The 57,671-nt window shown below is 47.9% G+C and carries 56 protein-coding genes and 1 other annotated feature (1 of these 57 running past the window's edge); of the genes, 10 read left to right on the forward strand and 46 right to left on the reverse strand.

Translation table 11 applies throughout. The features are described from left to right. Positions 1-682: BclA C-terminal domain-containing protein (locus A8709_RS00235; RefSeq protein ID WP_065850225.1), on the forward strand; the 682-nt coding region annotated here is incomplete at its 5' end. 10 nt (positions 683-692) lie between these two features. Here A8709_RS00235 and A8709_RS00240 read toward each other — a convergent pair. Beyond that, the gene (locus A8709_RS00240; protein ID WP_065850226.1) at positions 693-1,109 is read right to left on the reverse strand and encodes an S-Ena type endospore appendage; all 417 of its coding nucleotides are present in this window, start codon (positions 1,107-1,109) and stop codon (positions 693-695) included. A 239-nt stretch (positions 1,110-1,348) separates the two neighbouring features. Here A8709_RS00240 and A8709_RS00245 point away from each other — a divergent pair, with 239 nt between their 5' ends. Next, the gene (locus A8709_RS00245) at positions 1,349-1,765 is read left to right on the forward strand and encodes a DUF3992 domain-containing protein (protein WP_084224575.1); all 417 of its coding nucleotides are present in this window, start codon (positions 1,349-1,351) and stop codon (positions 1,763-1,765) included. A gap of 92 nt (positions 1,766-1,857) precedes the next feature. Here A8709_RS00245 and A8709_RS00250 read toward each other — a convergent pair whose 3' ends face one another. The 6 genes from A8709_RS00250 to A8709_RS00275 all read right to left on the reverse strand — a co-directional run bounded on the left by A8709_RS00250 (position 1,858) and on the right by A8709_RS00275 (position 7,837). After that, positions 1,858-2,145, reverse strand: coding sequence for a stage VI sporulation protein F (locus A8709_RS00250; RefSeq protein WP_065850227.1), 288 nt, complete (start codon positions 2,143-2,145; stop codon positions 1,858-1,860). 180 nt (positions 2,146-2,325) lie between these two features. Next, complete coding sequence (locus tag A8709_RS00255) at positions 2,326-2,592, reverse strand: DUF1294 domain-containing protein (RefSeq protein ID WP_141692371.1); 267 nt, start codon at positions 2,590-2,592, stop codon at positions 2,326-2,328. 140 nt (positions 2,593-2,732) lie between these two features. Beyond that, positions 2,733-4,778, reverse strand: a complete 2,046-nt coding sequence (recG, locus tag A8709_RS00260; protein WP_065850458.1) for an ATP-dependent DNA helicase RecG — start codon at positions 4,776-4,778, stop codon at positions 2,733-2,735. A gap of 3 nt (positions 4,779-4,781) precedes the next feature. Further along, entirely contained in the window at positions 4,782-5,642 is an 861-nt protein-coding gene (locus tag A8709_RS00265) for a DegV family protein (RefSeq protein WP_065850228.1), read from the reverse strand. 64 nt (positions 5,643-5,706) lie between these two features. After that, positions 5,707-7,449 carry a DAK2 domain-containing protein gene (locus tag A8709_RS00270; protein ID WP_065850229.1) on the reverse strand — a complete coding sequence of 581 codons (1,743 nt, stop codon included), beginning with the start codon at positions 7,447-7,449 and terminating at the stop codon, positions 5,707-5,709. A 28-nt stretch (positions 7,450-7,477) separates the two neighbouring features. Continuing rightward, complete coding sequence (locus tag A8709_RS00275; RefSeq protein WP_028558212.1) at positions 7,478-7,837, reverse strand: Asp23/Gls24 family envelope stress response protein; 360 nt, start codon at positions 7,835-7,837, stop codon at positions 7,478-7,480. Between the two features lie 250 nt (positions 7,838-8,087). On the opposite strand from A8709_RS00275, the gene rpmB reads away from it, so the two are divergent. Next, positions 8,088-8,276 carry a 50S ribosomal protein L28 gene (rpmB, locus tag A8709_RS00280; RefSeq protein WP_029197753.1) on the forward strand — a complete coding sequence of 63 codons (189 nt, stop codon included), beginning with the start codon at positions 8,088-8,090 and terminating at the stop codon, positions 8,274-8,276. Positions 8,277-8,377: 101 nt separating this feature from the next. Here rpmB and spoVM read toward each other — a convergent pair whose 3' ends face one another. From spoVM to A8709_RS00375, 19 genes are all read right to left on the reverse strand, one after another. Continuing rightward, positions 8,378-8,458 carry a stage V sporulation protein SpoVM gene (gene spoVM / locus A8709_RS00285; RefSeq protein WP_036634233.1) on the reverse strand — a complete coding sequence of 27 codons (81 nt, stop codon included), beginning with the start codon at positions 8,456-8,458 and terminating at the stop codon, positions 8,378-8,380. A gap of 292 nt (positions 8,459-8,750) precedes the next feature. After that, a complete protein-coding gene (locus A8709_RS00290; RefSeq protein ID WP_065850230.1) occupies positions 8,751-8,996 on the reverse strand; it encodes a hypothetical protein in 246 nt (81 codons plus the stop codon). Positions 8,997-9,012: 16 nt separating this feature from the next. Then, on the reverse strand, positions 9,013-9,663 hold the full coding sequence (rpe, locus tag A8709_RS00295; protein ID WP_065850231.1) for a ribulose-phosphate 3-epimerase: 651 nt from the start codon (positions 9,661-9,663) through the stop codon (positions 9,013-9,015). Between the two features lie 6 nt (positions 9,664-9,669). Next, entirely contained in the window at positions 9,670-10,602 is a 933-nt protein-coding gene (gene rsgA, locus A8709_RS00300) for a ribosome small subunit-dependent GTPase A (RefSeq protein WP_065850232.1), read from the reverse strand. Continuing rightward, positions 10,602-12,719: a Stk1 family PASTA domain-containing Ser/Thr kinase gene (gene pknB, locus A8709_RS00305; protein WP_065850233.1), complete on the reverse strand. Its 2,118-nt coding sequence runs from the start codon at positions 12,717-12,719 to the stop codon at positions 10,602-10,604. Before pknB ends, rsgA begins: the two co-directional genes overlap by 1 nt. After that, the gene (locus tag A8709_RS00310) at positions 12,716-13,480 is read right to left on the reverse strand and encodes a Stp1/IreP family PP2C-type Ser/Thr phosphatase (RefSeq protein WP_065850234.1); all 765 of its coding nucleotides are present in this window, start codon (positions 13,478-13,480) and stop codon (positions 12,716-12,718) included. The genes pknB and A8709_RS00310 overlap by 4 nt, the downstream gene beginning before the upstream one ends. Positions 13,481-13,492: 12 nt before the next feature. Continuing rightward, complete coding sequence (gene rlmN / locus A8709_RS00315) at positions 13,493-14,563, reverse strand: dual-specificity RNA methyltransferase RlmN (protein WP_065850235.1); 1,071 nt, start codon at positions 14,561-14,563, stop codon at positions 13,493-13,495. 79 nt (positions 14,564-14,642) lie between these two features. Beyond that, a complete protein-coding gene (gene rsmB / locus A8709_RS00320) occupies positions 14,643-16,118 on the reverse strand; it encodes a 16S rRNA (cytosine(967)-C(5))-methyltransferase RsmB (protein WP_084224576.1) in 1,476 nt (491 codons plus the stop codon). A gap of 67 nt (positions 16,119-16,185) precedes the next feature. Beyond that, entirely contained in the window at positions 16,186-17,139 is a 954-nt protein-coding gene (gene fmt, locus A8709_RS00325) for a methionyl-tRNA formyltransferase (protein WP_244163056.1), read from the reverse strand. Then, positions 17,136-17,618, reverse strand: a complete 483-nt coding sequence (gene def / locus A8709_RS00330) for a peptide deformylase (RefSeq protein WP_065850237.1) — start codon at positions 17,616-17,618, stop codon at positions 17,136-17,138. Before def ends, fmt begins: the two co-directional genes overlap by 4 nt. A gap of 40 nt (positions 17,619-17,658) precedes the next feature. Continuing rightward, positions 17,659-20,172, reverse strand: coding sequence for a primosomal protein N' (priA, locus tag A8709_RS00335; RefSeq protein ID WP_065850238.1), 2,514 nt, complete (start codon positions 20,170-20,172; stop codon positions 17,659-17,661). Then, positions 20,172-21,395, reverse strand: a complete 1,224-nt coding sequence (gene coaBC / locus A8709_RS00340) for a bifunctional phosphopantothenoylcysteine decarboxylase/phosphopantothenate--cysteine ligase CoaBC (protein ID WP_065850239.1) — start codon at positions 21,393-21,395, stop codon at positions 20,172-20,174. Before coaBC ends, priA begins: the two co-directional genes overlap by 1 nt. 114 nt (positions 21,396-21,509) lie before the next feature. Continuing rightward, positions 21,510-21,737: a DNA-directed RNA polymerase subunit omega gene (gene rpoZ / locus A8709_RS00345; RefSeq protein ID WP_065850240.1), complete on the reverse strand. Its 228-nt coding sequence runs from the start codon at positions 21,735-21,737 to the stop codon at positions 21,510-21,512. Continuing rightward, positions 21,738-22,376 carry a guanylate kinase gene (gene gmk / locus A8709_RS00350; RefSeq protein ID WP_056612367.1) on the reverse strand — a complete coding sequence of 213 codons (639 nt, stop codon included), beginning with the start codon at positions 22,374-22,376 and terminating at the stop codon, positions 21,738-21,740. Next, on the reverse strand, positions 22,366-22,626 hold the full coding sequence (gene remA, locus A8709_RS00355) for an extracellular matrix/biofilm regulator RemA (protein ID WP_009672664.1): 261 nt from the start codon (positions 22,624-22,626) through the stop codon (positions 22,366-22,368). The genes gmk and remA overlap by 11 nt, the downstream gene beginning before the upstream one ends. Before the next feature lie 35 nt (positions 22,627-22,661). After that, the gene (locus A8709_RS00360; RefSeq protein WP_065850241.1) at positions 22,662-23,546 is read right to left on the reverse strand and encodes a YicC/YloC family endoribonuclease; all 885 of its coding nucleotides are present in this window, start codon (positions 23,544-23,546) and stop codon (positions 22,662-22,664) included. 29 nt (positions 23,547-23,575) lie between these two features. Beyond that, entirely contained in the window at positions 23,576-25,447 is a 1,872-nt protein-coding gene (locus tag A8709_RS00365; RefSeq protein ID WP_065850242.1) for a bifunctional homocysteine S-methyltransferase/methylenetetrahydrofolate reductase, read from the reverse strand. A gap of 28 nt (positions 25,448-25,475) precedes the next feature. After that, positions 25,476-26,306: a diaminopimelate epimerase gene (gene dapF / locus A8709_RS00370; protein WP_065850243.1), complete on the reverse strand. Its 831-nt coding sequence runs from the start codon at positions 26,304-26,306 to the stop codon at positions 25,476-25,478. 167 nt (positions 26,307-26,473) lie between these two features. After that, positions 26,474-29,278: a calcium-translocating P-type ATPase, SERCA-type gene (locus A8709_RS00375; RefSeq protein WP_065850244.1), complete on the reverse strand. Its 2,805-nt coding sequence runs from the start codon at positions 29,276-29,278 to the stop codon at positions 26,474-26,476. A 231-nt stretch (positions 29,279-29,509) separates the two neighbouring features. Here A8709_RS00375 and A8709_RS00380 point away from each other — a divergent pair, with 231 nt between their 5' ends. Beyond that, positions 29,510-31,288 (forward strand): Rqc2 family fibronectin-binding protein, encoded by a 1,779-nt coding sequence (locus A8709_RS00380; RefSeq protein WP_065850245.1) that lies wholly within the window; start codon positions 29,510-29,512, stop codon positions 31,286-31,288. A gap of 154 nt (positions 31,289-31,442) precedes the next feature. Here the strand turns inward: A8709_RS00380 and galU are convergent, their stop codons facing one another. The 5 genes from galU to A8709_RS00405 all read right to left on the reverse strand — a co-directional run bounded on the left by galU (position 31,443) and on the right by A8709_RS00405 (position 35,223). Beyond that, positions 31,443-32,324, reverse strand: a complete 882-nt coding sequence (gene galU, locus A8709_RS00385) for a UTP--glucose-1-phosphate uridylyltransferase GalU (RefSeq protein ID WP_065850246.1) — start codon at positions 32,322-32,324, stop codon at positions 31,443-31,445. After that, on the reverse strand, positions 32,321-33,178 hold the full coding sequence (locus tag A8709_RS00390) for a PHP domain-containing protein (protein ID WP_244163057.1): 858 nt from the start codon (positions 33,176-33,178) through the stop codon (positions 32,321-32,323). The genes galU and A8709_RS00390 overlap by 4 nt, the downstream gene beginning before the upstream one ends. Before the next feature lie 68 nt (positions 33,179-33,246). Next, positions 33,247-34,158, reverse strand: a complete 912-nt coding sequence (locus A8709_RS00395; protein ID WP_065850247.1) for a selenium metabolism-associated LysR family transcriptional regulator — start codon at positions 34,156-34,158, stop codon at positions 33,247-33,249. Between the two features lie 117 nt (positions 34,159-34,275). Then, on the reverse strand, positions 34,276-34,713 hold the full coding sequence (locus tag A8709_RS00400) for a hypothetical protein (RefSeq protein ID WP_065850248.1): 438 nt from the start codon (positions 34,711-34,713) through the stop codon (positions 34,276-34,278). Positions 34,714-34,959: 246 nt separating this feature from the next. Further along, on the reverse strand, positions 34,960-35,223 hold the full coding sequence (locus A8709_RS00405; RefSeq protein ID WP_028558190.1) for a YlbG family protein: 264 nt from the start codon (positions 35,221-35,223) through the stop codon (positions 34,960-34,962). Positions 35,224-35,270: 47 nt separating this feature from the next. On the opposite strand from A8709_RS00405, the gene A8709_RS00410 reads away from it, so the two are divergent. Then, positions 35,271-36,275, forward strand: a complete 1,005-nt coding sequence (locus A8709_RS00410) for an asparaginase (RefSeq protein ID WP_065850249.1) — start codon at positions 35,271-35,273, stop codon at positions 36,273-36,275. Between the two features lie 11 nt (positions 36,276-36,286). Here A8709_RS00410 and A8709_RS00415 read toward each other — a convergent pair whose 3' ends face one another. The 4 genes from A8709_RS00415 to A8709_RS00430 all read right to left on the reverse strand — a co-directional run bounded on the left by A8709_RS00415 (position 36,287) and on the right by A8709_RS00430 (position 40,820). After that, the gene (locus A8709_RS00415) at positions 36,287-36,724 is read right to left on the reverse strand and encodes a YlbF/YmcA family competence regulator (RefSeq protein WP_065850461.1); all 438 of its coding nucleotides are present in this window, start codon (positions 36,722-36,724) and stop codon (positions 36,287-36,289) included. A 62-nt stretch (positions 36,725-36,786) separates the two neighbouring features. Continuing rightward, the gene (locus tag A8709_RS00420; RefSeq protein WP_065850250.1) at positions 36,787-38,862 is read right to left on the reverse strand and encodes a helicase-associated domain-containing protein; all 2,076 of its coding nucleotides are present in this window, start codon (positions 38,860-38,862) and stop codon (positions 36,787-36,789) included. Between the two features lie 18 nt (positions 38,863-38,880). Then, the gene (locus A8709_RS00425; RefSeq protein WP_065850251.1) at positions 38,881-40,551 is read right to left on the reverse strand and encodes a DNA repair helicase XPB; all 1,671 of its coding nucleotides are present in this window, start codon (positions 40,549-40,551) and stop codon (positions 38,881-38,883) included. Positions 40,552-40,640: 89 nt separating this feature from the next. Continuing rightward, entirely contained in the window at positions 40,641-40,820 is a 180-nt protein-coding gene (locus tag A8709_RS00430) for a hypothetical protein (protein ID WP_065850252.1), read from the reverse strand. Positions 40,821-40,937: 117 nt separating this feature from the next. On the opposite strand from A8709_RS00430, the gene A8709_RS00435 reads away from it, so the two are divergent. Next, positions 40,938-41,864 (forward strand): LysR family transcriptional regulator, encoded by a 927-nt coding sequence (locus tag A8709_RS00435; protein ID WP_084224578.1) that lies wholly within the window; start codon positions 40,938-40,940, stop codon positions 41,862-41,864. On the opposite strand, the gene A8709_RS00440 is transcribed toward A8709_RS00435, so the two are convergent. The 5 genes from A8709_RS00440 to A8709_RS00460 all read right to left on the reverse strand — a co-directional run bounded on the left by A8709_RS00440 (position 41,809) and on the right by A8709_RS00460 (position 48,135). Next, complete coding sequence (locus tag A8709_RS00440) at positions 41,809-42,882, reverse strand: Gfo/Idh/MocA family protein (RefSeq protein ID WP_065850253.1); 1,074 nt, start codon at positions 42,880-42,882, stop codon at positions 41,809-41,811. The two genes, A8709_RS00435 and A8709_RS00440, sit on opposite strands and share 56 nt — an antisense overlap. A 20-nt stretch (positions 42,883-42,902) precedes the next feature. Beyond that, positions 42,903-44,054 carry a Gfo/Idh/MocA family protein gene (locus A8709_RS00445; protein ID WP_065850254.1) on the reverse strand — a complete coding sequence of 384 codons (1,152 nt, stop codon included), beginning with the start codon at positions 44,052-44,054 and terminating at the stop codon, positions 42,903-42,905. Positions 44,055-44,193: 139 nt separating this feature from the next. Then, positions 44,194-46,305, reverse strand: a complete 2,112-nt coding sequence (locus tag A8709_RS00450) for a PAS domain S-box protein (RefSeq protein WP_065850255.1) — start codon at positions 46,303-46,305, stop codon at positions 44,194-44,196. Positions 46,306-46,443: 138 nt separating this feature from the next. Continuing rightward, the gene (locus tag A8709_RS00455) at positions 46,444-46,893 is read right to left on the reverse strand and encodes a CBS domain-containing protein (RefSeq protein ID WP_084224580.1); all 450 of its coding nucleotides are present in this window, start codon (positions 46,891-46,893) and stop codon (positions 46,444-46,446) included. 69 nt (positions 46,894-46,962) lie between these two features. Beyond that, complete coding sequence (locus A8709_RS00460) at positions 46,963-48,135, reverse strand: M20 family metallopeptidase (protein ID WP_065850257.1); 1,173 nt, start codon at positions 48,133-48,135, stop codon at positions 46,963-46,965. Positions 48,136-48,339: 204 nt separating this feature from the next. Here A8709_RS00460 and A8709_RS00465 point away from each other — a divergent pair, with 204 nt between their 5' ends. Further along, positions 48,340-48,687 (forward strand): YugN family protein, encoded by a 348-nt coding sequence (locus A8709_RS00465; protein ID WP_028558180.1) that lies wholly within the window; start codon positions 48,340-48,342, stop codon positions 48,685-48,687. Positions 48,688-48,700: 13 nt separating this feature from the next. Then, positions 48,701-49,867, forward strand: coding sequence for a putative lipid II flippase FtsW (gene ftsW, locus A8709_RS00470; RefSeq protein ID WP_065850258.1), 1,167 nt, complete (start codon positions 48,701-48,703; stop codon positions 49,865-49,867). A gap of 23 nt (positions 49,868-49,890) precedes the next feature. On the opposite strand, the gene A8709_RS00475 is transcribed toward ftsW, so the two are convergent. Then, positions 49,891-50,268 carry an Asp23/Gls24 family envelope stress response protein gene (locus tag A8709_RS00475; protein ID WP_065850259.1) on the reverse strand — a complete coding sequence of 126 codons (378 nt, stop codon included), beginning with the start codon at positions 50,266-50,268 and terminating at the stop codon, positions 49,891-49,893. A 160-nt stretch (positions 50,269-50,428) separates the two neighbouring features. Between A8709_RS00475 and cax the strand changes: the two genes are divergently transcribed. Beyond that, on the forward strand, positions 50,429-51,475 hold the full coding sequence (gene cax / locus A8709_RS00480; protein WP_065850260.1) for a calcium/proton exchanger: 1,047 nt from the start codon (positions 50,429-50,431) through the stop codon (positions 51,473-51,475). A 38-nt stretch (positions 51,476-51,513) separates the two neighbouring features. Here the strand turns inward: cax and A8709_RS00485 are convergent, their stop codons facing one another. The 4 genes from A8709_RS00485 to A8709_RS00500 all read right to left on the reverse strand — a co-directional run bounded on the left by A8709_RS00485 (position 51,514) and on the right by A8709_RS00500 (position 55,162). Beyond that, a complete protein-coding gene (locus A8709_RS00485) occupies positions 51,514-51,801 on the reverse strand; it encodes an Fpa/YlaN family protein (protein WP_056612445.1) in 288 nt (95 codons plus the stop codon). A gap of 124 nt (positions 51,802-51,925) precedes the next feature. Then, entirely contained in the window at positions 51,926-52,174 is a 249-nt protein-coding gene (locus A8709_RS00490) for an HPr family phosphocarrier protein (protein ID WP_065850261.1), read from the reverse strand. 115 nt (positions 52,175-52,289) lie between these two features. Further along, positions 52,290-52,973, reverse strand: a complete 684-nt coding sequence (locus A8709_RS00495) for a TVP38/TMEM64 family protein (RefSeq protein ID WP_244163058.1) — start codon at positions 52,971-52,973, stop codon at positions 52,290-52,292. Positions 52,974-53,176: 203 nt separating this feature from the next. Then, positions 53,177-55,162 carry a diguanylate cyclase gene (locus A8709_RS00500; protein WP_065850262.1) on the reverse strand — a complete coding sequence of 662 codons (1,986 nt, stop codon included), beginning with the start codon at positions 55,160-55,162 and terminating at the stop codon, positions 53,177-53,179. A gap of 350 nt (positions 55,163-55,512) precedes the next feature. On the opposite strand from A8709_RS00500, the gene rpsD reads away from it, so the two are divergent. Beyond that, the gene (gene rpsD / locus A8709_RS00505) at positions 55,513-56,112 is read left to right on the forward strand and encodes a 30S ribosomal protein S4 (protein ID WP_065850263.1); all 600 of its coding nucleotides are present in this window, start codon (positions 55,513-55,515) and stop codon (positions 56,110-56,112) included. Positions 56,113-56,167: 55 nt separating this feature from the next. Here rpsD and tyrS read toward each other — a convergent pair whose 3' ends face one another. Continuing rightward, positions 56,168-57,427, reverse strand: a complete 1,260-nt coding sequence (gene tyrS / locus A8709_RS00510) for a tyrosine--tRNA ligase (protein ID WP_065850464.1) — start codon at positions 57,425-57,427, stop codon at positions 56,168-56,170. Between the two features lie 115 nt (positions 57,428-57,542). Then, positions 57,543-57,671, reverse strand: a binding site (T-box leader); it runs 147 nt beyond the window's last position.

Here is a 57,671-nt window from a genome sequence, read left to right on the forward strand (position 1 = left end):
CACCGGACCGACCGGGCCTACGGGCGCCACGGGGGTCACAGGGCCGACCGGGCCCACGGGCGCCACTGGCGTCACAGGGCCCACGGGCGCCACGGGTGTCACGGGGCCGACCGGGCCCACAGGCGCTACCGGCGTCACCGGGCCGACCGGGCCCACGGGCGCTACCGGTGTCACCGGACCAACCGGGCCCACGGGCGCCACAGGCGCTACTGGCGCCACAGGCGCCACAGGCGCCACAGGTGCTACCGGAGATACCGGCGCCACAGGAACAAGCTTAACCGCCAACTCCGCATTTGCGGCCAACACGACAGGAGGCGCCATCCTCGTTATTCTAGGAGGAACCAATGTGACGCTGCCGAGTGCCCAAAATATAGGGCCTGGCATCACCATAAACGGCGCCAATGACACCTTTACCCTCGCAAATGCAGGTAGATACTACATTACGTATCAAATCAATTTGTCGGCAGGACTGTTAGTAAGCTCCCGATTACTCATCAATGGGGCTGCCAACTTGGCGAGCACCATATCACCAGCAGTATCGCTCTCTTTTTTCAATAACGATGTTCTCTTAACAGTTACCGCCAATACGACCGTGACCTTACAGTTATTCGGCCTTGTCGGTACCGCCACCTTATTGGGCAGCGGTGCTGGTGCAGCGGTGACGATTATCCGCCTAAGCTAAAAACCCGAGGCTACTCACCCTCGGGTTTTCTAAGATATTTGATTGTATAGCTGCCCCGGCCAACACGAACCTCATCCCCATTACATGTACATGCAATCGATAATCTTGAGATCGAGGGCAGTACGAGGGAAACCTGTTGTGACTGCCTGATGGTTTGCGTAATTTCCTTCGTTTTCATGCGTATAATAGCGATCATATCGCAGTTCGTATCATTTTGAATCGTGACCGATGCGGACACGCATACGCCAATGGAGCGAAAATACGTTTGAAGCTTCTCATCACATTTTTGAAATATACTTCCGCACGCCTTCTCGAAATCAACATACCTTCTGGAGGGATAGCACTTTCTTCTCTTCGGACGACTACAGCAGGAGGGCTTCATATTAACAATCGTCGTTTGTTTATTCGTTTGAATCGTCTTACTCAAGTTCAGCACCTCCGATCGCATATGTACATTAGGTTATACCCCATAGTACTGTCGGTCGCTTAAAAAGTAACAGGACAAACGTACAAATTTAGAAAATTGATGAATTCGTCCAAGTCAATGACTTCGGGCTTATTTGGCGTGGAAATGTGCGAATGGCACGGTCAATTAGCGTAGACAAGAGTCGACGATTTCCAATATTGATATAGAGTAGAAAAATAATCAATGGAAGAAGGGGTTTTATGAGTTGCCGTGGTGGCTCTAGTCGCAGCCCAATGGTTGCAGATAGTAACTTCTCGTGTTGTAGTCAAGTGACCTATGTCCAGGATCAAGTTTGTATCCCCCTTAATATAGTTGCTGTCGCAACTGCCATTACCCAGGATCTATACCGTTTAAACGTGAATCCCTTGAACCTATACGTATCAGGGACGATCTTAGTTGCCGCTGCACCTGCCGGGAGAGTTCTGACTGTAAACTTCTTCCTTGGCGGACCTACGGGTACCCTGATTGAAACTGACACCCTAACCATAGGTACAGCTCTCGCTTTTACCAAAACCGGATTTGACACCATCCAATTAGAGGTCGCCGCTGGTGTTGGTATTACACCAAACATCACGGGAGAGCTTTGTGTAACCCCCCGCTACGCCATTAGTTCCTAGGTTTGTTCATCCCCGAATCCATACCCAATGAAAACGCCACACACAGAGCATCCCCGCTCTATCTGTGGCGTTCCCACTTCCCCACTATGCCCCTACCGGAATATTGACCAGAGTCGAATCAGATGAAACGTGTTATTGGGATCAATCTTTTGTGCGAGAATAAACGTTAAAATCTGGTTCGTCTGGCTTCCGCTCAGCTTCTCACCAAAAATGCCAGCGGCAAGACCGATTAAACGCGTGACCTTTGTTGTATTTTGTAAGTCAGCCTTCGTGACGCCCTGCAGCAGCATTTTGATGCGTTCCTTCACTTCTGGATTTTTCATCTTGAACTTCACACGCTCCACGAGCGCAGGATCGATGCCATATTGCTGATAACTCATAGCCGCACCTCCGATACCCGTCATGCTCCTATCTTATGAGTGAAAGCCTGCAAACTTGACTGAGACGACGTCATTAAGAAAAAGCCGTACAATACTTTTCATCGGACACAACCTTTTGCGGCCCCATCATCGGATATACAGACAAAAACAGCCACCGTCACCGGCAGCTGTCCATTCGATCTACATATAAATAGCAATAAGGATGACACAGATACAATTAAGCGCAATAAGCAGCGGAAATCCCACCACGAACGAAGTATGCTTCGTCTTATGACGCCACATTCGCATACCGAGCCAGCCACCGATCCCACCCCCGAGAGCAGCGAGTAGAAAAAGGCGCTTTTCGGGCACGCGGCGTCCGCCTTTTTTGGCTTGTCCTTTGTCATGGCCCATCTCAATAAACGTAATCAAATTCATCAATAATAAATAAATGAGTAAATAAGTCAATGGCGGTACACCTTCGTTTCCATCAAAAATAGTACGGCTACACTCCTATCTTAAAAGGGAACACGCCAAGGGTCAACCTGTACCATTCCGTATAGCTGCCTTTCTTGTACCTGACGGAACCCGCAACAAACAGCAAGCTGCTAATCCAACACTTCGCTGTCAAAAATATGAGCTCGCTCCAAATACGCCCGCAGCGGCATGTACGATGCACCCGTCCAGAAGGACGAGTCTCCGACAAGCTCAGCCGCGTCGTCACGCGCCTGTTCCATGATTTCGAAATCCGCCATCATATCGGCGATTCGGAACTCCGGCAACCCGCTCTGCTTCGTGCCGAAAAAATCCCCCGGCCCGCGCAGCTCCAGATCGCGCCGAGCGATCTCGAAGCCGTCGGTCGTCTCCGTCATCGCCTTCATGCGCTCCTTGCCGACCTCCGTCTTCGGGTCGGCGATGAGCACACAGAAGGACTGGTGCTCGCCCCGCCCGACCCGGCCGCGCAGCTGATGCAGCTGCGACAAGCCGAAGCGGTCGGCGTCGTAGATCACCATCAGCGTGGCATTCGGCACGTCCACGCCAACCTCGATCACCGTGGTCGACACGAGCGCCTCCACGGTGCCTTCCTTGAAAGCGCGCATGATTGCTTCCTTCTCCTGCGCGCTCATACGACCGTGCAGCAAGCCGATCCGCATCTGCGGAAAATGCTGCTGCAGCTGAATGTGGACGTCGATCGCATTCTGCACGTCCAGCTTGTCCGACTCTTCGATGAGCGGACAGATCACGTACGCCTGCCGCCCTGCGGCCACCTCGCGCTGGATGAAGCCGAGCACACGCTCGAGCATCGCATGCTGCACCGCGTATGTTTTGATCGGCTTCCGGCCTTTCGGCAGCTCACGCAGCGTCGAAACGTCCATATCGCCGAACGCTGTAATCGCCAGCGTCCGCGGAATCGGCGTCGCCGTCATCGTCAGCACGTCTGGATTCATCCCTTTGCGCCGCAGAATGCTGCGCTGATTGACCCCGAAGCGATGCTGCTCATCGGTCACAACCAACCCTAGCTGGCGGAAATACACATCCTCTTGAATGAGTGCATGCGTCCCAACCAGCACGTGGATCAAGCCCATTTGCAGCGAGGCCAGCAGATCTCGCCGTTGGCGATCCGTTGAACTTCCCGTCAACAAGGCGACCTGCAGCCCGTACGGCTCAAATAACGTGCTGAGCGAGCGATTATGCTGCTCAGCAAGAATCTCCGTCGGCACCATCAGGGCGCCTTGGTAGCCCGCCGTCACCGTCGCGTAGAGGCCTATGGCCGCGACGATCGTCTTCCCTGCACCGACATCGCCCTGCAGCAGTCGGTTCATCGCATACGGCTCCTGCATGTCATGCAGGAGCTCACCGACGACCTTCTTCTGCGACTCCGTCAGCTGGAAGGGGAGCGCGCGCACGAACGCGCGGACAGCAGGCAGATCGACCCCCTGCTTCAAACCATCCGTGCGGCTGCGCGTCACCGCTCGATAAGCCTGGAGCTTGAGCTGGAATAGGAACAGCTCCTCATACACCATGCGCCTGCGGGCCTGCTTGCCCTCCTCCACGCCGCTCGGCGTGTGGATGACAGCCAGCGCCTTGCTGCGCGGCATGAACCCGTACCTGTCGGTAAGGACAGGCGGCAGCACTTCACGAATCATCGCGTTGTACTGTGTCAGCGCCTGTCCTATGATTTTACGCATCCACTTCTGCGTAATAGAGCCTGCAACCGAATATACCGGCTGGATCGTGCCGGAATTCGAATCCCCTTGTCCGGGAAATTCCGAATCGGACACACTCATTTGCCGCCGTTTGGCGTCCCATTTACCAGTCAGCAGAATCTCCTGCTGTGGCCGCAAGCGGTCCTTCAAGAAGTGGCGGTTAAACCACACCGCCGTCAAAAGAAAATCATCAACCATCACCTTGCAGGATAGTCGAGATTTGCCGCTGTAGCGCTGCAGCACCGGCTCGCCAATGATATAGCCCTTTACCGTGACGCGGTCGCCATCCTTGACACTTGCTAGATCGCGTACCGTGTAGTCTTCATAACGGAAAGGGACATACTCCAGTAAATCCATAACCGTAAAAACGCCCATGGCGTTTAGCTCAAGTGCTTTTTGAGCGCCAACTCCATGGACTTCACGAACTTCAATTTGATTTAAATCCATCACTTACACCGTACCTACGAAGGCTGCAATGGTACCAGGTCCGGCGTGTGCGCCAATAACAGGACCTAAGGTAATGTATGCCACATGCTCCACATTAAACCGCTGCACGATAGCCTCACGCAGCCCCTCCGCACCTTCCAGATTATTAGCATGAGCGATGTGAAGCGTCCGAATCGTCTTGTCAGACAAATCTGCCGCCAACAGCTCAAGAATGCGTGCAATCGCTTTTTTGTTACCGCGAACTTTATCAATAACCGTGACTTCACCTGTCCGCTCCAAGGAAAGAATAGGCTTAATGTTCAATAAAGAGCCTAGCAATGCCGATGCCTTGCCAATTCTGCCTCCCTTTTGAAGAAACTCCAGCGTGTCGACAAGAAAATAAATGTAATACTGATCTCTTATTCTCTGTACAAGATCGAGAATTTCCTGAACACTCTTCCCTGCCCGAGCTGCCTCGACAGCAGCGACTACCTGAGCACCGATCCCGTAGGAAGCTGAACAAGAATCAACAACGTGAACCCTGCCGACTTGATCTCCTTCAAGCAAGGAAGCAGCCAGCTCCGCCGTTCCGAACGTTCCACTTAACACAGAAGACAAATGAATCGAAATTACCTCGGTATCTGGCTCTTCCAACAACCTTTGATAGAAGTTCAGAAACTCCCCGGGGGACGGGGTTGACGTCGACGGAAAATGTGAGGATGACCCCAGCTTCCGATAGAAATCCTCCGACTGCAACGTCACCGCATCCAAATACTGTTCTTCACCAAAATTAATTTTGAGCGGCACCATTTCGATGTTCAACGCTTCTCTGACAGCCAAAGGGATATCGGCTGTACTATCCGTTACAATACGAATGTTTGTCACTGGGCTCACTCCATTTCAAGAATTTACTACGCTCGCTCGCTCGTTAGCCTGCCTGTACGCTTCGTTATTCTACTGAGAACAGGTACGCATACAATGGCTGTCCACCAGGATGCAGCTCGATTTCCATGTTCGGGTGCATCGTCTGAATGAAAGATTCCAGCTCCGCAGTTCCTTCTTCTGTCGCATCTTCGCCCGTCAAGATCGTTACAATTTCGCTGCCTTCATCAATCATTTCATCCAGCAGTTTTTTGCATGCGTCCATCAGACTTGGCTGTGAGGAAACAATGCGGCCATCTTGAATCCCGATAAAATGACCTTGTTTAATATCGATACCGTCCATATTCGTGTCGCGTACCGCGTAAGTCACTTGACCCGATTTCACACGACGAAGGGATTCATTCATCGCGTCCGTATTCGCCGCCGCATTCGCCTTCTCTTGGAAAGCTAGAATCGCCGCAAGCCCCTGCGGAATCGATTTGGATGGGATCACAATGAGTGTTTTGTTATCAACCAGATCCACTGCTTGCTGCGCAGCTAGAATAATGTTCGAATTGTTCGGAAGCACATAGATCGTGTCCGCATCAATACGGTTTACGGCATTCACAATATCCTCTGTGCTTGGATTCATCGTTTGCCCGCCTGACAGCACGACATCAACGCCCACGCTCGTTAAAATATCAATGATCCCGTCACCTAGCGCAACTGCAACGAAGCCATACGGCTTATTCGCTGCTGCAGCCGCAGAACTCGTAGGAATGGCAACAGGTGCCTCGTACCCGTGTGTCACATCTTCCAATATATGTGAATGCTGATCGCGCATATTTTCGATTTTGATACGGCTCAAAGCCCCATAATTCATCGCTTGATTCATAACCTCGCCCGGATACTCCGCGTGAATATGAACTTTCACCAGTTCCTCATCAGCCACAACAAGGAGCGAATCTCCTAGCTTACTAAGCTGATCACGGAATGTGCCCTCATCAAACGTAAAGCCCTTGACCTTCCCAGGGACAATCGTCAGCATGAATTCTGTGCAATAGCCGAATTCGATATCTTCCGTGGCTAAATGCGCTTGCGCCGGCAGATGAGCATGTGCTTCCTTCGCCAAGTTCATCCCAGGCAGAAGTGATACTTCCCCTAGCAGATTCGTGTCCATCGTAGCGAAGTCCTCATCAACTTGTACCAAACCGCCGCTTAACGACGACACGAAGCCTTCATAAACACATACAAGGCCTTGGCCCCCTGCATCCACAACGCCGACTTGTTTCAGAATCGCAAGCTGATCCGGGGTTTTTGCAAGTGCTTCCTTCGCTTTGCTCAGAACCTCGTTCATCAGATCCAATACGTCGCTGCTGCGGCGATATTGGACGGCATGCTTCGCCGCTTCTTTGGATACGGTTAAAATGGTGCCTTCAACTGGCTTCACAACAGCCTTGTAGGCTGTTTCTACGCCTTGTTGCAGCGCAGCCGCGAATTGCTGGCTATTCACACTATCTAAATCATGCACATGTTTCGCGAATCCGCGGAACAATTGCGATAAAATGACACCTGAATTGCCTCTTGCGCCCATCAGTAACCCTTTGGACAATGCATCAGCTGCTTTCCCAATATGAGAAGATGGCTTCTTCTTCAGTTCCTCACAGCCTGCTGTGAGTGTTAAATTCATGTTGGTGCCAGTGTCTCCGTCGGGTACAGGGAAAACGTTCAATCCATTAACCTTATCTACATTCCTGCGAAGGTTATCCGCACCCGCCAAGACCATGGCAGTGAAGTCATTTCCATTTATTGAAATAAAGCGCTTACTCAAAGTGATTCCCCTTCCTGGTTACGGGCTTTTATTTGGCTACTCGAACGCCTTGAACAAAAATATTCACGTCGTCCACTTGCAGCCCTACAACTTCATTTAAAATATATTTGACTTTCGTTTGGACATTCCCTGCTACTACGGATATTTTGGTTCCATAGCTGACAATAATATAAAGATCAATTTCGAGTCGTCCATTTTCTCGGCGAACTTCGACACCGCGGCTTAAATTATCTCGACCTAACAGTTCAGCTATACCATCCTTCAATTGCTTTCTCGTTGCCATGCCTACAAGACCATAGCAATCTAGTGCAGCAGATCCTGCCAGAGTTGAAATCACTTCATTGGTAATATACACTTTTCCATACTCGGTTGTGAGTTCAATCGGCATTATGTAACAACTCCTTCAAGTTTCGCTATACCAAGACTAATCTTCATTGTACTATAACATACTTCATAAATAAACGGCAAAAATGAAGCTAATTCGTTGACTAGGCTCCTTTTGCTATGCTATTATGTTTAAGTGTGTTTTTGCTGGTTGCAATCCGCGTATCACAAGATTTAATTTGAGGAATACTGTCATGTCAAGCTTAGGCTTGCCACCCAGGCTTCTTTGTATACTGCCGAAGGAGGTGTCAAACATGTCCCGCAAATGTTTCATTACAGGTAAAAGTCCTAGTTCAGGAAATCACGTGTCCCACGCTAACAATAAAAACAAGCGTACTTGGGGAGTTAACGTTCAAAAGGTTCGCATCCTCGTTGATGGTAAACCGAAACGGGTTTACGTAAGTACTCGTGCGTTGAAATCCGGAAAAGTGGCTCGCGTTTAATCGTAGCTGCGGATACTTAACTTACTTATGTGAATGACAAAAAGCACCTTAATCGGTGCTTTTTTTGCATTCCTGGGAGAATGGCGTAAGTATGGGCAACCTTAGTTTTTACTAAACGTATTAAGTACGGCTTTTACGAATCCTCCCAAAAATCTCGGCAGTTTGATTGTGTAGAATTTCATTCTCTACCCCTCCTTAGAGTTTTCGTCAGCAAACTGACATTGTAAGCCTACACGTAGAGTTTCGACCAGACACCTGGCACTCCAGCTTCCGCTTATCCTGCAGCCAGATCACTGACTTCTTGAGCAAACGCTTCGCGGGCGTGCATGACTGCTCCTTAACATCATTACAACAGTGTATGCCCAGAGTCGAGAAAACGTGCCTTCTATTTTTACTTCCTCCCACAATTCAGTTGCTTCCAGAAAGCAAAAAAAGCTACAAGAGCCCATCACTCTTGTAACTATATGTATGCGGCTAGGGTGCAGTTATGCCCGCCTGTGTGTACAACGCAACAATTAAACTAAAAATAAAATAGAAGAGTACGGCAATCACGATAAACCAGATACGGAAGCCAATTTGTTCAAATCGGCGGAAGAACCTCATCCCCACATATAGAGCGCCCAGTGAGAAAATGTACTTCACGAAATCATGAATCGTTGAAAAGCACGTCAACAATACCGCACAAAGCAGGCTATACATCAGTAGCCAGAGAAATCTCATCGTCTTTCGTCCCCTTTTAGCCGCGGATTCGCCTAATGGCCTCAGCACGATCCTGCTGCCCGAATACGGCATTGCCGGCAACTAACACATCAGCCCCCGCTTCTACGACCTGGCGAGCCGTCAGCTCATTGATACCGCCGTCTACTTCAATGTGAAGTCCTGTAAGCCCCTTTGCATTCGCTTGTTCGCGCAGGGCGCGTATTTTGCTCAGCATACCTGGAATAAAGGCCTGTCCACCAAACCCTGGATTCACCGTCATAATCAGCACGAGGTCCAGATGTTCATCGAGCACGTGCTCAATGAGTGAGATGGGAGTAGCAGGGTTCAACACAACGCCCGCTTTAATCCCGCTTCCTTTAATCAGATCCAGCGTTCGATGCAGATGCGTACACGCTTCTACATGAACAGAGATCAAATCCGCCCCTGCCTTCACAAAATCAGGAATATAACGGTCTGGCTGTTCAATCATCAAATGAACGTCCAGCGGCAGCTTGGTAATCGGACGAATCGCGTCAACCACCAGAGGTCCAATTGTAATATTCGGCACAAAATGGCCATCCATGACATCGACATGAATCCAGTCCGCCCCGCCTTGCTCAGCTTCCTTAATCTCGTCACCAAGCTTAGCAAAGTCAGCAGACAGAATAGAGGGTGCTACATATACCATAATCCTCTAATACCTCCTCTTCCGATCCTTGATTTCAGTTAAAAATAGTAAGTAGTGATCATAACGAGAAGCTGCGATCGTACCACTGGCAACTCCATCCCTTACCTTACAGTCCGGTTCGTGCAGATGCAGGCAGCCTCTAAAGCGGCAGCCCTCAGCCACAGCGGCGAACTCCCTAAAGCAGCTGCTCAAGCCCTCCGCTTCGACTTCCATGAAGTCTAGCTGACTGAAACCAGGCGTATCGGCAACTAGGCCGCCATTCGCAAGCGGCAGCAGCTCCACATGACGTGTGGTGTGTTTGCCTCTTCCTAAGCGTTGGGAGATCGCATTCGTCTCCAAATCAAGCCCACTGATCATTTTGTTCAGTAAAGATGATTTGCCGACGCCAGATTGCCCCGCGAATACGCTCACTTTACCATCCAGATGCCCTAGAATCGCTCCCACGCCCTCTTCAAGTCTAGAACTCGTCGTGACGAACGGATAACCGATTCCCTCATAAAGCTTCGTAATCCGTTCAAATTCCGACGAAGTCATTTCTTTGGCATGAGATGCATCCTCAGCTGTATCGGTCAGCAAATCACTTTTGGTGAAACATAGCAAGACATCAATACCAGTATTTTCGATATGTACCAGAAATTTATCCAACAGCTGTGTATTCAGCACAGGCTCTGTCACCGAAAAAACAAGCACAACGACATTCACATTCGCAATCGGTGGACGAATCAACTCCGAAGTCCGGGGAAGGATTTCTGTGACGGTTCCCTCCCCATTTTCGGTAGCCTCGTACACGACCCGATCTCCAACTAGAGGCGTTATATTGCGGTTCTTAAATACGCCTCTTCCACGACAGGTCACCGTATTCCCTTCCAGAAGAGCAAGCCCTTCAGGCAATACATAATAATAACCGCTCAACGCTTTGACAATGAGTCCTTGCGGCATTAATTGGCCCCTCCAGCAGGTTGTTTGGTTGGCGTTCCACCGGTTTGGCCTTGCCCATTTCCATTACCACCAACAGGGATAGCAGGTCCTGTGTTTTGTTGCTTCGGAGACGGCGATGGAGAAGGGCTTGGCGATGCGGTCTTCCCATTTTTTTGATCCAAATAATCCTGATAGGTACGTGTGATAGAATTAACCAAGTTGTCTCCTTCTTTGATCAAGATGACAGCTTTCTTATCCGGTGAAACAACGACTTTCACATCCAAGTTTTGCGGCTTGGACACTTTCTCCGTCATGTATTCGAAATTATCATTCTGCGCATCGCTGACGATAATTTTGAAGACCGAATCCTTGCCCTCCGTTGTCGGCTTCACAGGGACGCTAACAGTCAACTGCCCCGCATCCTCAGGCAAGCCATCGCTTATGACCAAAGAAATCTCAGCACCAACGGATACATCTGTATTTTTGTCAAAAGGAAACTGACTGATGACTTTCCCTTTGGCTACTTTGTAGCTTTTCTCACGTGTGATGCCATTAGCAGCGAGCTTCAGGTTCAGCTTGGTGATTTGCGCCTTAGCCTCTGCCTCCGTCGAGCCCGTCAAATCTGGCATTTTGAACGTTTCCTTCGCTTTACTCACTGTAAAGGCAATCGCAGCTTTCTCTAATTCAAATTCTTCACCGGCAAGCGGAGATTGTTCCAGAACCGTATCTGGCGTATCGTCGGTCGTCACTTGTGTGATGGTGATTTGCTCATCCTTAATGCCTAGAGCTCGCAACTTTAATTTGACATCTTTCAAGCTTTGCCCCGCGTAGTTGTCCATTTTAATTTTGGGTATTCCCTTGCTCACGTAAAGCGTGACCTTGGTGCCCACATTCAATCGCATCCCACTAGGATTTTGAGAAATGACCGTATCTTTGGGCAGCTTGCTGTCTGCATCATATTCAACCGTTGATCCTAGTTTAGCGGCTGTAAGCTCCGATTGTGCTTGTGTCAGCGTCTTGTTAACCACATTCGGGACCTCAACAGTCTCAATAGCGAACATGCCTTTCACATAACCAACCATATACCACATACCGCCGAGCACGATTAATAAAACAGCAATCCAAATCAGCGGCTTGATCCAGCCCTTCCCTTTGGAAGGAGCGGACTCTACCCGTGAATTCGGCTTGTCTGGTTCATCCTCATCATCGTCCTCATCGAACTTGGTTAGCTGATCGGCACGAATCGCAGGCATAACAAGCGTACGCTCCTCATCCATACCGTAGGCATCCCAGAAAGCAATTTTGGCCTCATTCCGGCGATCTGGATTCAAGCAAGTATCGAGATCGGCCATCATCAACTTAGCAGACTGGTAGCGTTCTTCCGGTTTTTTACGCATCGCCTTGAGAATAATGTTCTCGACGCTCTGGGGAATCAACGGATTCACCTTACGCGGCTCCTCCACATCCTCCTGCAAATGCTTCAGGGCGACCGAAATTGGACTTTCCCCTAGAAAAGGAAGTCGGCCCGTCAACATTTGATACATCACGATACCTAGGGAATACAAGTCCGATTTCTCGCCCGTATTCGTGCCTTTGGCATGCTCAGGGGAGAAATAATGCACAGAACCGACAACCGAGCCGGTTTGCGTAATCGTAGATGACGTTGCGGCTCTCGCGATACCGAAATCCGTCACCTTGACGCGGCCATTTTTGCCAATCAATATATTGTGCGGCTTAATATCCCTGTGGATAATTTCATTATGATGGGCGTGATCCAGTGCATCTGCGATTTGACTCGCATAATGAACCGCATCTTCCACCTGAAGAGGTGCTTTTTCCTTAATCAGATCATTCAGCGTCTTGCCTTCAATATATTCCATCACGATGTAATGGACATCTTCTTCTTGCCCAACGTCATAGATACTGACAACATTAGGATGAGAGAGGGAAGCGGCTGCTTGAGCTTCTCTGCGGAAACGACGAATGAACTCTTCATCGTGCACATACTGCGAACGCAGTACTTTAACAGCCACTTTGCGATTCAAAAGCAAATCATGCCCTTTGTAGACTAAAGCCATGCCGCCCCCGCCAATGCGTTCTAAGATTTCATAGCGGCCTCCAAGCTTTCTACCGATCAATTCCCATCACCCCTTTTTTCGTCCGAATCCTGATCATGTGCAAGTAAAAGGACCGTTACATTATCGTCTCCGCCTTCGCGAAGCGCGCTCTGAATTAACTGCTCCGCCGCATCCTCCAACTGCTCGTGTGACCGAACAATTCGTAAGATGTCGACATCGTCGACTAATCCGCTCAAACCATCCGAACAAATGAGAATAACATCGTCTGGACGCCACGAGTACTCATACAAATCCACTTCCACACTAGGCTCTGTGCCCAGTGCTCGCGTAATCCAATTGCGTCTTGGATGATGATCCGCTTCTTCCATCGTGAGCTGCCCATTCTTGACGAGCTCGTAAACTAAGGAATGATCTTCCGTTAATTGTTGGATGGATTCCCCTGACAGCTTATACGCCCGGCTATCTCCGATATGTCCGATAATTAAAAGCTCCTCTGAAGCAATAATGGCAACGACCGTCGTTCCCATCCCGTGGTACTTCTCTTGATCCGACGCAAAAGCATAAATCTCCTCGTTCGCCTTCTCAATCGCTTCCCGCAGTGCTTGCTTACACGCTTCCACCGACATTCCCCAATGGATGGATTGCAATTGCGCTCCTATCGTGTCAATGGCCATTTGGCTGGCGATATCACCAGCCTGATGCCCTCCCATACCATCTGCCACAATGGCCAAAGATAGACCATTCAGCTGATGGTGGATGGCGGCCCGGTCCTCATTGACTAAACGGACTTTACCTATATCGGTACGACTTACCATCTTCATCCGGCTCTCACCTCATTTACTGCTCTCCATATGCTTCGCTCGCAGTTGTCCGCAGGCAGCAGCAATATCACTACCTTGTTCACGGCGTATGGTGGCATTAATTTTGCCCTTCTCCAGAATACGTTGGAAGGTAAAAATATCATCTCTGGGTGTACGTTTGAAATCACGTTCAGCAACAAAGTTGACAGGAATCAGATTCACATGGCTGAGCGGCATATCTTTCAAGACAAGCGCCAGCTCTTCCGCATGCTCCGGCTGGTCATTCACTTCGCCCATAAGCGCGTATTCAAACGTAATCCGTCTGCCTGTTTTCGCGATGTAGTATTTACAAGCCTCGATCAAGTCCACAAAAGGGAACCTGCGGTTTACTGGCATCAACTTGGATCTAAGTGCATCGTTCGGTGCATGGATCGAAATGGCCAAGTTGACTTGTAAATTCTCATCAGCGAACTTGTAGATGTTCGGTACAATCCCACTCGTGGAAACGGTAATATGGCGCTGACCAATGTTCAGACCTTTCGGGTGAATCATGACACGCAAAAAGTTCATCGTCGCTTCATAATTTTCGAAAGGCTCGCCAATTCCCATGATGACGATCGAAGAGATACGTTCTCCCGTCTCATCGAGCAGTTTCTGCGCCTTAACGACCTGGGCGACAATCTCACCTGGTCTTAGATCCCGTTTGAGACCGCCTAAAGTAGACGCACAGAAGGTACAACCCACGCGACAGCCGACTTGGGTCGTCACGCAAATACTGTTACCGTAGTTATGCTTCATTACAACAGTTTCGATCGCATTTTTATCTTCAAGCTCAAATAAGAACTTGACCGTGCCATCCTGGGATTGATATTTCGTAATCTCAGACAGGGTAACGAATTCAAACTGATCCTTCAGTTTGTCACGTAGTGCTTTGGGCAGATTCGACATTTCATCGAAGCTGAAAACGCGTTTAATATATAACCAGTCAAAAATTTGACCGGCGCGAAACGCGGACTCCCCGTTTTCTTTGACCCAGCTTTGCCACTCATCCCAATTTAAATCATATACAAATGGTTTATCTTTCTCGTACGGCTTAATACCCACATTTATCACAACCTGTTGTTATTTCGTCTATTTGAAAATAGTTTAACACAAAGCAGGAACGAACACACGTCCCTGTCCTTTACGCCTCACGTTTGCGCAGCCTTGCGATGAAAAAACCGTCCGAGTGAAACTGCTGCGGAAGAATTTGGACCATGCCAGCTTCAACAGCTTTCGGGTCAATCTCCGTGAACACATCCGCTGGCAGTGGAGCGAGTTCAAACTCGCTATGCTCCGCAAGGAAGCGCTCCACCATGCCCGCATTCTCCGCATGTTCAATCGTACAAGTGCTGTACACCAACACGCCACCCGGCTTCAGCAGCCGATGGACGCTGCTCAGAATCGCATGCTGCGTTTCACTGATCGCATCGATCTCCGCTTCTTGCTTCGCCCACTTCAAATCAGGCTTGCGGCGTATCACCCCAAGACCCGAACATGGTGCGTCAAGGAGGATGCGGTCAAACGATTCCGCCGCAAAATGCTCATCTAGTGTCGCAGCATCCATCACGAGCGTCTGAATCGACGATAGTCCCAGACGCTCTGCTTGATCTGCGATCAATTTCATCTTGTGCTCATGCAAATCACAAGCCCAGATCTGACCCACATCGTCCATTTTCTCGGCAATGTGAGCCGTCTTGCCGCCAGGGGCGGCGCAGCAGTCCAGCACTTTCATGCCTGGACGAGGATCCAGAGCTTCGGCGACGAGCATCGAGCTCTCGTCTTGAATCGAGAAGTCCCCTTGCTGGAAGCCGGGGACTAACGCCATGTTCCCGGCCCCCTGCACAAGGATGCCGGCCGGGGCCAGCTCTGACGCTTCCGCGCTGAGGCCGCTAGCTTGGAGCTGCGTAAGCAGCTCCAAGCGGCTGCGCCGCCTCGCGTTCGCGCGAATGCTCACGTGCGGCGGCTCGTTGTTCGCCGCACAGATCTGTTCCGTCAGCTCAGGGCCGAGCTGACGGATCCACCGGCGCACGAGCCATTCCGGATGAGAATGGCTCAGCGCGATGCGCTTCACGTCGCCGAGCGCAGCTGGCAGCGTGAGCTCGTCTTTGCTGCGGATGATCGCGCGCAGCACGCCGTTGACCATGCCCGAGATGCCTTGGTGGCCTCGGCGCTTCGCGATATTGACCGCTTCGCTCACGACCGCATGGTCAGGGATGCGATCCAAATAATGCAGCTGATAGAAGCTCAGCCGAAGCAAGCACCGCACCCAGGGCTCCAGCTTCGCCAGCCCTTTGCTGACAAAGCGTTCCAAGAAGAAGTCGATCGTATTTTGGCGTCCGATCGTGCCGTACACGAGCTCGGTAGCCAGCCCGGCGTCGGCTCGTTCTAACGCATGCTTCTGCAGCACTTGATTCAATAGTAAATTGCTATAGGACTGATTCTCTTCGACGCGAATGAGCACGTCCAGCGCCGCATCACGGGCAGAACGCTTAACAGCGCTGCTCTTCGCAGCGCCCGAGGATGATTTTGGCGCAGAGGACTTGCCAGCACTCTGCGAATTCGTATGTCCGTGTTGCGAACGATTGGGTTTATGGTTTGACAAAATCAAATACCTCATTTTTTTCGTGGCATTGTTACTTGTTTTACATAGGGGCTAGTAGATAGCCCCAAAATGAATAAATACGCTACACGTTCCCCAGCACCGTACCCACAGGAATTTGCGCCCCGCGAATGAACTCCGAAACAGGCATCGCCTTTTTGCCGGCAGGTTGAATCTCCGTTAACCACAGCGTACCCGCTCCCGTCATCACTTCGACCCCCTGCTCACTGCAGTTAAGCACAGTTCCTGGCACTGCTGACTTACCGGTACCGCTTGAGTCCTTGGTCTGTGGCTTCAAGCTTGCCCACACCTTGAGGACTTCGCCATTCCACAGCGTATACGCGCCAGGAAATGGATTCAAGCCTCGGATGTGATTCCACAGCTCGGTTGCAGAGCGGGACCAATCCAAGATTTCATCTTCTCTGCGAATGTTAGGAGAATAGATCGCATCTGCCTCGTTTTGGGCGACAGCCTCAATACGTCCTGCTAATAAATCCGGAAGCGTCCGCTTCAACAGATCAGCTCCAGCGATACTCAGCTTATCAAACAACATCCCCGTCGTATCGGTATCTTCAATCGGAAGTTCCACGCGTGAGATCATATCTCCCGTATCCAGTCCAACTGCCATATACATGATGGTAACGCCTGTTTCGGCCTCACCTCGCATAACTGCGTGATGAATCGGCGCTCCCCCCCGATATTTCGGAAGCAGCGAAGCATGAATATTAATGCAGCCATACTTAGGCAAATCTAACACCGATTTCGGCAAAATTTGGCCATAAGCAGCCGTCACGATTAAATCCGGCGCCAGTTGGCGAATCACTTCAACGGAATCTGCTTCACGCAGCTTTACGGGTTGAAGCACGGGAATGCCATGCTTCTCTGCTTCGACCTTCACTGGCGTGGGCGTAAGGACGCGTTTGCGTCCCTTCGGCCGATCCGGCTGCGTGATCACCGTTGTCACGTTATAACCTTCCTCCAGGAGTAGACGCAAGGAGGGTACTGCGAAATCCGGCGTGCCCATGAAAATAATGTTCACTCTTCTTCTTCCTCTTCATCCGCTGTATATGTTTTGACCGCAAGGTCTGTAAACAATACACCATTCAAGTGGTCAATCTCGTGGAAAATACAGCGAGCCAATAACTCCGTGCCGGTAATTTCAATTGGATTGCCGTCACGATCTTGCCCTTTTGCCGTTACGTTCATTGCGCGAAGAACATCACCACGAAGACCAGGAATACTTAAACAGCCTTCTGGACCCATTTGTTCTCCGCTGGAAGTAACGATCTCAGGGTTTACCATTTCGATCAACCCGCCATGCTCCTCGCCGCAGTCCATAACGATTACACGCTTCAGAATACCGATTTGTGGAGCAGCAAGGCCTACGCCTTCCGCCTCATACATCGTATCTGCCATATCATCAAGCAATTTATGCAGATTGGAATTAAATTTCGTAACTGTGATCGCTTTCTCGCGCAGCACAGGATCTGGATCTTTAACAATAATACGAATAGCCATGAATGTGCACCTACCTTTAAGTCTTCTCTATTAGGGTTTTCTACATCAAATATTGCGGGTCAACATCCACGCTAATAAGCAGCTTTTCTTTGGCTGAGCGTTCCTCAAACCAAGCCACTGTCTTCCCAACGATCTCTGAAGCCAATTCTTCCCCCCGATATTTTACCACGCATTGGAATCGATATCTATCTTTGATTCGGGAAATTGGCGATGCCACTGGTCCTAATACGTCAAAATGGAACGATGAATCCATCGGAACTGCTTCCGAGAAGAGATCAACCTGTTGTCTTGTATAAGGGAGTGCAATCTCTTTCAGCCTCGTCACAAAGGCTTCCGCCATACGTACCAGCAGCGGTACCTGCTCATGTGAGAACGTAATCAAGATCAGCCTTTGATACGGCGGATAGCCTAAATTGGCACGAATATCCATCTCATGATTTGCAAAAGAAATATAATCATGATGACTCGCGTACTGCACGCTGTAATGTTCCGATGTATACGTCTGCACGAAGACTTCTCCTTGCTTCTCGTGCCGTCCCGCCCGGCCTGCCACCTGCGTTAACAACTGGAAGGTCCGCTCCGCTGACCGAAAATCAGGAATATTAAGTACCGTGTCCGCCGCGATAACCCCTACGAGGGTAACATCAGGGAAATCAAGCCCTTTGGCCACCATTTGCGTCCCCAACAGCACATCGGCTTGCTTCTCGCGAAACATCGTCAGCCATTTTTCATGCGAACCCTTCTCCGTCGTCGTATCCACATCCATACGAATGACTCTAATACCAGGGAAAATCTTGCTGAGCTCTTCCTCCACACGCTGTGTCCCTGTTCCGAAATGACGAATATGCTCCGACTGACAGCTTGGGCACTCCTTGACCTCGCGTTCAGCATAGCCGCAGTAATGGCAGCGCAGCGCATGCGAGCTTTGGTGATACGTCAATGAAATATCGCAATGCGGACATTGCGACACGAAGCCGCACGTGCGGCACATCACGAACGTCGCATACCCACGCCGATTCAACAGCAAAACCGTCTGTTCCTTCTTGTGTAACCGTTCTTCGATCGCTTTATACAACGATCTACTAAACATCGAGCGATTACCTTGTTTAAGCTCTTCTCGCATATCTACAATCGTCACAGGCGGCATCGGTCTGCTTGCAACGCGTTCCTTCATCGTCAACAACGTAAACGGAGGCTTCGGTCGATCTCTCCTGCGTCTCGTTTTCTCCATGCTCTCAAGCGATGGCGTAGCTGAACCCAGTACAACAACAGCATCTTGCTGCTTCGCCCTTTGAACAGCCACATCACGCGTATGATATTTAGGGCTCTCTTCTTGTTTATACGAAGATTCGTGTTCCTCATCGATAATAATCAGACCAATATTCGTAAAAGGAGCAAAAATCGCCGAACGTGCGCCGATCACGACCTTCACTTGCTTGCGCGTAATTTTGCGCCATTCATCATAACGTTCGCCATTGGATAATCGGCTATGAAGCACAGCAACCAGATCTCCGAATCTGCCCTTGAAACGCTCTACCATTTGCGGTGTCAGCGATATTTCGGGCACAAGAACAATAGCTTCTTTCCCCATATCCAAGCATTGCTGGATGGATTGTAGGTAAACCTCGGTTTTCCCGCTTCCTGTCACCCCATGCAAAAGAAATACCTCATGGCGATCCTCAGCAACCGCTTCACGAATCGGCGCAAATACACCGCTCTGCTCTTCCGTCAAGAGAAGCGGCTTCGTCCGCTCAAAAGCACGACCACTATACGGGTCACGCATCACTTCGACCTCGCGCAGCTCAATCCAGCCGCGATCGGCCAAGCTTTTGACCGTGCTCGCACCGACTTCGACCGTCTCCATCAACTCCGTCAATCGAACAGCGTGCGGATGCTCAATCAAATAGCGCAGTACCTCCTTCTGCTTGTTCGCTCTGGCAGGAAGCTCAATTAATGCTTCTTCCAAGCCTTGACCGCCAGCAGGAGGAAAGACCGTTAATGCCTTTTTGGCATTCATCCGATCTTTCACAAGCTGTACTTCTGCAAGTCTACCTGTTGACAACAGTTCTTTGATCAAAGCGCCTTCCTTCGAAAAATGCTCCAGCAACACGTCCATCGAAACGGATTCTTTGCTTTTCACAAAGCTAATAATCGCTTCGATATCTGGCATATCCAGAAAGGATTGATCCTCGGACTCGTCACCTACGATAATCACACGCTCATATTTCGCCTTGAGTGCCGCAGGAAGCATCGCTTGGAGCGCGGTCACTTCATGGCACATATACATGCGACTGATCCAACGCCCGAGGCTTACAAGCTCACTGGTCAAAGGTGGTACAAGATCGAGCACATTTTGAATCGGTTTGATGCGCTTCGCATCGACTTCCGTTTGCTCTTGCAGCTCGACAACAAAGCCTTGCAGAACGCGTGGTCCGAAAGGTACGCCAACACGACTGCCAACTTCGACCCATTTGCTCAGAGATGCCGGAACTTCATAGTCGAACGCCCGATTGGTTTGTTTCGCAGGGACATCGACAATGACTTTGGCGTACATCAGGATTCCCCCGCCGCGGCAGCCATGCGATCAGCAGCAAGCTCAAGCAGCTTGCGTGCGACGTCCCACTTACTTAATATAGGCAGGGCTTGAACGAGCCCGTTCTGATCATAGAATCGCACGACATTCGTATCCCCGCCGAAGCCTGCGCCTTCTTGTGACACATCGTTGCCTACGATCAGGTCACAGTTTTTGCGCTTCAGCTTGTCCATCGCATGTTCATCTAGCGCTTCCGTTTCCGCTGCAAACCCGATAACGAACTGGTTCTTCGTCTTCAAACTGCCGATTTCCTGCAAAATATCCGGATTCTTAATCAACTCTAGCGTAAGCGAGTCTGATTTCTTTTTGATTTTTTGCTCCGCAACAACGGCCGGACGATAATCAGCTACAGCAGCAGCTTTAATGATGATCTGGCTTTCCGTGAGCCTTGCTAAGACGGCTTCACGCATATCCAGCGCCGACTGCACAGGAACAAGCGTGACGCCTGCTGGCACGGCTAAAGCCGAAGGCCCTGATACCAGTGTCACCGCAGCACCCATGCGGACCGCTTCTTCCGCGATAGCGTAGCCCATTTTGCCGGAAGAATCATTCGTCAAATAGCGAACTGGATCTAACCGTTCTACGGTGCCACCGGCCGTTACTAAGACCCGTTTACCCGCTAAGCGACCCGGTTCTCCCGTAAAATGCCGCTCAACCGCAGCAAAAATCTCCTCCGGCTCCGCAAGCCGCCCTTTGCCCACATACCCGCAGGCCAACTGCCCTTCGCCGGGTTCGATGAATCGCACACCGCGGCTTCGGAGTGTCTCCATGTTGGTCTGCACAGCTGGATTCGCATACATATGCACGTTCATTGCAGGTGCCACCCAAATCGGTGCCATGGTGGCAAGCAGTGTCGTGCTCAGCATATCATCGCCTAGTCCAAGAGCGAGCTTGCCAATCGTATTAGCCGTGGCAGGCGCGATCAGAACTAAATCAGCGCTATCTGCTAGGTTAATATGCGATACGACTGAAGGGTCTTTCTCATCGAAGGTATCGACAAAAACATGATGCCGCGACAAGGTTTGAAACGTTAACGGCGCAACAAATTGCACGGCGGAACGGGTCATAATAACTCTTACAACAGCCCCAGCTTGCGTTAGTTTACTGGTTAGCGCCGCTGCCTTATAAGCTGCAATCCCTCCGCAAACACCGAGTACAATCGTTTTGCCTTGCAATACACCCATGGGAATCCCCTTTCGAAATGCAAAATGAGAAAATCTCTATCGAAGCCATTCAATGATGAGCGACCGCGTTTAGAGAAAAAAATAACAACCACGAGGGTTGTTGGGTAAGACAGTTTATTTCTTCGCGTATTTCTCGCTCTCGTTTGTGTTAATTTTCTCGTAACCAATGTAGTTGCCATAAAGCTCTTCTAACGCAAGACCCACGTTTTTATGAGATTTTTGACCTTTCAAATCGGACTTCGCACCATCACGCAAGGATCTAGCTCTTTTGGAAGCTGCAACAACTAGGGAGTACTTGCTGTCCACGATATCAAGCAGTTTATCAATTGAAGGGTATAACATTCAATTCACCTCATCCATCCATTGTACGATTTTGGGAAACATACGATCTTTTTTGCAATGCTCTGCCGCTAGGATAGCCTGTATTTTCGCGCACGCGGTATCCACATGATCATTCACGATCGCATAATCATAGTGTTCCATTAAACGAATCTCATCAATAGCCACTGACATGCGGCTGCGAATCACTTCATCCGTTTCCGTGCCACGTGTAACAATGCGATTCTCCAGCTCATCCAGAGATGGCGGCAGCAAGAAAATAAATACACCTTCATCAAACTTCTGTTTGACTTGAAGTGCACCTTGCACCTCAATCTCCAAGATTACATCATGCCCAGAACGCAACGTCTCTTCAACGAAACGTCTAGGTGTTCCGTAGAAGTTCCCCACGTATTCTGCCCATTCCAACACTTCATCCGTTTCAATCAATTGTTGGAATTGCTCACGGGTTTTGAAAAAATAGTTCACTCCGTCTACTTCGCCTTGTCTAGGAGAACGTGTAGTTGCTGATACCGAATAGACGATATCTGGAGCAACTTTGCGCAGCGCCGCACAAACCGTGCCTTTACCGACACCAGACGGACCGGATAAAACAATCAGAATACCTCTCTCACGCTCAAGAGTGTTCGTATTACTCGTCATGATCATCGTCCTTATTCGAAAGTCTATGCGCTACCGTCTCTGGTTGTACTGCCGACAAAATCACATGATCGCTGTCCGTGATAATAACGGCACGGGTTCTTCTACCATATGTAGCGTCAATCAGCATGTGACGATCACGTGCTTCTTGAATGATTCTCTTGATCGGAGCCGATTCCGGACTTACGATCGAGATAATGCGGTTCGCCGATACGATGTTGCCGAACCCGATATTAATTAATTTGATAGCCATCTAGGACTTCCTCCTCGCGAAGCATCACGCACACTTCACTCGATATTCTGTATTTGTTCCCGCATTTTCTCAAGCTCTGCTTTCATCGCAATCACTCTAGCCGTAGGCTCCGCATGATTCGACTTGGATCCAATCGTATTCACTTCCCGATTCATCTCTTGAATCAAGAAATCTAACTTACGGCCCACAGGCTCTTTCTCTGAAAGCAAATCTTCACATTGCCCAAAATGACTCTTCAAGCGTGTCAATTCTTCATCCACATTGGAACGATCTGCGAATAGCGCAATTTCAGTCGCTAAGCGCTGCTCATCCATAGGAATCCCATCAAGTACGAGAGATTGGATGCGACTCGTCATCTTCGCCGCATACTCTTGGACAATTTGAGGCGCTAGAGCCTCAAGTTCCAAATGAACTCGCTTCATCTCAGCCAACCGTTCACGAATATCCTGCTCTAGGAATTCCCCTTCGCGGCGTCTCATCGCGGATAACTGAGCAACGGCCTCCTGTAAGCAGGCACAAAGTTCATGTTCAATCTCTTCGTCTGGTTCTTGACGTACATCCTTCATCTGAATCAGCTCAGGGAGTTTCAATAAATCTTGAAGCTCAACCTGCCCCGCGATCCCATACCGTAGCTTCAATTGCTCGGCTGCTTCCAAATAAGCATCTGCCAAAGCAAAATTAACCGTTACGCTCTTCGGGGAAGCCGACTCACGTTCCGCCGTGATGAAGACATCTACACGCCCTCGCTTCACAGCTTGCAAAACCGTTTTCTTCAAAGCGTCCTCGAAAGCCGCCCATTCCTTAGGCAAACGAATCGACACTTCACTATACCTATGATTGACCGATTTCACATCGATAAACACGTTGTATCCCGCAAAAGAACGATTCGCTTGTCCGAACCCGGTCATACTGCAAATCATTCTAATCACATCCATTACCCTATTTTAATTCATTTTGAAAGTGGGTACAAGTGGAAATCATGCCTTTTCGACTTTTCCCACACATACTTCGTCAAATCCACGCACATTTCATACGCTAGAAATGGCGTCATGAGATAGATACCATTAAAGTATTCCATAGCAGTATCCAGCAGTTCTTTTGCAATTTCCACACCCATTGCGCGGCCTTCTGGCCCCTTCAGCCCATCCATGCGCGCCCTGACTTCATCGGATAATCGAATGCCCGGAACCTCATTGTGCAAGTATTCCGCGTTACCGCCGCTAGCCAGTGGTGCGATCCCGATGAATATCGGAATCTGCAAATGCTTGGTCGCTTCGTAAATCTGTTCAATGAGCTTAGCATCGTACACAGGCTGCGTCATGATATAGTCCGCGCCTGCTTCGATTTTGCGCTCCAATCGTTGAACCGCTTTATCTAAATGCTTCACATTCGGATTGAATGCGGCGCCGACTACGAAATTAGCCCTCTGCTTCAAAGGCTTTCCTGAGAAGGCGATGCCTTCGTTGAGCTGTTTAATCATCCGAATAATTTCGAATGAGGTCAGATCGTACACAGAGCTGGACCCGGGGAGATCGCCAAACTTGGCGGGATCGCCGGTCACGGCCAGCACGTGGTCTATACCGAGCGCGTGCAAGCCCATGAGATGGGACTGCGTCCCAATCATGTTGCGGTCACGACACGCGATGTGGATCAGTGGGCGCGCGCCAAGGCGCTCCTGCACGAGGTAACCCAGTGCCAGGTTGCTCATGCGCGTCACGGCCAGTGAATTGTCGGCCATTGTAATGGCGTCGACATGGGCCTCTTGCAGGGCTTTGGACCCCTGCATGAACTTCTCGATGTCGAGATCCTTCGGAGGATCGAGCTCGACAATGACCGTTTTGCGCTGCTTGACGATGTCCAGCAGCGATGGAATGCCTGCCGGCGGCGCAGGCTTCGCCGGTGCCGGCTCAATCACGCGCACGGCTGGCGCGGAGACTGTGCCAGGTGCCGCAGGCACGTAGCCTTGCAGCGCCTTCGCTACAGCGGCGATGTGCTCCGGCGTCGTGCCGCAGCAGCCGCCGATGATGCGCGCGCCAAGATCAGCAAAGCGCAGCGCGCTTTCCGCGAAATACTGAGGCGTCGCCGCATACGTATATTGCCCGTCCACGTAGTCGGGCAACCCGGCGTTCGGGAACGCCGAGAACGGAATGCCTGGAATCGGCGCAATCTTCTCCATCGAGCGAAGGATCCCGTTCGGGCCAACGCGGCAGTTGAAGCCGATCACATCGGCGCCTTCGTCACGCAGGCGCAGGAACGCTTCTTGCAGCGGAACACCATCCTGAGTACTTCCCGTGCCTTCATTTGCAAATTGGCAAATGACAGGGAGCCCGCTCATGCTGCGAATAATACGCAGTGCCAGTTGCAGCTCTTCCAAATCATAGAAGGTTTCTAATAACAGCCCGTCCACAGGTGAGTCTAGCAAGATGCTGATTTGCTCGCGCAAGGATTCTTCGACTTCGGAGGTACGAACATTTTTCCGCTTACCCGCACGAATCGAGCCGATGGCGCCAACGACATAAGCATCGTCACCAACCGCATTCCTAGCCAATTCCACACCCGCGCGGTTAATCGCTTCAACATCACCTTCGAGGCCATACTTCGACAGCTTCTCGCGATTCGCCGAAAACGTATTCGTTTCAATAAGACGAGCACCTGCCTCAAAATAACGGCGGTGCACGTCAGCGACCGTTTCCGGTCTGAGCAAATTCAATTCTTCATACGAAATGCCGACAGGAAATCCCATCTGATATAAGTATGTCCCCATAGCGCCGTCACCGGTCAATATTTCCCGTTGCAATGCGGAACGAAGATCCAATTTCATGAACGATTTCCCCTATCTATCCGACATGTTAAACAGTGCCTGTAAACACTTCTTCTGCAGGTCCTGTCATGTAAACGCGATTGTCCGCTTCGCTCCACTCGATGAACAGATCTCCACCTTTGAGTGAAACCGTCGCTTCGCGATCTGATAATCCATTAAGCACGGAGGAAACAAGCGTAGCGCAAGCTCCTGTTCCGCAAGCAAGTGTAGGCCCAGCGCCTCGCTCCCATACACGCATATCCGTGAATGTACGGCTGCGCACTGTAGCGAATTCAACATTTATTTTACGCGGAAACATCGGGTGTGCTTCTAATTTAGGCCCCCATGTTGCGAGGTCAAAATGAACAGCATCCTCCACATAAATCACACAATGCGGGTTCCCCATAGAAACGGCTGTAAAACGGAATGCCTGACCTTCCACTTCAATCGGATAGTCGATGACTTCATTCGCATCAACTGTCGTTGGCACCTGAAGACCTTGTAGAATCGGCGCTCCCATATCTACGCGAGCCGTTACGACTTTACCGTCTTGCACTTGTACTTGAACTTTTTGTACACCAGCACCAATCGTTTCAATCGTAATTTCCGTCGCATCAATTAATTTATGATCGTACACATATTTGGAAACGCAGCGGATCGCATTGCCACATTGCTCGGCCTCGGATCCATCCGAATTGATAATGCGCATTTGGAAATCAGCCTTCTCAGAAGGCAAAATAAAGACAACGCCATCGGCACCAATGCTGAAAAATCGATTACAAAGCTTAATCGCCAGCTGGTCCGCCCCGGCAGGAAGCTCTTTCTCGCCTGCAACGACGATGAAATCATTGCCAAGCCCATGCATTTTCGTAAAATTCATTGTAAAGCACCCCTATGTGCGGTTTAGCCATTATCATAGCGTAAAATCACCGTTATGCATAGCCCTTTGCCCCTCTAGCTCCTCGTAGCCTCAAAATCGCCACAAGTCTTTTTCTCATAAGCGTGCAAGAAAAAAGCCGCCTCACGGCAGCTTATTCCCTCATCCTATTATCTGAAACTAGGCTTAGATGATTTATTATACACAGAGGAGCTTGACCCTCTTGAACCTTTGGTACGCTTTGGTGAAAGCACGCTGCCAAGACCCATAAAGAAGGTAGGAATACCGGCGGCAATCAACACAAGAATCCAATCTTTCCATCCGAGTGGAACAGTTTTGAAAATAGGTTGCAGGGCATCCACATACATGACACCGAGCATGAGAATGAGCGATGAGAGCACGGCGAGCACGAGGTATTTATTTTGCAAAGGATTCCGATGGAAAATAGAACGTGAACTGCGGCAATCAAATACATGGATGAGCTGGGCCATTACTAGGGTCGCGAACGCGACACTCTGCGCTTTCAATAACGTCTGGGCATCCGACGGATTTACACGAAGCACAAGCCAGAACGCACCTAAGGTACACACCCCAATAAGTAGACCACGGGAAATAATTTTCCAACCTAACCGTCTTGCAAAAATACTTTCCTTAGCGGAACGCGGTTTATGCTGCATTAAGTCTTTCTCTGCTTGGTCTACACCTAGCGCCATTGCTGGCAATCCGTCCGTGACTAAATTCACCCATAAAATTTGAATAGGGACAAGCGGCAGCGGTAATCCCGCCATCATCGCAATGAACATCGTCATAATCTCGCCAACGTTAGATGCCAGCAGATAACGAATGAATTTGCGAATATTTTCATAAATACTGCGCCCCTCTTCAATCGCTGCAACGATCGTAGAGAAGTTATCATCGCTAAGAATTAAAGAAGAAGCCTCTTTGGATACGTCTGTACCTGTAATCCCCATCGCAATCCCGATATCCGCTGCTTTTATCGCAGGCGCATCGTTGACGCCATCCCCTGTCATCGCAACGACATGCCCGTTACGTTGAAGTGACTTCACAATTCGTAATTTATGCTCAGGTGATACCCTAGCATATACATAGGTATCATTGACTTTAGCATCGAGTTCATCATCCGATAACTGGCCAATCTGCTGGCCGCTCATGCTGACCCCATTGGCTGGAATCATCCCAAGCTGCTTCGCAATGGCTTCCGCCGTCGTTTGATGATCACCTGTGATCATCACGGTCTTAATGCCCGCTTTGCGACACTTGGAAATCGCATCTCGCACTTCTTTGCGCGGAGGATCAATCATGCCCGTTAAACCAACGAAGATCAAACCATTTTCAACATCATCATGTTCTTCATAGCGATCACTGCTCTTAAGATCTTTGTAGGCGATTCCGAGCACACGCAGGGCTGATTTCGCCATGCCTTCATTCGCAGAAATGACCTTTTGCTTCAGTGTCGATGTGAAAGGAATGACCTTGCCGTCCCATAAAATATAGCTGCAATGCTGCAGCAGCACGTCTGGCGCTCCCTTGGTGCAAGCCATGCGGCCATGCTCGGAGGAGACCAGCACCGACATCCGTTTACGCTCCGAGTCGAAAGGAAATTCGGCGATGCGTTTATATTTTTCCCTCAGCGAATCTTGGGTAATCCCGCTCTTCGCGCTTAGAACCACTAAGGCCCCTTCGGTTGGGTCGCCTTTAATGTTCCAAATCGAGGCAGGCCCTTCTGCGCCCTCTTTGCCTTTCTTGCGTTTCGTTTCTTGCTTTTCTTCGAATAACGTCGCGTTATTACAAAGCGCTGATACATGAAGCAGCTTTGTGAGAGAAGGATGCTTATGTACGTCCGTTTGTTGTCCGCTAAGGAGGATGTTCCCGACCGGGGCATAGCCATCCCCTGTTACTTCAAGCACATCACCGCCAACCCATAGATGGGTGACCGTCATTTTGTTTTGCGTCAGCGTTCCTGTTTTGTCCGAGCAAATGACGGATGCACAGCCTAAGGTCTCAACAGACGGCAGCTTCCTGACGATCGCTTTCCGCTTAATCATGCGCTGTACGCCAAGCGCTAACGCAATCGTTACAATCGCTGGGAGACCTTCAGGAATGGCAGCTACGGCTAAGCTAACACCAGCCAGGAACATGGCGTATGGTGGTTGTCCATGCATAATACCTGCAACAACAACGAGAATCGTTAAGGCGATAGCGACGATAATGAGAATTTTACCCAGCTGTTCTAAACGATGCTGAAGCGGTGTTTCCATCGATTCTGTATTTTGAATGAGGTCCGCAATTTTACCCATTTCTGTGCTCATCCCGATACGAACGACAACGGCCTTCGCCGTCCCCCGAGACACCATGGTGCCCATGAAGCCCAGATTACGCTGATCTCCGAGCGGCACTTCCTCATGAGGGATCGCTGCGATAGATTTGCTTACAGCAATCGATTCGCCCGTTAGTGCGGACTCCTCAATATAGACGCCGTTCGTTTCAAGGAATCGCACATCGGCGGGAACGCGGTCTCCGCTTTCGAGAAGTACGATGTCACCCGGAACTAAATCACGTGCCGGAATTTGATGAACGGCTCCTTCTCGCCAGACATTCGCATTCGGGGCTGATAGTTCCTTCAGAGCACGCAGTGAGCGTTCCGCTCGAAATTCTTGCGTAAAGCCTAATATCGCATTCATCACAATGATGACGACGATCGTAATCGCATCTAAATATTCACCTAACAAGCCGGATATCAAGGTAGCCCCCAATAAAACCAGCACCATGAAATCTTTAAATTGATTCAAAAGCAGTGTGATAGGCGAGACTCGCTGCCCCTCTGAGAGCTCGTTTCGCCCTACCTCGGCCTGCCGTTTCCATGCTTCTTCCCAGGGCAATCCTTGCTGCATATCCACCTGCTGTACCTGCAAGACATCTTCCGAGTTCAACTGGTACCACTTCTTCTGACTCATCCGCCCTTCACCCTCCTACTTCCACTTGATCTTGTCTCACTCTTATACGTATTTGTATTCAGACAAGCAGGAAAATATCCCTGAAATCATCTTTCCTCCCCAGCACCCCTTAAGTTTTTGTGAAAAGTATGGCATCATAGAGGTTAGTAACGTTTTCAACAACGCAGCTCCTTGCAATGAGGTGAACGCATAACCTCCCAAGGAGCCCCTCAGAATGGAGTTGTATGTATCATGGCTTTAGACGGACTCGTCCTTCATGCAATTGTTCACGAACTACAAATGTATGTCGGAGGCCGCATTAATAAAATTCATCAACCGAGCGAAAACGATGTCGTGCTGCAAATTCGCACGCAAAGGCAGAACGTGAAGCTGCTGCTTTCCGCCAATCCCACCTACCCGCGCGTTCAAACGACGGAACAAGTATCCCTGAATCCGATGGATGCGCCAATGTTCTGCATGCTGCTTCGCAAATATTGTGAAGGCGGCGTCATTGAGGTCGTGGAACAAATCGGCATGGAACGGGTTATTCGCTTCCAGATTCGCCATCGCGACGAATTAGGTGATATTTCCCTCAAGCACATTATCGTTGAGATTATGGGACGGCACAGCAACATCATTCTTCTCGACCCAGCGACAGATACGATTCTGGATGGCATTCATCATGTGACGCCAGCGATCAGTTCCTACCGTGTGGTTATGCCCGGAAGCAAATATGTAACACCGCCCGAACAAGATAAGCTAAATCCGTTAGAAATAGATGCTGCCGCATTTGCGAGCGCGATTGAGCCGGACGAAGATAAGGAATCGGATGAGGAAGGCCAACTGGACACACAGGAAGTCAAGCCCGAGCAAAAGCTCGTAGCTGCTTTCAGCGGACTGAGCCCTTTGATTGCGAAGGAAATTGTGTTCAGGAGCCTTCAGGGGAAAGAAACTGGCGACATTGATGTCGCATCGCTATGGGAGGCCTTCGATGGCGTGATGTCCGCTATGCGCGAAGATCGTTATGAACCCGTGATCGTCGAGCAAGAAAAGACAGGAAAGCTCTTCTTCGCGATGACGCCACTCACGCATATTAACGGTACGTCCAAGTCCTATCCGACGCCAAGTGCATGTTTGGAGCAGTTCTATGGCGACAAAGCAGAGCGCGACACCGTCAAACAGCGGGTATCGGATTTATTGCGTTTTTTACAAAATGAAGTGAATAAAAATGTTAAAAAACTGGAAAAACTCCAGGGAACGATAGAAGATTCCAAAGATGCGGATAAATTCCGGATTCTCGGTGAACTGCTGACCGCTTCTCTACACACGATCAAGAAAGGTGACAAAGACGTCCAAGCCATCAATTATTATGATGAAGATCAGGCTATGATCACCATCGCCTTGGACCCGTTACTAGGACCGGCAGAGAATGCGCAGCGCTATTTTAAAAAATATACGAAACTGAAGAACAGCACGGTCATCGTCGAGGAGCAAATCGTCCAAACGCATCAAGAAATTACGTACCTCACCACTCTGCTGCAGCAATTGAGCGTCGCCTCTTTACCAGACATTGAAGAGATTCGCGACGAGCTTATGGAGCAAGGTTATGTGCGTGACCGCAACAAAAAGCAGCGCAAGAAAAAGAAAAAAGATAAGCCTGCTTTAGCGTGCTACGAGTCTACCGAGGGCGTTCCGATCTATGTCGGGAAAAATAATACACAGAACGAGTATCTCACGAATCGACTTGCGTCCTCGATGGATACTTGGCTGCACACCAAAGATATTCCTGGCTCCCATGTCGTCATTCGCGGCGAATTCAGCGACACCACACTGCGTGAAGCGGCACAGCTAGCAGCTTATTTCAGCCAAGCCAAAAATTCCAGTCAAGTTCCCGTTGACTACACCACGATCAAACATGTGCATAAGCCGAATGGTTCAAAGCCTGGATTCGTAATCTATGTGAATCAGAAGACGCTGTATGTCACGCCGGAAGAGGACGAGATCAAGCAGTTGAAAGTTACGATTAAATAAGCATGGATACGTCCCATCTCCAATTAATCTAGATCTATAGTTGATGCGCAAAAAACCGCTTACCTCCATTTGGAGATGAGCGGTTTTTGTTATTCTTACAGTTAGACCAATAAGCACCTTTCGTTACCTTACTTACCCAACTCGGTTCCCGCGGTTATTCCAAATCCAACCGCCCCATCAATGTACGTAAGTAGGCCTTCACTTGCTCTTGCAAATCCGGACGCTGCAAGGCCAACTCAATCGTAGCTTCGATGTAGCCCATCTTGTCTCCTACATCATAGCGGTTCGCCTGCATCAGGTATGCCGCCATCTGCTGGTCCCTGTTCAGCACACGCAGCGCATCCGTTAATTGGATCTCACCGCCGCGCCCAGGCTCTTGCCGCTCTAGAATACGGAAAATCTCAGGCATAATGATGTAGCGGCCAATAACTGCCAAATTCGATGGCGCTTGATCGCGATCTGGCTTTTCAACCAAATCCTCAATCAAACGATAGTTCGCGTAACTCGTCGCAGGTGAAATGATCCCGTATTTGCTCACATCCGCCCAAGGCACCTCTTGAACAGCAATGACCGACGTTTCGGTTTGCTCATAAATATCCATCATCTGCTTCAGTCCTGGCGGCGACGATTGCAGAATATCATCCCCAAGGAGAACCGCAAAAGGTTCATCACCAATGAATTTGCGCGCACACAGGATAGCATGACCTAAGCCAAGAGGCTGTTTCTGACGAATGTAATGCACATCCGCTAGGTTGGACACGGACTGCACGATCTCTAGCAGCTTCGTGTTGCCTTTTTCTTCAAGCATCATCTCTAGCTCGACAGATTTATCAAAATGATCCTCAATCGCACGTTTGTTACGACCAGTCACGATGATAATGTCTTCAATGCCAGACTCAATCGCTTCTTCTACGATATATTGAATCGCGGGTTTATCAACAATCGGCAGCATCTCTTTGGGCTGAGCTTTGGTTGCAGGTAAAAAGCGAGTGCCTAGTCCCGCTGCCGGGATGATGGCTTTACGAATTTTTTTCACAATTGCTCCTCCTTCAACGGCTGTAAACGATCAAGCACTTCAATACCAATACGCTTTGAACCAATGGCCGCATGGAAAGCTACGCCATCCCGTACACCATGGAAATCAGAGCCCGCAGTCATCAACAGTCCTGTTCGCTCAGCTAGCGCTTGATACCTCAACTCATCATCAGGAGAGTGATCCGCATGATAGACTTCGATGCCATCTAATCCTTGCAGCGTTATGGCTTCAACGAGCGCATCATCATGATAAATGCCAGGATGGGCAAGCACTGCTTTGCCTCCCGCATCATGAATCCACGCAATCGCCGTAGCAGGCTCAATCCGCGGCGGATTCGCATAAGCGGCTGCTCCCGCAGCCAAATAACGATCAAACGCCTCTGTAATCGTGCTTACATAGCCTTTATTCAAGAGCACTGCAGCAATATGAGGTCGGCCAACGGTGTCCCCTTTTCGCTTAATATTCGCTACTTCTTGGATGACCTCGTCCATGGTTATTTCGAGCCCAAGCTCTTGCAACCGTGCAATAATCATCTCGTTACGAATATCACGCGTATCACGGAGAGACGCCAGCCGTTGTAGAAATTGTTCGTTCTCTATGTCGATATAATAGCCAAGAATATGAATGTCCTGCCCGTTCGCAACGGTTGAAATTTCTACGCCTGGCACGACAATCAAGCCTAATTCAGAGCCAGCCGCTAGTGCTTCCGCTACGCCGGAAATCGTATCATGATCCGTGATCGCGATAGCGCCCAGACCAGCCTCTAAAGCCATTTGCACGTTAGCTCTAGGAGCTTGAATCCCATCTGAAGCCGTTGTATGCGAATGCAAATCCGCTTCCATTCGATTCCCCATCTGAATTGCCTCCTCCATTGCAATCGCCAATCACTGAACATTCAGTTCAGGGATGCGTTCACTTCTATTTAAAGAAAACGACTTAAATCTTCTTGTCTCAAAAAAGTCATGAAACTCACAGCCGAGATCGGCAGCAGCGTCGAATTTAAATAAATCGCATAGAAGCTGCGTTCAAACACGATATTCTCGATCTTCTTCACTTTAAAAAGGCCAAGGGTCACCTCATGTTTCACGGACGATTGCGATAAGATAGAGATGCCCAATCCCGCTTCCACAGCGGATTTGATAGCTCCCGTGCTTCCAAGCTCCATCACAATCTTCATCGTGGAACAATCCATATTGCAACGAGCGAACTCTTCCTCCATCACGCGTCTTGTACCTGAACCCTGCTCACGCAGGACGAATGGGTACTTCAAGAGCTCCTCTAACGTAACAAGCTCTACATCCGCTAACGGGTGGTCAGAAGGTACAATCAGACGAAGCTCATCGCTGAGTATCGGTTCGGTGTGCACGTCGGGGTGATGAATCGGCGCTTCAACAAGACCGAAATTCAGTTGATGACCCAGTACTTCGTCTAAGATCTGCGTCGTATTCATGACCTTCATCGAAACGGAAATGTTCGGATAATCCTTACTGAACGGGCCTAGAAGCCGCGGTAATATATATTCCCCCATCGTCAAACTGGCGCCAAGTTGAAGCCGTCCTTCGATCATCATTGTAAATCTTGACATTGCGACATCGGTATCACGGATGAGTTCAATGCTGTTTTTGGCAAAAGGTAACAGTGCTCGTCCCGCCTCGGACAACTCGATCTTCTTCGTACTCCGGTGAAAGAGCTTCACACCGAAATAATCTTCAAGTGACTGGACCTGCATCGTCACAGCGGGTTGTGTCATATGTAGGGCACCTGCTGCATGTGAGAAACTCCCTTTTTCCGCAACGGTATAGAAAATGTGTAATTGATGAAAATTAAGTGCCATGCGTATACCGCCTCTCTTTGTTTCCATTATATGAAATCAATCACGTACAGTCCATCAAGACGCCAAAAAGAGTATGTCTGCCAAACCTGACAGACATACTCCGAATCATTCGAATGATTAGCGGCGTTTGCGACTGTTCTTGATCAAAGTCATACGGCGAGAGTGTCTAAGCCAGGAATAGTACGATTTTAAATCGCGTAACTCCATGGTCTCTGACATTTTACCAAGGAAAGTAACAATGATCATTTTGTGCAGTGGATTGCCTACAAGATCAGTCTCATGTTCCAACTGTGAAAATTCTGCGACGACCACCAAATCATCATCAATTAAATATACATCTTCTTCATTGCGATAATACGGGACCATGCTATCATTTTTAAGCTTTTCCCATAGAAAAGCACAAATTTCCTCAAGTGAATTGTTATTACTGGAGATACGATCGCTCCATCTTAGTTTAGCATGATTCGTGATCACGATATCCGCTACTTTCTTGTCACCTAGCTGAACGAAGAATGGTTCGTAAGTACTCCATCTCCCCATAACCTTATCTTTCATGACCACATCCCCTTTCCTAATCAAATGGGACCAAATACCTACTCCCTGATTGTATGTAAGTTATATTTTACTATATTATAACTTTTTTTCCCATGTAAGAATATATAAAATTATTAATAAGTATTTATGAAGACAGCAATGTATGCCTAATTTTCGGAAAATTAAGATAACTTATGTCCATACGCTTGGACTTTGGTCGGAAATAAAAAAAAGCTTCTCACGAAGCTTTCATTTTGCACTGCAGGCTTAAAGCGTGTAAAATCTAGTTTTGTCAGGTACATCACTACTATATTCGGTTTTGATTTCATTGCGGTACGATTTCTCTACCTTCTTCACATAAGGCAGCTTTAGCAGACTGCGTGTGGTTTCTTCCACTTTGCTGGCATGTATATAAAGAACTGCGTAATTCATTTTCTTGGATATGTAATGAAGGGAACCGAACCGCTCTAGATTTCTGGCAGCTTTGATATCGTTCACCCAAATGATTAATCCGCTTCGCTCAATCATCATGATTGCAACCTCTTTTCAATAATCCTAGTATGGAGTGATCTCACAACATGAAGCCATCAGACTCGATCGTCCGCGTCTATCGCGGAAGCATAACTGAAAGTATACATCGTATTCACCTTGCTGTCGTCGACACCCAAGGCACGCTCCTGCACAGTGCAGGCGATCCTCAATTCTTAACCTTCGCCCGCTCCACGGCGAAGCTGATTCAAGCGCTGCCGGTTATTGAATCCGGCGCGGCTGATCACTTCGGCCTAACCGAGGCCGAAATTGCCTTATGCTGCGCTTCCCACAATGGGGAAGCCGAACATGTAAGCACCGCCCAGGGCATCCTAGGCAAGCTTGGGTACCATGCCAAGCACCTCCAATGCGGTGCGCATGAGCCGTATCACGCGCCAACCGCGCAGGCGATGCGTGAACGGGGTGAATCCCCTTCAACGTTGCATAACAATTGCTCGGGCAAACATTCGGGTATGCTCTCCCTTAGCAGCCATTTAGGCGCTTCGCCCGATACGTACATGAGCCCTGAGCATCCCGTACAGCAGCTTATGCTAGAAGCAGTGTGCGCGATGTCGGATGTGCCTAAAGCACAGATAGCGCTTGGAACCGATGGCTGCGGTGTGCCGGTGTTCGGCATGACCATAGACCGTTTGGCGCTTGCCTTTGCCCGATTGGGCAGTCCTGAAGGGCTATCCACAGAGCGTGCAAACGCTTGCCAGAGAATTGTCAATGCTGTGCGAAAATACCCTCAATTCCTCGCAGGAAGCGATCGCTTCGACACGCGATTAATCGAGGTAACGAAGGGTCGAATCGTTGGTAAGATGGGTGCTGAAGGCATCTTCGCCCTCTCCATCCCAGAGCAAGCGATAGGATTCGTCTTAAAAGTAGAAGACGGCAATCTGCGCGCCTTGTATCCCGCGGTCATTGAGGCGCTGAAGCAGCTCAAGCTGCTATCAGAGGCCGAAGTCAGCGAATTGGCTTCCTTCCATACCCCAGCGGTTCATAACTGGCAAGGAACCGAGGTCGGACGCATCCGACCCGATTTCAGCCTGTAGCCGTTAGGGCACTACCCGCAATTCCCGCTGCAGCTTCCACCGGAGCTGCAGCCTTTGCCGGTTGGCAATGGGTTGTTGCTCGGTACTTTGATGGAATCCGACACCGCGTGAGCAATCGTCGACGAGACCGTGAACAGCAAATCGTCCAACCGATCCTCAGCTTCTTTATATTTACGAACAGCTTCCACAGCTAGAAGCTTCTCCTGCACATCGTTTACCGCCGCTAAAGCATCATGATAGCTCGGATGGTAATGCCCGAATCGTTCACATTCCTCGAACGCATCCTTCTTCCTTGCGAAGACAGCCTGCAAATCTTTGACTTCCTTGCTGTTCGCGACAGCCGTCTTCCAATATAAATAATCTGCAACTTCCGCAGAAGAATTAATCATGTCACCCATGTCATAGGCCTGCATTAGGACAGCCGACATATCCAGTGTTTCTGTTTCCATTGTTTGTAACATTACGACAACCCCATCCTTTCTCTCGAAAAGTCTATAACACTTCTATCATATCACAGTTCGCCAAGAGTTTCTTCCTTTTCTCTCACGCCTGCATCATTGATTCCTGGTAAAATGAGCTTCATCTCGTTCCATTCATCCCCCTGCCAAGAAATATCCCGATGTTCTTCCCAGCCTTCCAGCAGCCAGCCCGTCCGGTCCTCTCGCAGCATCCGCGGGATGATGAAACAATCCCGCCCTTCTTTGCGCAATTGCAGCACACTCCGCCACTCAATGGCTTTACGAATAATATCTTTCCTCGTCGAGGCATGATAATCTCGGAATTCTTTCGTCCAACTAGTGGGAATGCTGAGCATGTCCGGATATAAATCATCTCTTTGCGGCAAATGCGGATCAATATCATAGAGCTGGATCGTGTCTCTAGAGTAACAAAGTCCTCGCGTAGGCTCAGTTAAAGAAGGTGCCTCCTCCACATTCAAAACAAGCTTCTTCGTTATACTTCTATTGGGATGGAATCCCATCGATTCCAAACATTTGGTCAAGAGTTTCAACACATCGCGAGACACAATAAAGTTAGCTTCTCCAATTCGTTCACCAAGAAACGGACGGCATTTCTCATTTCGGAGCAAGGCATCCGCAATATCTGCGGATTGGCAGCGAAGCAAGGTGACCTCCTCCAGGTACAGCTTGTCTTTCTGTTCTTCCCATTGCTGCAACGAGATTATCAGGCCTGCCGGCACTTCGTAATAAGCATTACGCTGTAACATCTGTATGACTTCTGCGCTTTGCAGCCCATGATCGAGTGCACGTTGAAAGCTTTCTTTGGTCAATCGGTAAGTACGAACAAGATCCGAATGCTGTATGTCTGCAAATGCCGCAACTTCCCACTCCGTGAAGAGTGAGGCATCTGGAGGCAATAATAGCTCATAGTCAGGCTGCACATAAAGAGAAGGGGTCTGATGGGCATAGAGGCTCACTGCCGTCTCACACGTATTCTGCTGCCGCGGCGAGATGAGCCAACGGAGCCATACATGTTCGTGCTCATCCTTCCCTACTTCAAGAAAGCGAAACACAGACAGCGGTTGTACCCAAGCGGAAATGAACGCAGGACGAAGAGCCGTGTCCACGGTATTGTCCATCCCTCGTTGCCCCCCCAATACAGTTGAGCAGCAAGCTTGGATAACTTGGACCAGCTTGTCTAATTCAAACCATTGCCCGTCAGCAGCCTCAGCCTGCTCCATCAAAGCAATGCCATGCTCTAACCAGACAGGAGCCGGTATTAGAGCCTGCCGCCAAATCTGATAGAGCTGTGCTTGTTGACGGTCGTAGGATCCTGTAAGCCAAGCTTGAAAGGCATCCTCATCGATAATCAGGGCATCGCCAGCCTCATTTTTAAGAAGAAAGCCCATCTGGATAGCCATTTCGATGATTAATGCGGAAGGCTCGTCGTACACGTCCGTGAATGCATAAGTAAGTCCAGCCATTGTAAGTATGCGTTTAGGCAGGCTCACATGTTCAGTTAGTTTGAGGAGTTGCTTTTTATGTAGGGTGCCTTTATTCGTAAGGGAAAGTGACGACTGCCGTGAGCAGGCTACCATGAAATGAAACAATTGCTGTGCTAATCCTCTTGGGTTAACTACTTCTTCTTCATTCAAGCGACTATCTTCTCCGACATCCCCTACTGCCAGCACATCGAACTCACAGTCACGATCGGTGTTCTCAATCGGGGTACTGAACGAAGGCAAGAGCAGAGATTGCCACCCCGCAAACGCATCCTCCGGAAGGACAAAAAGCTGCTCCCCCCACGCTTTACGAAAAGCGACAATGATCCCATACTGCCGAAGCCCCATTAAACCCAAGCTCACTTGAGCACCTGCCATGTGCTGTGCGGCTTCCTTTTCCAATCTCTCACCTGTAAAAGAGAGACAGCCGAACGTAGACAAGATCAGACGCAGTGTGCGCCGCTCATCTGAAGAGAGCTTCTCGTTCAATATGGAAAGATGGCTAGGTGATGTCAGTACATCCGCTAGTCGATCTCCTTGTGTACGCAGCGAAGAACACCACGCTTGTCCTATGATACGTTCCTTCATGGCAGGCGGCATTTTCCGATCAATCTGCTCGTACTTCATCCTGTACGCCTTCCTTTCTCACACCTCTTGTTGCCAACTTGTGATTTCATACTGATAGCCCTGCTCAACGAGAAATAATTGCCGTTTCATGGCAAAATCCTGCTCCTTCGTATCGGAACTAACGAGGGAGTAAAAGACGGCTGTGTTGTCACCGTTACGCTTCGGACGAAGAATGCGCCCAAGCCGCTGCGCTTCCTCCTGCCTGGAGCCATAGCTGCCTGAGACCTGAATGGCGATCGCCGCATCCGGCAGGTCCACCGCGAAGTTAGCCACCTTCGATACAATAAGGAGCGGCAACAGGCCCTTTTTAAATAATTCATACAGCTCCTCACGATGTTCATGCGGGACGTTCCCGCAGATCATGGGCGCACCTGTGTGGGCTGAGATTTGCTCCAACTGATCAATATATTGGCCGATAATTAAAGTGGGTTCATCGGGATGCTGCCGAAGCAGATAATCAATCACTTCTAGCTTTGCAACATTCTCCCCAGCTATGCGGAACTGATGCCTTGCCTCCGAAGCGCTGTACATGTCACGATCCTGAAGCGAGAGCGGCACGCGCACCTCTTGACAAGTAACCTTCGCCAGCCACCCCATCGTTTCAAGCTGCTTCCACGCCATGTCATATTTTTTCGGACCAACTAATGAGAAAACATCACTCTCTAATCCATCTTCTCTAATCAACGTAGCGGTTAAACCTAGTCGGCGTGTAGCTTGAATGTCAGCCGTCGCCCGGAACACCGGTGCAGGCAGCAGGTGAACCTCATCATATATGATGAGGCCCCATTCCCTCTCGCTAAACAAACGCAAGTGGGAGAACTCATCTTCCTTTTTAGCGCGATGCGTTAGAATTTGGTAGGTGGCAATAGTAATTGGCTTGATGTCTTTCGAAGTTCCGCTATACTCGCCAACTTGGTCACTGGTCAGCCCTGTTTTGCTTAAAATCTCCCGCTTCCATTGTTTCACAGATGTGACATTGGAGGTAAGGATCAGTGTCGCGCAGCTAGCCTTTGCCATCGCGGCAATACCGATCACAGTTTTCCCCGCTCCGCACGGCAGCACCAGAACGCCGCTCCCTCCGTGATCCACACGTCCGAAAGCGTCCACGGCTTGCTTTTGATACTCGCGCAATTGGAAGGGTTCATCGGTCGTGTCATCGTCACGCCATGGAATGTCCAGAAATTCGCCGCTGCGATAAGCCGCCAAGTCTTCCACAGGATAGCCGAGTTTCGTCAACTCTTGCTTCAAAATCCCCCGATGGCTTGGTGATATAGCAATAGCCCGTTCGCCACGGGTATCTGAGAGATATTTGCTCAACGAATCGTAGGCACTTATTTCTTTGAAAACGACGGTATCATCACTCACCAGAAACAACTCATTCCCCACATGTAACATGCGCAGAATGCCATATCGTTTCGTGTATTTGCGGATAAGAGTAAGTACAGCGGGAGGAACACCGAATTTGGCATGCTGCTGTAAGCAAGATGTCATGTCTTCCAAAGCCATGCCTGCCGCAGCAGCATTCCATAAGGATAAGGGCGTAATTCGATACGTATGAAGATGCTCCGGGCTTTTGACTAAATCGGCGAATCGAGCCAACTTGCCCTGGAGCATTTCAAATTCGGGATGATGCGTTTCGAGGAGAATAGATAAATCGCTCTGAATGATCAGAGGCTTGGATGGGTCCATAGTCAATCGCGTACTCCCCCTTTTTCCTTAGTATGAAAGGAAAGTACTTGATTTAAACATGGACCCCATGCTAACGTAACCCAAAGGGATTATTTCAGCGTTAAATATCCGAGTACAACAATAACAGCGAGCGACAACCAACGAACTACCGCACGAGGACGCAGGCCGGTTTTCTCCTCTTTCATGTGCAAGTGGGCTTTCCTCGAGCGCTCTTCTAATTCTTTCACATGAGCCTCGTATTTTTTCTCTATGTCGTATAAGTTCCACATGGTAATTCCCCCCATCCTTTGGTTGGAATTGATTTTAACATGAGAGGAACGACCAGAGTTATCTATAATAAATGATCGTTTCGATCGAAATTTGTGATAATTGAGGAGTGCATACATATGGATCTTACGTTATACAAAACACTGCTCGAAGTAGGCAAATGGCAAAATTATACGAAAGCATCCGAAAAGCTCGGCTATGCCCAATCTAGTGTAACCTCACAAATTCAAAAGTTGGAAATCGAATACGGCGTAGAAATATTTGAACGGATCGATAAGAAGATGAGGCCAACGCCTGCGGGGGAAATTTTACTGCGGTATGCAGCTAAAATCCTGAAGCTATATGAGGAATCCAAAATCAATGTTGCGGGTCAAACGACAGGCAGCTTTATGATTGGCACACACGAAACAACGCTTTTCTCCTATATGCTGCCTCCATTTCTCGGGGCGTTCAAGAAGTGTTTTCCGAACATCACCATCACGATCAACGAATTATTGGAAAATGACACGTTCCGTGCGCTGAAGGCGGGAGAATGTGATTTGGGATTCATTGTCGATCGCGAGCTTAGCGACCCTGATCTTCTTTTTAGAAAGATCCAGGAAGAAGAATTCGTCATTGTCGCAGCTCCTGATCATCCTTTAGCCATGAAATCCTCGATCGTGCCAGAAGATCTGAATGGTTCAGAGATTTTAATGTCTCCTTCAGGGGGCCGCTGCCGGAAATTATTTGAAACTATGCTTCGTAAGCACAACGTGCACTATACACTTACATACGAGATCAATAGTTATGAAACGATCAAGAAGTGCGCGATGTATGGGCTTGGCCTCTGCCTGCTTCCCAAAACGACGGTTGCTTCGGAAACGCAAAACGGGCAGCTGGCGATACTTCCGCTCAACTACCCGAATTTCAAACTGACTGTGCAATTATGCTATCATGCCAAACGACAACTATCCGTTCCCATGAAAAACTTCATTCAATTGATGTGCGAAACTATTCCACACGAACCGCTTTTTCTTGCGCAATCAAACATAGCTCAGCCGCTTTAAACGTATGTGCTTGTGTCATAGCCGTTTCCGTACGGTTGATGCAATCCAAAATCAACTGACCGAAGAAAGGAAAGCCTACTTGTCCATGAAGACTGTAGTGCTTTTCCCCTTGTTGGTTGACGAGGTAAAGCTGATCTCCCTGTGGATCACGTGCAATATCAATATACTTACGCAGCTCGATATAGCCTTCCGTTCCCAGAATCAATGTACGTCCATCTCCCCATGTCCCCAAGCCGCTTGGTGTCAGCCAGTCAACACGGAAATAGTTCGTCGCTCCATTGTCTCCAATAAGCGTTGCGTCGCCGAAATCCTCAAGCTCTGGATAGTCCTTCGCATGATAATTCGCAACCTTAGAGCTGGCAACCGTCGCATCCTTACAGCCCGCATAGTACAGGAACTGTTCGATTTGATGACTTCCGATGTCACACAGAATACCGCCATATTTATCCTTCTCGAAGAACCAGTCCGGACGGCTTGGTGCGTTCAACCGGTGAGGTCCAAGACCAATCACTTGAACAACGCGCCCAATTGCGCCTTCTTCGATCAATTGACCCGCAAACACGGCACTTTCCACGTGAAGACGCTCACTGAAGTACACGGCGTATTTACGTCCCGTTGCTTCAACCGCAGCCTTAGCAGCAGCAAGTTGTTCCAAGGAAGTAAATGGCGTTTTATCTGTAAAATAATCCTTACCATGCTCCATGGCACGGATCCCCAGAGGGCCCCGCTCCGAAGGAACAGCTGCTGCAGCGATTAATTTTACCTCTGGATCATCAAAAATCTCTTGCTCAGAAGCCGCTATCTTCACCTGTGGGAACTTCTCCACAAAAGCAGCTACTTTCGCCGGATCTTGATCGTAGACCCATTTCAGCTCCGCACCAGCCTCTAAGAGCCCGTTACTCATGCCATAAATATGACCATGATCTAACGCGATGACTGCAAAGGTAAACTCTCCTTTTTGTACAACAAGGTTCGGTTTCCCTTTCGGGGCATACGTCATGCCATCATTTTTTTGCATTTCGGATTTCCTCCATGGTCTTAGACATCCAGTGTTTTAAAGGAGCCCGTCTCTTTATTGGTTTTGGAATTTTTGATTTTTTCTTGCAGATGCTGCTCGAACAGATCTTCGTCGATCGGCAAGTCCACCCAGTTGTCGGTGAACGTTGAAAGCATGATCGCATTGGAGATCATTAAGCCTTTAATGCCCTCTGCTCCCGGTGCAATCAACGGAGTACCGTGGAGAATCGCATCAACGAAGTTCTGCGTGATCCCCATGTGGCCCGTTTCCGTACCCTCAACTGGAATCTCGCATTTCCAGCATTCTGGTTGGCCGAAGCCGCCTTTGTAGGTTTCATTAAATTCTCTTTCAGAAACGCGCAAACGCCAGAATGTCAATTTGCCGTCTTCAACAACGATTTTACCGCGGTCGCCGGACAATTCGAAACGGTTCGTTCCTGGTGCTTCACCTGTTGTCGTGACGAACAGGCCAGTTGCACCATTTTCATACTCAACAAATGCGGTTACATCATCTTCGACTTCGATATTCCGGTGTTTACCGAAATAACAGAATGCGCGAACGCGTTTTGGCATCATGTCAATCGTCCACTGCCACAGGTCTAGTTGATGCGGATCCTGATTGATCAGAACACCGCCGCCTTCACCAGCCCAAGTTGCACGCCAGCCGCCTGAATCGTAATAACTTTGGGATCTATACCAATTCGTAATAATCCAGTTCGTTCTGCGAATTTCACCTAATTCTCCAGAAGAAACAAGATCTTTTAACTTTTTATATAAGGGATTTGTACGTTGGTTGTACATCATACTGAATACTTTACCTGAAGCTTCTGCCGCTTCGTTCATTTGACGTACTTGCTTCGTGTACACACCTGCTGGTTTCTCACAAATAACATGCATACCTGCTTGGAATGCCTTTACAGCTGTTTCAGGGTGATCATAGTGAGGTGTTGCAATCAAAACCCCATCAATGAGTCCTGAAGCTAAAAAGTCGTCTAGATTGTCAAATAATTGGACGCCTTCACCTAAGTTTTCTTTTGCCCATTCCAGACGATCGGCTCTCGGTTCACAAACAGCTGTGAGTACACCGCCCTTCACTTCATTCTTTACCAAATATTTGGCATGTGCGGTTCCCATGTTCCCCAGACCAACGATACCAATCCTTACTTTCTCCACAGTACGTCACCTTTTTCTTGTCAGATTCACAATTTGTAAGCTCGTTTTCACTTTAGCACATTTAAGTGGAGGCATCTTGTCGCAGATTGACTACCTTATTGCGAACTTTGACAGTTACTTGCCACGAATGCGATCTTGGCTATGTATAGGCAGGTAAATGAATCGTTACCGTTGTTCCTACACCTACCGTACTTTGATAATGAATACGTCCATGGTGCTCCTCCATAATCGCGAAGCTCACCATCATGCCAAGACCGGTACCTTTTTCCTTCGTTGTATAAAAAGGTTCCCCAATGCGCGGCAGCCGCTCCTCCGAAATCCCCTGCCCTTGATCCACAAATGCCAGCTCGACGCCGCTGTTATGACGACCTGCTGTAATCGTTAAGCTGCCGCCAGTCGGCATGGCTTCTACCGCATTTTTGATCACATTGACAAAAACTTGCTTCAACTGATTTCGCTCGCATTTGACCAGTGGAAGAATCGAATTCGCGACAAGCTCAATTTCCACGTTATTCATAATTGCTTCTGTATTCAGCAGTTGAATCACTTCGTTCAGAATTAACAAGGTATCGTAGGGCATGTAGGCGACAGCTTGCGGCTTTGCCAAAATGAGCAGTTCACCTAGAATCAATTCAATCCGATTAAACTCTTCTTGCATAATGTGATAGTAGCGCAGCTTACTTTCGTCATTCGCGTTGCACATTAATTTGGTAAAGCCCTTCAATGCTGTCAATGGATTTCGAATTTCATGCGCGATCCCAGCAGCTAATTGTCCAGCTACATTCAACTTTTCAGTTTTGCGAAGAAGTTCCTCCGTCTGCCTCTGAATCGTAATGTCCTGAACCGTCCCGAATAAACATAGAGCTCTTCCCCATTCGTCATATGAGGTTCTTGCTAAGGTATGCAGAATCCGTATATTTCCACCCACGACAATCCTGTAAACAAGGTCTAATGATCCGTGTTGGAGAGCGTCTTTTAAAGCCAATTTCATAGTGGAGATATCTTCAGGGTGGATGTTGTCCAAGAGAGCCTCCAAAGGAAGCCTCTGGATGGTGGAAATATCCACTTGGCAGCCAAACAACGAAATTAACTCGTCAGATAGATACACCGAATTCGAAATAACATCCCACTCATAATGTCCCAAGCCTGCAATTTCTTGAGCAATTTCTAATTTAGCTTTACTTTGAATGAGCTCAGCTTCAATTATCTTATATTCCGTAATATCATGGACTAGTCCGCGAACAGCCCTGCTTCCCCCATCTAAGAAAACCCGTTCGATTTGGGAACGCAAATACCGAATTTCACCGTCTTGACGTACAATTCTGTATTCCACATCTGATTGGCCAAGTTGAATAGCTTCTTGAATAGAAAGGCCCACTTTCTCACGATCATCAGGCAGGATAAAGGCAATGGCTTCGCTTACATGAATGACATTTGCCGCTTTGAGCGCATGAATCCGAAACATTTCATCTGACCACATGATCGTCTGTTCATTCAAATTTCTTTCAAAACTACCGAATTGCCCCAACCGCTGCGCTTGAACAAAACGCTCTTCCACGATTTTACGGGCTGAGATATCTCGCCAAATCCCTAATTTCTGACTCCGTTTTCCTTCTTCATTTAATAACCACTTGAAATTGTTCTCAAACCACACATACCAACCCCTCTTATGAAGAAATCGACATGTTATTATGCCATGGTTATTTGCTCCATACACATGATCATCCTTAAAAATCCTGGTAAGGAGATCAATATCCTCCGGATGGCAAAAAGCCAAAACACTGGAACCATACATCTCATTCTGTTCATAACCTAGAAGTTGTTTAATAGAGGGGGATACAAATAACAGAATGCCATCCTCCGTTGTTAATGTAATGAGATCTTGTACATACGCTGTATACTTTTTAAACATCTCATTCTCAATGGCGATATGCTTCTCGAGCATTTCAATTTTACGAATTACGATATGTAAATGATCCGCAACAGGATACACATTGACGTGTATCCATTGATTGGAAGGCTTCACATACTCTTTAAATGCCATTTCCTTACGCTCTCTTCGAGCCTGGTGAAAGTGACTATAGCAGGCATGACGAATGGCATTGGGAAACTCGGCCCACGCCATTTTGCCAAGAAGTTCTTCAGGTGACCGATTCAACATGCTTGCCCCGCATTCGTTTGCGTATATAAAATGCCAGTTTGAATCTAGAATGATAAAACCAATGGAAGCGTTCTCTTCAAACATGTTCATCTTTTTTATACGATCCCCCTTCACCCATTTCGCTATCATTATCGCTTACATCGAGGCAGCTCGTAAAGGAATTTTTGGCAAATAAATAGCAGCCACCCCATAAATAGGAGTAGCTGCTTGTTTATTTCAATCCGTAGACTAGTGGCTGCCTACCAGCGACTTTCCTTGCGAAATCTGGCTTAGCGCCTCGCCAGCTTCCGATTCAAAGCCGCCACGTATCGCTAAATCGCCAATCGCTACAATACCTACAAGCTCACCGTTGTCTATAACGGGCAATCGTCTTATTTGATGACTAGCCATAATTCTAGCAGCCTCATCAACAGACGTATTCGGATCTATGGTCGTCATATTGCGCGTCATGACAGTCTCGACAGCCGTAGACCCCGAGTGTTTTTCCGCGTAGCCGCGAATAACAAGATCTCGGTCTGTTACACCGCCGATGAACTTCTTTCCATCCATAACAGCAACGAAACCAATATTGTGTTCCTTCATTTTCAGCGCAATCTCGAACACGTTATCCAGCAAGGTAACGGTCACGCAGTCTTTACTCATGATGTCCTTCACTTTATGATCGGCCACTCTCATCATCCTCCTTGGTTTTCTACTCTGTGCAACAAATAATTGCTACACTAGCATTCTCCAAAGAAGCGACGGCATTCATGCCATATAATCCAAAGCCATCCCTATTAATAATTTCGCTGCGTTCAGCATGGATCTCTCATCAATATCGAATTTCGGATGGTGATGCGGATAGATAATGCCATTCTCCACATTGCCAGCACCCACAAACATGAAGCAGCCTGGACGTTCTTGCAAATAATAGGAAAAGTCTTCTCCGGCCATAATAAGGGGAGACTCGTGCACGGACTCTGCTCCGAACAACGCTGAACCGACTTTATAGAAACGTTCCGCTTCGCCCGCGTCATTAATCACGGTTGGATACCCAAACTTGTAATTCAGCTCAAATGTTGCCTGTGACATCTCTGCCGTGGCTTCTACGATTCGTTCAATCCGCGCTTTCACATCTTGTCTTAGCTCTGGATTAAACGTACGAACAGTCCCGTTCAGCACACTAGATTCTGCAATGACATTGAAGCTAGATCCGCCATGAAACGAGCCGATACTCACGACACAAGGTTCAACTGGGTCTACTTGCCGGCTGACAATGGACTGCAAATTCACGACCACTTGGGAAGCTACGTACACACTATCAATCGTTTGGTGAGGTAAGCCGCCATGTCCACCTTTACCTTGGATACGGATCGTAAACTCATCTGGCGCCGCCATGAAAGCTCCTGCGCGTGTATACACATGGCCTACCGGGAATGGTGTCCATAAGTGAACGCCGAACACGGCATCGACGCCATCAAGCGCTCCCGCTTTAATCATCGAGTCAGCGCCGCCAGGAGAAATCTCTTCAGCGTGCTGGAACAGAAAGACCAAATTACCTTTCAGCTCCGCTCGATGTTGGCTGGCTACTTTCGCAATTCCGAGCAAGGTGGATGTATGTGCATCATGCCCGCACGCATGCATAATCCCGTCCTTCGTTGATGCATATGCACAACTCTTCTTCTCATCTTGAATAGGGAGCGCGTCCATATCTGCACGAAGGGCAACCGTAGGCCCCTCACCGCCGCCGCGGAGGAATCCGACAACACCATTTCCGCCAACGCCTGTGCGCACTTCAATATCCCAACTTCGCAGGTGATTCGCAACAAATTCTGCTGTCTGATATTCATGATAAGAAAGCTCTGGATTTTGATGTAAATAGCGTCTCCAACCTACCATTTCCTCAAATATAGCTTGGAGATCTTCTTGAAAATGATTCATCTGGCACATCCACCTCCTATTCTCTAACCCTTACATTTCTATAAATTGATGTCTTGGAACCTATTCTATCAAATATTAGACTTCGTTTCATCTTTAAAGTGCCATCAAATATTAGAATTTACACAGGGCAATCGACTTGCAGAACCATAAGAAACATACTATCATGAGAAAAGAATGCATACGTACAATATGGAGGCGTTAGAATTGATTATTGAAGCAACTGGCTTAACAGGTCTCAAAAGTGATTTGGCTCACCTAGACGAAGTAACAACTAAACTTGGTTTTGTTCGCTGGCAGTGGGAATACACACGTGCTACTTACGATTTTAAAATGGAAGATAAAGCAAGTAAGGCTGTTTATTTCTTACGTGTGAATGCCCGTGTAGAAACAGGCAAGCTAGAATCTCCATATGCCGTGCTATACCTCGAAGAAGCATACATAGGTAAAGAAACGTTCCCTCATGGATTAGATTACAACTCCCCAATTCCTGAGAACGTGCTCAAAATCTCCAAACAAAAATTAGATCAACTGCAACAATTATTAGCAGACTAGGCGCGGGATCAGCATGAATCCCCCTCGCAGAGGAACGCCGGATTTTCTGCTGCTCTTATTAACCTTTGTACTGGTCTGCTTTGGTTTGCTCATGGTATTCAGTGCAAGCTCGATGACAAGCGCTTACCGGTGGGGGGATCCTTGGTTTTTTACCAAGAAACAGTTATTCGCGGTTGGAATCGGTACGGTCTTCATGCTCTTCGGCATGAATGTTCACTACACGAAGATCAAGAAGCTCGTTATTCCCGCTTTCTTCTTTATTGTGTTAGGCTTGATCTTCGTTATCTTCACAAGTAAGGCCAATGGTGCGAGCAGCTGGTACTCACTTGGGAAATACGGAATTCAGCCAACTGAGTTTGCTAAATTGATTGTTATTCTCTATTTATCTTCTCTCATCAGCAATAAAGAAGAGAAATTCAGAAGCTTCCGCAAGGGGCTTCTCCCTGCCATCGTCATCGTAGGATTCGTTTGCGGGTTGATCCTGCTCCAGCCTGATTTTGGTTCCTGTATGATACTCGTAGCATGCTCAGCCATTGTCATTGTGGTCGGAGGGTCCAACCTCAAGCATATCTTTTATCTCGGCATCATTCTTGCTGTCGTTGTCGGTATCGGGGTTTTACTCTATTTATTATTAGGGGATACTAGCTCTTATCGGGTCAGCCGATTAACTTCGTTCATGGATCCTTTCGCGGATCCGCAAGGCTCAGGCTTGCAAGTTGTGCAATCCTTGTACGCCTTTGGTCATGGCGGCTTGACAGGCGCAGGATTTGGACAAGGTATTCAGAAGCTGCACTACTTACCAGAGGCACATAATGATTTTATTTTTGCCATTATTGGCGAAGAACTAGGCTTCATTGGCAGCTCCTTGTTCCTGCTCGTTTATCTCCTATTCATTTGGCGGGGTATTCTGATTGCAGTCCGTTGCCCCGACATGTTTGGCATGTTATCCGGCGTAGGGATTATGGTCATGTTCGCCATCCAAGCCTTTATTAATATCGGCGGTGTCACAGGGACCATTCCACTTACGGGCGTAACACTGCCTTTCATCTCGGCAGGCGGTTCATCTATGATGGTTTCCCTAGCCAGTATGGGAATTATTCTCGGTATTTCGCGCGAGCAATCCCATAAAGAAGCCCCATCCAAACAAAAAGCACAGAAAAAAAGACCCTTATCGACTTAATTGTACGTCGATGGGGTCTTTTCTTATTTCACACGCAACTGTTCTTCGGTTTCTTCCTCTGTAAATGCGACACCTTCTACTTTCACATTCACTTCGACTACCGTTAAGCCCGTCATATTTTCAACAGCTTCCCGTACGTTCTCTTGGAGATCTCTGCAGACATCCTGGATACGGGAACCGTATTTAACGATTACTCGCAAATCGATCGCTGCCTCAACTTGTCCAACCTCAACCGAGACGCCGCGTTGCACGTTCTTACCACTCAGGCGCTTAGCCAAGCCCTCTGAGATACCGCCTGACATCCCAGCTATGCCTGCTGTTTCCAAGGCCGCTAGCCCTGCGATTGTCGATACTACATCATCAGAAATACGAATTAAGCCGGTTTGAATGTCTTCGGACATACGGATCACTCCCTAAACTTGGTATAAATCTATTGTAATAAGAACAAATGCGTAAAGCAAGAACTCCCTGTCCATATCCATTTTAATTTACATTAGCATCCAAACTAGGTATATTAAAAGAAGTTAAAAAGTTCCAATATATAGAGTCGGAGGGTTTCCATTGAAAGGAAAATTGTTTTACGTTGGTTTACTGGTTTCATTCATTGCAGCCGGTGTCGCGCATTACATGCATCTGAATGCAACAGCACAATTCATTATCGCATGTGCAGCGATCGTTTTCGTAGCTGGGTTCTTAGGAAAAGCCACAGAAAGTGTGGCTCATTATGCAGGTGAGCGTATGGGCGGCTTCCTCAATGCCACTTTCGGAAATGCAGCCGAGCTCATTATCGCCTTCTTTTTAGTGCGTGATGGCCTCTACGATGTCGTTAAAGCGAGCCTTACAGGTGCCATTATCGGAAACCTGCTTCTCGTTCTTGGACTGAGTATATTTACAGGCGGGCTCAAATTCAAAGAACAATCCTTTAATATCAAGCTCGCCTCCCATAACTCTTCTCTGATGATTCTAGGTGTTGTAGCGCTGTTCATACCTGCGATCTTCGCAGGGGGCTTAACCACCAAGGAAACATCCTCCATGAGTTTGATTGTGGCGATTATTTTAATCATAGCCTATCTTCTCTGGCTGTTCTTCTCCATGGTGACACACAAGAGTGTGCTCTCCGATGAAGCCATCGAACACGGTGAAGCTGCTTGGTCCAAAGGCACCTCCATCCTCTTTCTCTTTGTAGCCACGGTTATGGTTGCCTTTACGAGTGAATGGCTTGTGGGAACGCTGGAAGAAGTCACTCACAAATTCGGGCTCTCTGAACTCTTCGTCGGTGCATTCCTGATCGCGATCATTGGTAATGCAGCAGAGCATAGCGCAGCTGTCATGATGGCTATGAAAAATAAGATGGGAGCAGCGGTTGAAATCGCAGTGGGCAGCTCCTTGCAAATCGCTTTATTCGTAGCTCCGGTGCTGATTATCCTCAGCTTTTTCGTTAGTGGAACGCCGATGAACATTGTTTTCACCAAATATGAAATCGCAGCGATTGGTGTAGCGGTCTTCATTACGAAGTCCATCACACAAGATGGTTCAACGAACTGGTATGAAGGTCTTCTGCTAATGTTCGTTTACGTCATTCTCGGTGTCGTTTTCTTCCTCGTTTAAGTACATACAACCACAACAAAAAAAGTAACCCCTCGGGGTTACTTTTTGTTGTTCAACGCTTCATACAGCTGCGCAAGATTACGTTCAAGCTTATTGAGAATTTGTTTGCCTGGCAATTCGGAGATCAGTCCCGCTCGAATGGCAAAATCAATTTCCCGCGATAGTCCGTACATTTGCGTATCTAATACCTCTTCGTATAGCGGACATTGACGTGTCGTCAAATTCTCCATCTGTACTTCGATCAGCTTTTCGATTTTATCTGCATCTTCTTGGAGAAGATTAAGCGCTTTTTGATTCATGTCTAACAGTAGATCAGATGAAGACATTCCCAACTTCCCCCTATACGCAAAGTCATCCGTCCTTATATGATCTATATTAAGCGAAATTGCCGTAATATACAAGAGAAGGTACCCTCAGAGATTCTGAGAATACCTTCTTCTTCACATAAATCTATTCTTGAACGACATTAACGCCCAAACTGTGCTTCGCGAATACTTCAGCCATAGCCGCTTTAGCTTCTTCTGCATCTGGACCATGAACATGTAAATCATAGTTGCTGGAGCTCAACAACGTCGTGAACAATCCAAGAATACTCTTTACATCGATATACTTATTGTCATATTGAAGAACGATGGATGATCTGAATTTGTTAGCGGTTTGGGAAATCTCAACAATTGCGGCATTATTAGCACTTGGCATATTTCATTCCTCCATTATAGTCGCATCTGAATTGGTCGTCTTGCTCCCTCTATGATAACTTGGAAACGTAATGGAAAGCAACTAGAAAATTTCCTGCATTCTCCATGAAAGCCCTTTATTTCGCCTTCGGCGCAAGCGCTCTCTTTACGCTATTTCCTAGAAACAATAAAACAACTAGGATCCCTAATAATAAAAGCAATCTTCCTTTGTACCGCTGGAAATGAAATAAATCGTGTGCAATCATCGATTCCAGGAATACAATCGGAAATTTGCCCAGAATCGTTCCCCAGAAAAACTGTCTGAATTTCATGCGAGTAAGTCCCGCAGAGAAATTAATCGCCGAAGAAGGCAATATTGGAATCAGACGTCCAATCAATACATATAAGAAGCCATGCTGTTCCATACGTTTACTGAACTGTGTAACTAATGGAAAACGGTCTAATTTCTTTTCGACCCAAGCATGTCCATAATATCGAGCAAAATAAAAAGACGAAATCGCCCCTAAACATGACATCACATAGTTCACAACAAATCCCATTTTAATTCCAAATATAGCAACGTTAGTACCCGCTACAACGACGAACGGAATGAACGGAAAAAACGTTTGGCAGAATATCAAGGCCATTCCAATGACTTTACCAGGCCAACCAATTTCCCTAAGATGCCAAGACAATTGCCGCATATTACTATGTGCGAGCTTAATGCCTACGTGGTTAAAGAAAAAGAAATAAACCAAACCAATGACCATAATGCAAATAAAAATAAGAAGTCCTGTACGTTTACTTTTCAATGCCGACAAAATTCGACCATCCTCCCCTAGACCAAACTCATTGTAACATGTTACAAGAAGTTCAGGAAGAGAAAACTGGTGATCACAATTCTACGATTTCGCTCTCTTCGATCCGACGAAAATCAACCTTCATGCTACCTTCAGTTTTCTCTATTTCTATGACTTTTATGAATAAAAAAAGTACTTGTCCTTAGACAAGCACTCGCGCTTCGTCAACCGACTTGAATCTGATTCCGACCGTTGTGTTTAGCCTGATAGAGCGCCATATCTGCCCGATAGAAAAGGGCTTCCACACTGATCTTATCCTCTTCCCAATTCCAATCTGATACACCACACGAGACGGTGACTTGAGGACTTGTCTCCTCTAAGACACGTCTACGAATACGTTCAGCAATCCGAATGGTCTGCTCTTTGGAGACTTGAGGTAAATAAACGGCAAGCTCCTCACCGCCCCATCTAGCCGCGATATCACTATCTCTAATGCAGGACTTAATAATTTGACTAACCTGAATGAGAACCTTATCACCAATTTGATGACCATACGTATCATTGACTTTCTTAAAATTATCCACATCAACAACAATAAGGGAACCACAGAAGTCTTTTTTCTGCATCAGATTGGCTTGTTCATCCAGATAATGACGTGCATACAGCCCCGTTAAATTGTCGGTAATGACCATCCGCTTGACTTCAGCATGTAGAGAGGCATTCGTCATGGCCAGCCCTATATGGCTTGATAGCACCTGCAAAAGTTTGTAGTTATCATAGGAGAAAAAATTCGGCAATCGATGCACGATTAGGATAACGCCTTCAACATTGCCATTCACGAGGATCGGCGAACCAATCAATGACCGCGAATTCGTTCTTTGCATTAAGCTCGAGTTCACTTTATCATTACTCCAATAATCGGAAATAATAATCGGTTCCTTCGACGTATATATGAGACCAGAAAATCCTTGGTCAAGCGTAACCGTTTCATGAAACATGGCAGGTAAATTCGTCGCCTGGACAATTAATTGATCACTATCCTTGGCGCTTTGCAGAATACAACTGTAATCCGCACCAAAAATACTCAAAATTTCACTAGCGGCTGAATTGAAAATCTCATTTAAACGCAAACTTTGATTAAGTTGTTTGGTGATTTCATTGATCAAACGCAGCTCATTAATCATGAGATTCGATTGTTCATATAATTTGGCATTCTCGAAAGCAGTGCCCGCAGAATCCGCTAGCGACGAGATAAATTGCAGATCGGATTCTTCGATAAGTTCATCGGTAGATTCCATGTAGAGAACACCATATACGCCCTGTTTTCCTGATAAAGGGGCCGCGATGTAACCTACACTGGAGCCGCTTTCGGTGGTTGATGGCTCAAAAATAACTTGACCTTCCATAAATGCCCGTGTGCGAATATCCGATTCTGTTCGTTGAAAATTCAACGGCTTTACGGCTAGATTGGTAGAATCATTATCCTGCGAGAGCAACAAATCTACTCGCATCTTGGGATATACACGACCCATGCAATCAATAACCTCAGTCAAGACAGCATGCACATCGATTTTGGCATGAAGCTTCTTGGAAGCCTCGAATAGGATATCCTGCTTCTTATATGCGATTTCCTTTACTTGGTGAAGATTATCTATTTGCTCTAACTTCCTGCGTTCTTGGGCTAAAAGGATGGAACTTTGAAAAGAAAGTGAAAGACTATATAATAATTGCGCTAATTCTTCCATATTTAAGTGAGATTGGGTAAATAGTCCCAAATAAAATAACGTATTACCTTGACGATCCAAAACTGGTGCAGCTCCCGCGTGAAATGTGGATATTGCTGCAACCTTAAATTGATCACCTGTCAATAACTGTGAATGGCCTTCATTCCTACAGCGAACAAATGGATTGTCACCTAGGACATCAACCGTCCAGGAAACACCTGATTGCAGGAGATCTTCGATCACAGGCGTCTGTTTCCAACAAGATTGGACTACACTCAAGTGCTCATCCAGGCATAACAGCGCCGTTCGTGGCGGAAGCATGTAAGAACCAAATTGCTCATTCCAGTTTTCAAAGGTATCGTGTAAAAAAAGGTTCAATTGTGAACCCTTGTCAGAAAGCTTGTCAGAAAGTATAAATCCTTGCCGAAGAAACACGTCAAAGTGTTCTGCGCGACTATGCTTTTGTATACTGCGAAGTTCACTCATAGGCTCTCCTTCACTTTCTAACAATAGTCCTGAAGTACCAAATTAATTATTAATCTATTCTATCATACTATTTTTTCACGCCCTTTGCACGAATTTTTCCTCTGTTTGCGGCTGAGAGAGACTTGACACTTGCCCTAGTTTTTAATAAAATTAGAAGTCGAGTAACACCATGATTTCGGTGAATGCCATTTGTGATCACCCTCACTGCTTTTGCTCCTGCCAAGACAGCGGCTGAACTACTCTTGACAGGGAATCACATTATGATTCGCTAGCAAAATCGGGCACTTGCTTCACCCTGACATCTAGATGCTATTTACTAAACTAATTGTCATGAGAAGGAGTTTTTCCTAATGTCACGTTATACAGGACCTAAGTTTAAATTAAGCCGTCGTGTTGGTATTTCCTTGAGCGGTAACGGTAAAGACTTGAAACGCCCATTCCCTCCAGGTCAACACGGCCCAGGACAACGCAAGAAAATGAGCGGTTACGGTGTACAATTAAATGAGAAGCAAAAGCTTCGTCATATGTACGGTTTGAACGAAAAACAATTCCGCAACTTGTTCGACAAGGCTTCCAAACTTAAAGGTATCTCCGGTGAGAACTTCATGGTCTTGCTTGAAAGCCGCCTTGACAACTTGGTTTACCGTCTTGGTCTTTCCAACTCCCGTGCAGGCGCACGTCAACTAGTTGCTCACGGTCACGTAACAGTGAACGGCAAAAAAGTTGATATCGCTTCTTACATCGTTTCCACTGGTGATGTGATTTCACTTCGTGAAAGAAGCAAAGGCCTTTCCACTGTGAAAGAAGCTCTTGCTAACCGTAACTACCTTCCAACTTACCTTGAGTTTAACGACGCAAGCGTAGAAGGTAAATACATCCGTTTACCAGAACGTTCCGAGCTTCCACAAGAAATTGACGAAAAACAAATCGTCGAGTTCTACAGCCGTTAATAAAAGCAACCCCCTTAGGGATTTCCCTAAGGGGGTTATTTTGTTCCAATATCGTTTAAGCAAATTGAACGAGGAAGTAGTTCTTTTTGCCGCGGCGAATAATAAGGTAGGAATCGCCTAATCTACCCAATTGATTCGTTGTCGCTTCTAGATCGGTTACCTTAACACCATTCACCGTAACCGCTCCGCTTTCGATGTCTTGTCTAGCCTGACGTTTGGAAGGCGCTGCGCCGACAGAAATCAATAGATCAATAAGGGCTACATCGTCTTCAGCTAATGTCGTCGAAGGCACATCCTTGAAGGCTTCCTCGATTTCTGCGCGTGACAGCGATTGAATATCGCCACTAAATAAGGCAGCAGTAATGTTAAGCGCACTCTCCAAGGCTTCTCCCCCGTGCACTAACTTCGTTACTTCACGAGCTAAGACTTTCTGTGCTTCTCTTTTCCCTGGCTCATTCTGTACTTCCGCTTCGAGACGTTCAATTTCCTCTTGCGATTCAAAAGTGAAATATTTCAAGAAACGAATGACATCATTATCCGCAGTCCCTAACCAGAATTGGTAGAATTGGTATGGGGATGTTTTGTTCGCATCCAACCAAATCGCTCCGCCTTCTGTTTTGCCGAACTTCTGACCATCACTCTTCGTTACCAACGGTAACGTTACCCCAAATGCACGACGATCCGTCGATTTGCCAATCAACTCAAGACCTGCTGTAATATTCCCCCATTGATCACTTCCACCAATTTGCACGGAGCAGTACTTCATCTCATTTAGCTTCAAGAAATCGTACGATTGTAAAATCATGTAACTGAATTCCGTGAACGATATCCCTTTCGTGATACGAGAATCCACAGAATCTTTGGCCAACATGTAGTTAACTGTAAAGTTTTTACCTACATCACGTAGAAACTCGATGACATTCAGGGAACCTAACCAGTCGTAATTGTTGACTAGCTCAGCACCATTCTCAATCTCAGTTGAGAAATCAAGGAAACGGGATAATTGGTTTTTAATACTTTGGGACCATGCTTCCACAACCTCAGGCCCGTTCAATGTTCGCTCATTCGCTTTGCCGCTCGGATCACCGATTAACCCAGTTCCACCGCCAACTAAAGCCAATGGAATATGACCAGCTAACTGAAAGCGTCTCAAGGTTAAAATAGGCAGTAAACTGCCGATATGCAAGCTGTCTGCCGTCGGATCAAAGCCGCAATAAAGGACCACGCGCTCTTCATTCAGTTTTTTATCCAAACCTTCTCTGTCCGTAATCTGATGCAGCAACCCGCGAAACTCTAAATCCTTCAAAATATCCATGTTCATCAACATCTCCTATCCAAATTAGGTCATAAAATGAGTGAAATGCAGCTACAGAGCCCCACTTTGCGCAGGTGTATGTCTTTTTTTACATACAAAAAAGCCTTCTTATCCACAAAGGGACGAGAAGACTTGACTCGCGGTACCACCCTAATTAAAACAGCCGTTACGTACATCTATAACCAACGTTATAGACACGGCGTGCTATTTTCACTCAAGAACCTATAACGGGGTTTACTCGGCA

This window comes from Paenibacillus pectinilyticus, assembly GCF_001700435.1.
In the GTDB taxonomy this organism is placed as follows: Bacteria; Bacillota; Bacilli; order Paenibacillales; family NBRC-103111; genus Paenibacillus_E; species Paenibacillus_E pectinilyticus.

Coding starts and splice junctions, on each gene's coding strand:
- rpoZ (WP_065850240.1), bottom strand. CDS start 21,737: ATGTTATACCCTTCAATTGATAAACTGCTTGATATCGTGGACAGCAAG.
- spoVM (WP_036634233.1), bottom strand. CDS start 8,458: ATGAAATTCTACACAATCAAACTGCCGAGATTTTTGGGAGGATTCGTA.
- dapF (WP_065850243.1), bottom strand. CDS start 26,306: ATGAATTTTACGAAAATGCATGGGCTTGGCAATGATTTCATCGTCGTT.
- A8709_RS00250 (WP_065850227.1), bottom strand. CDS start 2,145: ATGAGTTATCAGCAATATGGCATCGATCCTGCGCTCGTGGAGCGTGTG.
- A8709_RS00435 (WP_084224578.1), top strand. CDS start 40,938: ATGGATCTTACGTTATACAAAACACTGCTCGAAGTAGGCAAATGGCAA.
- def (WP_065850237.1), bottom strand. CDS start 17,618: ATGGCTATTCGTATTATTGTTAAAGATCCAGATCCTGTGCTGCGCGAG.
- A8709_RS00390 (WP_244163057.1), bottom strand. CDS start 33,178: ATGGGGAATCGAATGGAAGCGGATTTGCATTCGCATACAACGGCTTCA.
- A8709_RS00420 (WP_065850250.1), bottom strand. CDS start 38,862: ATGAAGTACGAGCAGATTGATCGGAAAATGCCGCCTGCCATGAAGGAA.
- A8709_RS00275 (WP_028558212.1), bottom strand. CDS start 7,837: ATGCCGATTGAACTCACAACCGAGTATGGAAAAGTGTATATTACCAAT.
- remA (WP_009672664.1), bottom strand. CDS start 22,626: ATGGCTATCAAATTAATTAATATCGGGTTCGGCAACATCGTATCGGCG.
- A8709_RS00395 (WP_065850247.1), bottom strand. CDS start 34,158: ATGGCACTTAATTTTCATCAATTACACATTTTCTATACCGTTGCGGAA.
- ftsW (WP_065850258.1), top strand. CDS start 48,701: ATGAATCCCCCTCGCAGAGGAACGCCGGATTTTCTGCTGCTCTTATTA.
- A8709_RS00405 (WP_028558190.1), bottom strand. CDS start 35,223: ATGATGATTGAGCGAAGCGGATTAATCATTTGGGTGAACGATATCAAA.
- A8709_RS00490 (WP_065850261.1), bottom strand. CDS start 52,174: ATGCCAAGTGCTAATAATGCCGCAATTGTTGAGATTTCCCAAACCGCT.
- coaBC (WP_065850239.1), bottom strand. CDS start 21,395: ATGGGTGTATTGCAAGGCAAAACGATTGTACTCGGTGTTTGCGGAGGG.
- A8709_RS00365 (WP_065850242.1), bottom strand. CDS start 25,447: ATGAAATTGGATCTTCGTTCCGCATTGCAACGGGAAATATTGACCGGT.
- A8709_RS00290 (WP_065850230.1), bottom strand. CDS start 8,996: ATGAGATTTCTCTGGCTACTGATGTATAGCCTGCTTTGTGCGGTATTG.
- A8709_RS00400 (WP_065850248.1), bottom strand. CDS start 34,713: ATGAAAGATAAGGTTATGGGGAGATGGAGTACTTACGAACCATTCTTC.
- tyrS (WP_065850464.1), bottom strand. CDS start 57,427: ATGGATATTTTGAAGGATTTAGAGTTTCGCGGGTTGCTGCATCAGATT.
- priA (WP_065850238.1), bottom strand. CDS start 20,172: ATGTACGCCAAAGTCATTGTCGATGTCCCTGCGAAACAAACCAATCGG.
- rsgA (WP_065850232.1), bottom strand. CDS start 10,602: ATGCCGCAAGGACTCATTGTCAAAGCGTTGAGCGGTTATTATTATGTA.
- A8709_RS00485 (WP_056612445.1), bottom strand. CDS start 51,801: ATGTCTTCATCTGATCTACTGTTAGACATGAATCAAAAAGCGCTTAAT.
- A8709_RS00310 (WP_065850234.1), bottom strand. CDS start 13,480: ATGAAGATGGTAAGTCGTACCGATATAGGTAAAGTCCGTTTAGTCAAT.
- A8709_RS00460 (WP_065850257.1), bottom strand. CDS start 48,135: ATGAATCATTTTCAAGAAGATCTCCAAGCTATATTTGAGGAAATGGTA.
- A8709_RS00425 (WP_065850251.1), bottom strand. CDS start 40,551: ATGGACCCATCCAAGCCTCTGATCATTCAGAGCGATTTATCTATTCTC.
- rpe (WP_065850231.1), bottom strand. CDS start 9,663: ATGGTATATGTAGCACCCTCTATTCTGTCTGCTGACTTTGCTAAGCTT.
- A8709_RS00380 (WP_065850245.1), top strand. CDS start 29,510: ATGGCTTTAGACGGACTCGTCCTTCATGCAATTGTTCACGAACTACAA.
- gmk (WP_056612367.1), bottom strand. CDS start 22,376: ATGACGAGTAATACGAACACTCTTGAGCGTGAGAGAGGTATTCTGATT.
- A8709_RS00415 (WP_065850461.1), bottom strand. CDS start 36,724: ATGGAAACAGAAACACTGGATATGTCGGCTGTCCTAATGCAGGCCTAT.
- rsmB (WP_084224576.1), bottom strand. CDS start 16,118: ATGAGGTATTTGATTTTGTCAAACCATAAACCCAATCGTTCGCAACAC.
- A8709_RS00440 (WP_065850253.1), bottom strand. CDS start 42,882: ATGCAAAAAAATGATGGCATGACGTATGCCCCGAAAGGGAAACCGAAC.
- A8709_RS00455 (WP_084224580.1), bottom strand. CDS start 46,893: ATGATGAGAGTGGCCGATCATAAAGTGAAGGACATCATGAGTAAAGAC.
- A8709_RS00450 (WP_065850255.1), bottom strand. CDS start 46,305: ATGAACATGTTTGAAGAGAACGCTTCCATTGGTTTTATCATTCTAGAT.
- A8709_RS00360 (WP_065850241.1), bottom strand. CDS start 23,546: ATGATTTGCAGTATGACCGGGTTCGGACAAGCGAATCGTTCTTTTGCG.
- recG (WP_065850458.1), bottom strand. CDS start 4,778: ATGGATTTAAATCAAATTGAAGTTCGTGAAGTCCATGGAGTTGGCGCT.
- A8709_RS00375 (WP_065850244.1), bottom strand. CDS start 29,278: ATGAGTCAGAAGAAGTGGTACCAGTTGAACTCGGAAGATGTCTTGCAG.
- A8709_RS00475 (WP_065850259.1), bottom strand. CDS start 50,268: ATGTCCGAAGACATTCAAACCGGCTTAATTCGTATTTCTGATGATGTA.
- rpsD (WP_065850263.1), top strand. CDS start 55,513: ATGTCACGTTATACAGGACCTAAGTTTAAATTAAGCCGTCGTGTTGGT.
- A8709_RS00500 (WP_065850262.1), bottom strand. CDS start 55,162: ATGAGTGAACTTCGCAGTATACAAAAGCATAGTCGCGCAGAACACTTT.
- rpmB (WP_029197753.1), top strand. CDS start 8,088: ATGTCCCGCAAATGTTTCATTACAGGTAAAAGTCCTAGTTCAGGAAAT.
- A8709_RS00430 (WP_065850252.1), bottom strand. CDS start 40,820: ATGTGGAACTTATACGACATAGAGAAAAAATACGAGGCTCATGTGAAA.
- A8709_RS00410 (WP_065850249.1), top strand. CDS start 35,271: ATGAAGCCATCAGACTCGATCGTCCGCGTCTATCGCGGAAGCATAACT.
- A8709_RS00245 (WP_084224575.1), top strand. CDS start 1,349: ATGAGTTGCCGTGGTGGCTCTAGTCGCAGCCCAATGGTTGCAGATAGT.